Source organism: Comamonas sp. wu1-DMT, from assembly GCF_040187805.1.
Classification (GTDB): Bacteria; Pseudomonadota; Gammaproteobacteria; order Burkholderiales; family Burkholderiaceae_C; genus Comamonas; species Comamonas thiooxydans.
Window position 1 is genome coordinate 56,923 of sequence record NZ_JBANEM010000008.1, and the last position, 56,898, is coordinate 113,820.

Here is a 56,898-nt window from a genome sequence, read left to right on the forward strand (position 1 = left end):
AGCACCACGGCGGGCAGGAAGCCGATGATGACGTTGAGCGCAAACTTCTGCGCCTGGCGGCTGCTGGGCAGCTCCACCAGCGTGTCCCGGATCTTCTGCCAGTACACCAGCATCACGGCAAAGATGGCTCCGGTCTGGATCGCGATCTCAAACACCTTGGCCTTGCCGCCGACAAAACCCATCAGCGAACCCGCCAGGATCAGGTGGCCGGTGGAGGAAATCGGCAAGAACTCGGTCAGCCCTTCCACAATGCCCATGATGGCGGCCTTGACCAGCAATAAAGTATCCACGCGAATCGTCCTTTGGATGCAGGGTTGAAGCAAAGCCGCCCATTATCCGCTCGCCATTTTCCCGTTCGCGCTCACAAGACCTTTTCCGGCCGCCTATCGACAGACAATCGCAAACTTTTACAAGACACGGTCGGCGCTTCTGGGCAAAGTCACGCGCTTGTGCTGCAATAGCTGCGCGCCGGTTGTCGGCGTTTTTTTTCAAAAATCACACCATCATGAAAAAATTTGTGGTCCTGGCTGTTGTCTCCCTGGCCTGCAGCATGAGCATGGCTGCCGGCGACAAACCCAAAACCGCCCAGCAGCAGCTCATGGGCACCTGCAACACCGAAGCCACGGGCAAGAAGGGCGATGAACGCAAGGAGTTCATGAAGTCCTGCCTGTCCGACGGCAAAAAGCGTCAGCAGGAACGCATGAAGAGCTGCAATGCCGATGCCGCCGGCAAAAAGGGCGACGAGCGCAAGGCCTTCATGAGCGAGTGCCTGAAGAAGGACTGAGCGGCTTTGCCGCTTCCGCGCAGCGCGCAATGCACAAAGCCACCGCAAGGTGGCTTTGTGGCTTCAGGCTGAAGCAGCTGCCAGGGCGGTTCGCCGGGCGCGGCGTTTTCTCCACCAGATGATGACCCCGGTGATGGACAGCATGGCCACCATCACGCCGACCAACGATATCAGCACACGTCCGAAGGTGCCCAGGATGCGACCGCTGTGCAGCGGCAGCTGCAGCTGCACGAAGACATCGGCTCCCGTGCCGTGCCAGGGACGATAGCTGCCCAGCACCTCACCGCTTTCCGAGCTCACATAGACATTGGACAGCCCCATGCCCATGGCCCCGGTTTCGTCATCGGGATCGAAGAAGGACACGTTGTAGAACGGGAAATCACCGCCATACCAGATGCCGCCGGCCTCGGTCTTGATGCCCAGCTGCACCGCTTCCTGGCGCGCGATCTCGATGGCCGTGGAAAAGCCGATCTTAGGCTCGATAAAGCTGCCCAAAGGTGCCGGCTTGAGCGTCTCGTAGGGGCCGGGCGTGGTGATCGAGACCTTGCTCATCACGGGGTAGAACACCTCGCGATAGAGATTGATCGAGAACGAGGTAAAGGCCACGATGACGATTACCCCCCAGATCCACAGCGCACCCGCGCGGTGCAGATCGAAATTGAGCTTGTAGGTACCGGCGCCCCAGCGTATGCGCCAGGACGGCATCCAGCGCGCCCACCAGGATTTGCCGCCAGCCTTGGCGGGGGCATCCTGCGCCCCGGCCACAGCCGCCTTCTTCTTCACCGGCAGGGTCAGCACCAGTGCCCAGAAGCTGTCGGCCAGCCACAGCAGCGCGAGACCGCCCATGAACCAATAGCCCCAGCGGTTGCTGCCCGCAAACGTGGGACTGAGCAGACTTTCATGCAGATGGCGCAGCCAGGGCATGAGATTGCGCCAGCTCAGGGCCAGGCTCTTGGAGTCGCGGTGGCCGGTGATGGCACCCGTCACCGGGTCCACGAACACCGTGTTGTAGCCCAGCACATGGGGCTTGCCCGTTGCCTGGTCCACCAGCGGGCGCACCAGAAAGGAAGCCGCCTCGCCCTCGCGCAGGCCCAGGCTCATATAGGAGATCTCGACGCGCGCATCGGCTGTCTGCACGGCCTGGGCCAGTTGCAGCGGCGTCTGCAGCGGGCCGCGTCCCTGCGTGTGCAGCATGTCGGCGTTGAGCCAGTCGTCGATTTCATGATCCCACGAGAGCACGGCTCCCGTGAGCCCGGTCATGACCAGGAAAGCCGCGAGAAACAGGCCGACCCAGCGATGAACCACAGTCCACAGAGCGCGCATATCCGCTCTGCCTCAGAAGTTGACCGTGGCGCTGACCGACAGGGTGCGCGGAGCCGACTGCACCAGATAGTTGGCCCCTGGATAGCCGCCCACCGAAGCCCAGTAGTTCTTGTCGAACACATTGTCCAGACGGGCCCGCAGCGTCAACATGCGGTCATTGCCCAGATCGACCAGGTAGCGCACACCGATGTCGGTGCGCGTCCAGCTGGCGACTTTCAGGGTGTTCGCGGCATTGGCGTACTGGCTTGAGGTATGCGTCACACGCGCATTAAGTGCCAGACCGGATACCCCAGGCACGTCCCAATCCACACCCAGCGTGGCCTGCGTCTTGGGCACGCCGATAGCATAGCGGTCGACCTGGGAGGCGTCGGCCGCCTGCTTGATCTTGGCCTGGGTCAGCGTCAGGCCACCCAGCACGCGCAACCCCTTGGCGGCTTCGCCGAAGACCGTGAATTCCATGCCCTGGTTGCGCTGCTTGCCGTACTGGCCGTACATCTGGTTGACCACATAGCTGCTGGGCACATCGGTGGTGTACAGGGCCGCCGTCGCGCCCAGCGTGCCGCGCTGCCATTTGACGCCCAGCTCTTTTTGCTTGGACTTATATGGCGAGAACACCTGACCGGCATTCAGTACAGGCAGGCTATTGGCCGTGGCGGGTGCCACGGCGCCCTTGGTCAGGGCCTCGATGTAGTTGACGTAAACGGAGACATCGTCGGTGGCCTTGAACACCACGCCCAGAGCGGGCGTAGTGGCGGATTTGCGGTAGCTATCGGTCTGCAGGCCGGTGTTGTAGTCGTAGCTGCTCTGGTCTATGCGCTGACGACGCAGTCCCAGGGTCACCTGCAGGCGGTCTTCGTACATCGACAGTGTGTCGCTCAGTGCCAGACTGTCGAAGCGGGTTTCGCCCACCTTGTAAGGATTGGCCATGGAGCCACCGAAGAAGGTGTTCTGCGGCATGAGGCTGGCATAGGGGTTGTAGAGGTTGTTGCTCACGCCCGAAGCCATGGCCCAGGCACCTGTCTCCGAGGCGGAATAGGTGCTGGCCGAGGCCACCAGTTCATGACCAACGCTACCTGTCTGCAGACGGGTGCGAATGCCGGCCTCTGCCGTGCCCACGCGGTCCTTGCGCAGGTTGTCGAAACGCGTGCCCGTGGTATCGCCCTGAGCATTGAGCACGGTCACATTGCTATTGATGTTGTCTTCCTTGCTGCGGCGTAGACCACCGGCAGCCCAGGCTGTGGTCGTGGGGTTGATGTCCCACTCTCCGCGCAGGGTGGCGAAAACGTCACGTTCGGTGGAGAAGGCCCAATTCTGAGCGTAATTAGTCTTGTTGTCCGGCACGACGGGGATAAAGTCAGACGGCGTGACGCTGGGTCGCCCACCGCGATAGCTGTTGCGCTGATAGCCCACATCGGCCGACAGACGCACGTCGCGGCTGCGCCAGTCCAGGCCCAGACCCAAAGCGGTCAATGTACGGTCCTCGCCCTTGACGCCTGTACCGCCGTCGCGGCGCACGGCATTCAGGCGTACGCCCGTGCTCTGGTCCGGGCCGAAACGGCGCGACAGATCTGCAGAGGCATAAGCCTGACCGCCCGTTTGTATTCCCGTGCTCACCTGGGTCAGTGGCTCGTTGCCTGCGCGCTTGGGCAACAGGCTGATCACGCCCCCCACGCCGCTGCCGCCGGGAGCCGCACCGTTGAGGAAGGCATTCGCACCGCGCAGCACCTCCACACGCTCGAAGAATTCAGATGCCACATACTGGCGCGGCAGCAAGCCATAAAGGCCGTTGTAGGCAATGTCGTCGGAATAGACCGGCATGCCTCGCAGCATGTACAGCTCCTGGAAGTTGCCATAGCCGCGCGCCTGCCGCACCGACGGATCGCTCAGTAGCACATCACCCACACTCTTGGACTGAGTGTCTTCGATTAGCTGACTGGTATAGGCCGTCGACGAAAACGAGGACTCCTTCCAGTCCCGCGTTCCCAGAATGCCGTTGCGTGCTCCGGTAGCTACCTGCCCACCCGCAAAAGACTTGGCCAGACCCTGGGCCGAAGCATCGGCGCTGGCCTCCACGGTCACGGTCTGCAGGGCAGCTTCTGATTCAGTGCTGGAAGTCTGGGCAAAAACACTCTGCTGGCTGCACAGTGCGAGGGTAGCCAGGGAAATCGGTCGCAGCAGGAACATTATTGATGTTATTGAGAATGATTTTCAGAATCGTTAATTTTAATAATCAATCTCCTTTGCCGATGCCTAACACCCTGAAATCTCAACGGGATCCAGGGCAGGCCGCAAATCCTGAAGCTGCTGCGTGATATGTGTGCGCGCACAAACAAGCACAAGCAGAACCAATACACCACTCACACCTGCCGAGGTGCAACTGACTCCCTTGTCTGCTCACTTCGTCGCAAAGCGCTGGCCGGCAGCAGGCCCGGCTTGCACAGTCATGTGCAAGCACCAGGAGCCAGCCATGCAACTCACGCCATTGATTGCCTTTCACATGAGTTCCGCCATCGCGGCCACTCTGACCGGAGCCATTGCACTCTGGGCCAGGCGCCATGCCGGCCCGCTGCCCTGGCTGCACAGAATCGCAGGCCGTGGCTTTGTGCTGCTCATGCTGGCCACCGCCATCTCCGCCTTGTTCATACGCGACTTCAAGCTGCCCAACTGGGCAGGCTTCACGCCCATCCATCTGCTGATCCCCGTGACGCTGGGTGGCCTCGCACTGTCCTTCTGGCATCTGGCGCATCGGCGCATCGCCCAGCACCGCAGCGTCATGCGCAAGCTGTACTTCGGCAGCTGCGTCCTCGCAGGGCTGTTCACGCTGCTTCCGGGCCGCCTGCTCGGCAATCTGCTGTGGCAGCGATTGGCCTGATCCCCGCCCTCATCCCACGCTCGACAAGGAAAAAACATGAACCCGATCTCTGAAGACGCTCTGCGCCAGCAGGCACGCCGCCGCGCCGGCATGAAGCTAGGCTGGTATATCCATGCTGCGGTCTATGCCGCGGTGAATCTGGGCCTGATGGCCCTGGCTTTGAGCCAGGGACGGCACTGGGCCATCTACCCGGCTCTGGGCTGGGGTCTGGGCCTGCTGATTCATGGCGCAGTAGTCTGGCTGCTGGCACCCGGCAGTCCGCTCTTTCAACAACTGCTGGAGCACGAGCTGAAAACGCTGCAGCGCAGCGAAAAGCGCTAGATGCCGGACCGCCCATCACCTACCATGCCCGTCATGTCCATGTTTGCGCCCACGCCCCTGCTTCGTCACGCCGGCATCACCGTGGCTGCCTGTCTGCTGATCGCTGCTGCCTTGACCGCTCTCGGCCAGGGCCTGTGGGATGTCAATCTCGCCTATTCGCTGGCCATAGGCCTGATCAGCTGGCTGAGCATCGATCTGCTCAGGCTGCGCTGGCGCGAGTCCGACGACATTCCCTGGCCACGCGGCATGCGCGGCATGGCCGTGGTACCGCTGGGAATTGCAGCAGGCCTGATTCTGGGCAATCCACTCGGTAGTCTCTATGTTCAGCAGTTCCATCCCGAGCTGTCGGCCACAGCCCGTCCCTCGCTATGGCTGCCGCTTGCCATCACCATGGCGACCAGCATGGCCATGTCCTGGGGCTTTTATGTGGTGGGCAAGTCGCGCCATCTGCAAATGCAGGCAGAGCAGGCCCAGCGCCAGGCCGCCGAAGCCCGGCTCAGCCTGCTGCAGGCGCAGCTGGAGCCGCATATGCTGTTCAACACCCTGGCCAATCTTCGCGTGCTGATCGCCACCGATGCGCCACGCGCCGAGCAGATGCTCGATCATCTGATTGCCTACCTGCGTGCCACGCTGGCCGGTTCACGCCACGGCACCCACAGTCTTGCCTGCGAATTTGCCTTGCTGGCCGACTATCTGGCCCTGATGCAGATCCGCATGGGCGAGCGGCTCAGCTATGGCCTGCATCTGCCCGCTGAACTGGCCGAGCTGCACGTGCCAACCCTGCTGCTGCAGCCGCTGGTGGAGAACAGCATTCGCCATGGACTGGAGCCCCAACTGGCCGGCGGCCACATTGCCGTTCACGCAAGCATGCTGGATGACAGCCGCCTTCTGCTCAGCGTGCATGACAATGGCCTGGGCCTGCCCATGCTGCCTGGCCAGCCGCCTTCCGGCTCCGGATCCGGCTTTGGCCTGCAGCAGATTCGCGAACGCCTGGCCAGCCGCTACGGCAGCGCTGCCCGCTTCGATCTGACAGCAGACAGCGCAGGCGGAACCAGGGCCTGCATCGTATTACCCCTGAAGTCCCAGCCATGAACACCAGTCCGCCGCGCGCCCTGATTGCCGAAGACGAACCGCTGCTGGCCCTGGCATTGCAGCAGTTGCTGGGCCAGCTCTGGCCCCAGTTGCAGATCGAGGCCAGGGTGGCCGACGGCATCAGCGCCGTGCAGCAGGCGCTGACCCTGCTGCCCGATCTGCTGTTCCTGGACATTCGCATGCCCGGCCAGACGGGGCTGGAAGCCGCCGCCGAAATCGCCGATGCCTGGCCCGAAGAGCAGGCGCTGCCGGCGATTGTCTTTGTCACCGCCTACGACCAGTACGCCCTGGCGGCCTTCGAGGCCTGCGCCATGGACTATGTGCTCAAGCCGGTGCAGGCGGCGCGCCTTGGCCAGACCGTGCAGCGCCTGCAGCAGTGGTGGCAGCAGCGCCAGCCGGTACAGGGCACGGACCTTGCCGTGCACAATCACCGTCAGCTCGAACAGTTGCTCGGGCTGCAGCAGCAACTGCTGGGGCAGGTCCCCACCGCGCTGCAGATCATTCAGGCCAGCGTCGGCAACCAGATCCATATGGTGAGGGTGCAGGACATCGTCTACCTCGAAGCCGCCGACAAATATCTGCGCGTGCTGACGGCCGCTCAGGAGTATCTGATCCGTACCCCGCTCAAGGATTTGCTGCCGCAGCTCGACGCGCGCGAGTTCTGGCAAATCCATCGCGGCACCGTGGTGCGGGCGCAAGCCATTGCCTGCGCCCAGCGTGACGAGTCCGGGCGCCTGAGCCTGCTGCTGCGCGAGCGTCCCGAAAAGCTGGCCGTCAGCCGTCTCTACGCAGCACGGTTCAAGGCGATGTAGCCAGCTCCATCACATCCTCCCAGTCCACACCCTGCATGGCATCCCAATGCGCCACGATGACGCTGCGGGGTCGCACCGGATTCTTGAGCTCGGCTGCCATGGCCGCCAGCGCATGCTGCACATAACGCTCGGACGGCTTGTCCAGCGCCGCCAGCGGCTCGTCGATCAGTACCAGCTCGGCGGCGCTGGCCCAGCCAGCGGCCATCCACAGCTTGCGCTGCGTGCCCGATGACAGGGCCAGCAGCGGCTTGTGCAGATGCGACTCCAGCCCGAAGCCCTGCACATGCTGCTCGAACTGCTGCTGCGACCAATGCGGATACAGCGTGCGCTGCAAAGCCACCCAGCTCTCGGCCGGCATCTGGCTATAGACATCGTTGAGCGGCTGGCGTGGGTCCTGCCAGAAGCAGGAGCTTGCAGCCAGGCGGCCGTTGTCGGCGAACGGATAGTGCAGCAAGCCCATGCGCAGCGGCAGTTGCCCGGCCAATGCCTTGAGCCAGCTGGTCTTGCCCGTGCCCTCGTCGCCTTGCAGCAGGCACAGTCCGGCATGCCAGCAATGCGAGGCCTCATGGGCCACGGTTCGGCCCGGGTAGCCAAAACTCACCTGCAGAGCCTGCACCATGCACAGCGACTCGCAGCCTTCATCAAGTTCAGAATTCATAGCTGACAACGCCTTGTATATATGTCCACGGCTGATTGTGGCCAAAGAACCCACGGCCATGCGCACAGCAAGGCACAGGCACAATGGCGTCCCCCTCAACAGCGCGCAATATGCCATGGCTCTGGATTATCTGGAATTCGATTACAGCGAAGATGAAGAAGGCACTGGCACCTGGGACGCCATGGCCAGCGTCAAGGCCGAGCGCATGCCGGCTTTGGCCGGCGAAATCGAAGCCCTGCTGCGCTGGGCCAGCCAGAAGTTTGCGGGCCGCCAGGGTGCCCTGGAAGACGGCAATGACTGGGACTATGACCTGCAGGCGCAGGACGATGACGGCCTGCCCCTGAGCGCCCGCTTCGACAGGGCAGCAGGCAAGCTGGAGCTGCAGGCCTCCGCCACGGGCCGCACCACGGTCAGCCTTTGCCTTTCCGGCTCCACGCAGTTCGGCGATGCACTGCGCCAGGCCTTTGATCTCGAAGCCTGACATCCGGGCCTGCAGTCACGGCGCTTGAAGTCAGGTGCGCGCTGTGCACAATGGATGGCTCCAAGCGATCTGCAAAGGCATGTCCATGACCGAGCGACTCTCTGCCCCGTTTGTCATCGAGCAATTCATCAAGGCTCCGCGCGAGCTGGTCTACGCGGCCTTCACGCAAGGCGAGCACCTGAGCCACTGGATGCGCCCGCCGGGCATGGTGATGACGCAATGCGAAGTGGATGCACGCGAAGGCGGCAGCTTTCATTACGGCATGCGCGCCGAGGCCATGCCCCAGGCGCCCGCCATGTGGGGCAAATGGAGCTTCAGGGAGCTGAAAGCGCCCGAGCGCATCGTCGTCGTGGTGCAGTTCAGCGATGCCGCCGGCGGCGTCACGCGCCACCCGATGGCCCCGCAATGGCCGCTCTATACCCTGTCGACCACCACGCTCAGCGAGGAATCCGGCGGCACGCGCCTGCATCTGGAATGGCGTGCCCTTAACGCCAGTGCCGTGGAAGAAGCGGTGTTCGACAGCTCGCACGCCAGCATGAACATGGGCTGGAGCGGCAGCATGCAGTTGCTGGCCGGCTATCTGGCCAGGATACAGGCGGCCTAGTCAGCCGTTTCCGGCCTAGCGATCCATATCCTGGCGCTGCCTGGGTGGCTCGGCCGCATTTCTGCGACTGGCTCCGGCACGCCCGGCCTTGCTCCACTGATAGTCCACTCCATCGGGCGTCTTGCCATCCTCGACCGCAGACACGCCCACAGGCCCGACCATATCGCGCAACTCCGACGAAATCACCACATGGGCATGGCGCTCGTCCTTGCGCAGTTGCTGGCACAGGGCCAGCGCCTCGCTCATCTGCGCATCGGAGAAGGCCCGGCATTGCGGCTGCCAAACCGGTGTCTGGCCCTCTGACTCGGAATTGCGCAGGTAGAAAACAGCAATGCTCATGGTTTGATCTTCACAACAACAGAGCCACGGTTGTAACCCAGACCACAAGCCTGCACGGCGCGCTCACTCTTTGCGCTGGCCCGCATCCAGCGGCTCCCAGCGCCCTGCCACATTCTTGAGCAAGGTGTTCACGGCCGTCAGCCTGCGGTTTCTGACGCTGTTGAGGCTGTTCTGGGCGCCGAGCACCGTCGTCTGAGCCGAGAGCACGTTCAGATAGGCCACGATGCCGGCCTGGTACTGGTTGTTGGCCACGGTCAGCGACTTCTGCGCTGCGGCCAGGGCCTCGGTCTGCACCTGCTCCTCCTGGGCCAGATTGACGGCGGCGACCAGATTGTCCTCCACCTCCTGCAGCGCCGTCAGCACGGTCTGCTTGTAGGTGGCGGCATTCAGGTCCAGCGTGGCACGGGCCGACTCCACGGCCGCCGAACGCGCGCCGCCGTCAAACAGACTCATGGCCAGCGCCGGTCCCAGCGACCAGAACAGATTCGGCGCATTGAGCAGATCGGAGAGCACGGAGTTGCGATAGCCGGCCGATGCCGACAGGGTCAGCGAGGGGAAATAGGCCGCACGCGCCACGCCGATCTGCGCATTGGCCATGGCCACGCGGCGCTCGGCAGCTGCAATGTCGGGACGCCTCTCCAGCAAGGTGGAGGCCAGCATCTCGGGCACGGCAGGCGGCGTCGGCAGGTGGCCAGTGACCGGCAGGCTGAAGTTGGCCGGAGCCTTGCCCAGCAAGGCCGCCAGTGCATGCTCGTACTGGGCGCGCGTGATGCGGGCTTCCAGCAGACTGGCCTGGGTACTCTTGTACTGGGACTGGGCCTGGGCCACATCGGCCGAAGACACCACGCCCGCCTGGTAGCGATTCTGCGTGAGCTTCAGACTTTGCTCGTAGGCCTCCAGGCTCTCCTGCAGATACTTCATCTGCGCCTCGGCGGCACGCAGCGAGAAATAGGTCTGGGCCACCGATGCCTGGGCCGACAGACGGGCCGCAGCCAGATCGTCGGCACTGGCCTGGGCCGAAGCGCGGCTGGCATCCACCGCGCCAGAAAGCTTGCCCCAGAGATCCAGCTCCCAGCTGGCGCTCAGGCCCAGCGAGAAGTTGTTGTTGATGCTGCCGCTGCGCGCCACGTTCTCGCCGTTGGTATTGCTGTACGTGCCGCCACCGGTCAAGGCACGCGAGCCGCTGCCCGTGGTGCTGAGCGTGGGCAATTGCGCGGCGCGGCTGCTGGCGACTGCCGCCTGGGCCGAGCGCAGACGGGCCACGGCCTGCTCCACGCCGGGATTGCCTGCGGCTGCCGCCTGCTGCAGCTGATCGAGCGTGCTGTCGCCATACACCGTCCACCACTGGTCGGGCACTGTGGCGGCCGGGCTGGCCGCCGAGCTCTGCGCCGGTTGCCAGACGCCGAACTGTGCAGCCTCGGGCGTGGCTTCCTTGAAGCGGGCCGGCACATCGAGCCGGGGAGGCTGATAGGCGGGCTGGGTGGAACAGGCCGCCAGCGCCAGCGCCGCAGCAAGCGGCAGCAGACGCGGCATCCAGCGGGGCAGCGACCGGGGAGAATTCTTCATAAAAGTGAGCTGCTTGCGCTTATCCTGATTGGATTTGAAGCCGATTTGATTCAAAAAATGTGCTGGCATAACATCTCACTTCGCCTCAGCCATGGCAGAGGCCTGAGCGCCGCGCCTTCTGGCCGGACGGCGCGCCCAGAGGCGCAGCACGCTGCGGCGCACACGGTCCAGCAGCACATAGACCACGGGCGTGGTGTAGAGCGTGAGCAACTGGCTCAGCAGCAGGCCGCCCACGATCGCAATGCCCAGGGGCTGGCGCAGCTCGGCACCGTCGCCCCGGCCCAGGGCCAGGGGCAGCGCGCCGAACAGGGCCGCCATGGTGGTCATCAGTATGGGGCGCAGGCGCAGATGGCAGGCCCGATAGATAGCCTGGGCCGCCGTGGCATGACCGCCTTTCTCGCGTTCCAGCGCGAAGTCGATCATCATGATGGCGTTCTTCTTGACCAGTCCGATCAGCAGGATCACACCGATGAAGGCGATCAGCGAAAACTCGGTCTTGAACCACATCAGCGCCAGGAGCGCCCCCACACCGGCCGAGGGCAAGGTGGACAGAATCGTCAGCGGATGGACCAGGTTCTCGTAGAGTATGCCCAGCACCAGATAGATGGTGATGATGGCCGCGAGGATCAGCAGGGGCTGGCCCGCCAGCGCCTGCTGGAAGGCCCCGGCCGAGCCGCTGAAGCTGCCGCGAATGGATACCGGAACGCCCAGCTCCAGCATGGCATTGCGGATCGCGTCATTGGCCTGCGACAGCGAGACATTGGGCGCCAGGTTGTAGCTCACGGTGCTGGCGGGCGTGCCGCTCTGGTGCGGCACGGACAGCGGCGTGGTCGAGGTGGTGATCTTGGCAAAGGCCGTCAGCGGAATCTGCTGGCCCGCGCTGTTGACGAAGAAGAAGCCGCGCAGCGTCTCAGGGCTCTGTAGATACTGGGACGAGGCCGTCATCACCACGCGGTACTGGTTGAGCGGGTTGTAGATCACGCCCACCTGGCGCTGGCCGAAGGCATCGTTGAGCGTGTTGTCGATCTGCGCCACTGTCAGGCCCAGGCGCGTGGCCTGGTCGCGGTCTATGACCAGCTTGGTCTGCATGCCGTTGTCCTGGACATCGCTGTTGACATCGGTCAGTTCCGGCAGGGTGGACAGCACCTGGCGGATGCGCGGCTCCCAAAGGCGCAGCTCGGCCGTATCGTCGGCCTGCAGCGTGTACTGATAGGAGGACATGCTCTGGCGCCCGCCGATGCGCACATCGCTCTGGGTCATCATGAACAGCCGCGCGCCAGGTTCGTCCTTGAGCTTTTCACGCAGGCGGTTGATGACCTCGTCGCTAGACACCTTGCGCTCGGCCATGGGCTTGAGCGACATGAACATATTCGCCGCATTGGCCTGCCCGCCGCCGGTGAAGCCGGTCACATACTCCACGGCCGGGTCTTGTTGCACCACATCGAGAAAACGCTTGATGCGGCGCTCCATAGCCTGAAAGGACGTGGACTGATCGGCACGGATGAAGCCCATGACGCGACCCGTGTCCTCGCTGGGCATGAAGCCCTTGTCTATGGTCTGGTAGAGATGGATGTTGAGGCCTATGACCGCGACCAGACTCAGCAGCACCACAGGCTGGTGGCGCAGTCCCCAAGCCAGGGTGCGGCGGTAAAGCGCCGTCACGCGCAGCTCGAAGCGATCCATGGCCTGCGAGATGCGCAGCCAGAACGCATCCCAGCGGCGTGTGAAGGGGCGCCTGGCGCGTTCGGCACGGCGGCGCTCCTCCTCTGCCGGTGTGCGCAGCAGAGCCGCACACATCATGGGCGTGGTGGTCAGCGAGATGATCATGGAGACCAGAATCGCCGCCGACATGACCACGGCAAACTCACGGAAGAACCGCCCCACGATGCCGGCCATGAACAGAATGGGCACGAACACCGCAATCAGCGACAGGCTCATGGAGACCACGGTGAAACCGATCTCGCGCGCGCCTTCGATGGCAGCCTGCATCGCGGTCTTGCCGCGCTCCATGTGGCGCATCACGTTCTCCAGCACCACGATGGCATCGTCCACCACAAAGCCTGCGGCTACCGTCAGCGCCATCAGCGAGAGGTTGTCCAGCGTGTAGCCGCACAGATACATGACGCCGAAGGTGCCCATCAGCGAGGCAGGCACGGCCACGGCCGGAATCAGCGTGGCACGCAGGCGGCGCAGAAAGACGAACACCACCATGATGACCAGCGCTATCGAGATCAGCAGCGCGTTCTGCACCTCCTTGACCGAGGCGCGCAGCGTGGGCGTGCGGTCCGAGATCACCGTGACATCGATGGCCGGATTGATGGAAGCCCTGAGCTGGGGCAGCATGGCGCGCACCTTGTCCACGGCCTGCAGGATGTTGGCGTCGGGCTGCTTGAACACCTGCAGCAGCACGGCAGGCTTGCCGTTCATCACGCCGTAGTTGCGTATGTCCTGCACGGAGTCGGTGACATCGGCCACATCGGACAGCCGCACGGCATTGCCGTTGTTCCAGCGCAGCACCAGGGGCGCGTATTCGGCGGCAGTGCGTGCCTGGTCGTTGGTGGCCACCTGCCAGTAGTGGTCTTCGCGCTCCACGGCGCCCAGGGGGCGGTTGGCATTGGTGGCGGTGATGGCCGTGCGCACGGAATCCAGAGATACGCCATTGGCGGCCAGCCGCACCGGGTCCAGCTCCACGCGCACGGCCGGCAGCGCGCCGCCGTTGATCGATGCCTGGCCCACGCCTTCCACCTGGGCCAGCTTCTGCGCCAGCACCGTGGAGGCCGCGTCATACATCTGGCCTCGTGTGAGGGACTGGGATGTCAGCGCCAGAATCATGATGGGCGCGTCGGCCGGGTTGACCTTGCGATAGGTCGGGTTGCCCGGCATGCCCGAAGGCAGCAGCGTGCGCGCCGCATTGATGGCGGCCTGCACGTCGTGGGCAGCGCTGTCCACCGTGCGCGTCAGATCGAACTGCAGCGTGATGCGCGTGCTGCCCATGCTGGAGCTGGACGTCATCTCGTTGACGCCCGCAATCGCGCCCAGGGCGCGCTCCAGCGGAGTGGCCACGGTGGCCGCCATGGTGTCCGGCGCCGCGCCGGGCAGGCTGGCGGTCACCGAAATCGTCGGATAGTCCACCTGCGGCAGCGGCGCCACCGGCAGCTGGAAATAGGCCACGCCGCCCACCAGAGCCATGCCTATGGTCAGCAGCAGGGTCGCAATGGGCCGGAAGATGAAGGGCGTGGAGATGCTCATGGACGCGCCCCGTCCCGGCCGCCATCGCCTGCCTCGCCCATGACCTCGGCTTCGGAATGCGGCACATGCTTGACGGCCGGCAGGCCGCGCCTGGTGCGCCAGCCCTCGGCCCAGTTTTCAAAAGTCAGATAGATCACCGGCGTGGTGAACAGGGTCAGCAGCTGGCTCAGCAGCAGACCGCCCACCAGGGTCACGCCCAGCGGCTGGCGCAGCTCGCTGCCCACGCCCGTTCCCAGCATCATGGGCAGCGCACTCAGCAAGGCTGCCAGCGTTGTCATGAGAATCGGTCGGAAACGCAGCAGACAGGCCTGGTAGATCGCGTCGCGTGCATTCATGCCCTCCTCGCGCTGGGCGTCCAGCGCGAAGTCGATCATCATGATGGCATTCTTCTTGACGATGCCGATCAGCAAGATGATGCCGATGATGGCGATGATGTCCAGATCCAGCCCAGACACCAGCAGCGCCAGCAGCGCCCCCACACCCGCCGACGGCAGGGTGGAGAGAATCGTGATCGGGTGAATCGTGCTCTCGTAGAGCACGCCCAGCACGATGTACATGGTGATGATGGCGGCCAGCACCAGCAGCAGGGTGTTGGAGAGCGAGGCCTGGAAAGCCAGCGCCGCGCCCTGGAACTGCGTGTCCACCGACAGCGGGATCTGCCCCTCGTCGCGCAACTGCGCAATGATGGCCTGGGACGCCTCCACCGCATGGCCCAGCGACACGCCGGAGGCGGTGTTGAACGAAATGGTGGCCGCCGGCAACTGCCCCACATGGTTGACGGCCAGCGCCATCGGGCGCTCGCTCACCGTGGCAATCGATGACAGCGGCACCGGTGCACCGTTGCTCGATGCGGCATAGATGTTCTGCAGGGCCTCGGGCCCGATCTTGAACTGCGGCGCCACCTCCAGCACCACGCGGTACTGGTTGGACTGCGTGAAGATGGTGGAGATCAGACGCTGGCCGAAAGCGTTGTAGAGCGCCGAGTCCACCGACGAGACCGTCACGCCCAGGCGGCTGGCCTGGGCCCGGTCGATCTGCACATAGGCCTGACGGCCCTGGTTCTGCAGATCGCTGCTCACATCGAGCAGCTGGGGCAGTTGCTGCAGACGCTCGACCAACATCCTGGTGCTGGCCGTGAGCTGGTTCATGTCCGGCGAGGAAAGCAGCAACTGATACTGGGTGCGAGCCTGGCGATCCTCTATGGTCAGGTCCTGCACGGGCTGGGCATAGAGGCGGATGCCGGGCACGGCGCGGGAGTCCTCGGCCAGGCGGTTGAGCACCACCGGCAGACGGTCGCGCTGGGCATGGGGCTTGAGGTCGATCTGGATGCGGCCGGTATTGAGCGTGGTGTTGGTGCCATCCACACCGATAAACGAGGAGATGGATGCCACGGCCGGGTCCTTGAGCAAATGCTCGGCCAGCGCCTGCTGGCGCTCGGCCATGGCGGCAAAGGAGATGGACTGGTCGGCCTCGGTGGTCGCGGCAATCGTGCCCGTATCCTGCTCGGGGAAAAAGCCCTTGGGCACGACGAAATACAGCAGCACCGTGACCACCAGCGTGGCGATGAACACCAGCCAGGTCAGCTTGCTGTGATCCAGCACCCAGGTCAGCATGCGGCCGTATTCGGCAATCACCTTGTCGAAAAAGCGCGCGACCGCAGCTCCGAAGCCCTTGGACTCGGCCTTTTTCTTCTCGCCCTCGGGTTGGTGGCGCAGCAGGCGCGCGCACAGCATGGGGGTGAGCGTGAGCGAAACCACGGCCGAGATCAGAATCGCCACCGTCATGGTGATCGCGAATTCGTGGAACAGACGGCCCACTACATCCCCCATGAACAGCAGCGGAATCAGCACCGCGACCAGGGAGATGGTCAGCGAGATGATGGTAAAGCCGATCTGCTTGGCACCCTTGAGCGCGGCCTGCATGGGCGGCTCTCCCTTTTCCACATAGCGGGCGATGTTCTCGATCATCACGATGGCATCGTCCACCACAAAGCCCGTGGCAATGGTCAGGGCCATCAGCGTGAGGTTGTTGATGGAAAAGCCCGCCAGATACATGACGCCGAAAGTGCCTACCAGCGACAGCGGCACCGCCACGCTGGGAATCAGCGTGGCCGATGCGCTGCGCAGGAACAGGAAGATCACCATCACCACCAGGGCGATGGCCAGGGCCAGTTCGAACTGCATGTCCTTGACCGAGGCGCGAATGGTCACGGTGCGGTCGGTCAGCACCTGCACGTCGATAGAGGCCGGCAGCGTCTCCTTGAGCTGGGGCAGCAGGTTCTTGATGGCATCGACGGTGTCGATCACGTTCGCGCCGGGCTGGCGGCGGATATTGAGGATCACGGCCGACTTGGAGCCAGTCTCGGGCGTGCCCGACCAGGCTGCCAGACGCGTGTTCTCGGCGTCGTCCACGGTCTGCGCCACATCGGACAGGCGCACGGGGTTGCCGTTCTTGAAGGCGATGATCAGGTTGCGGTACTCGGCCGCCGACTGCATCTGGTCGTTGGCATCGATGGTCGATGCGCGGTTGGGGCCATCAAAGCTGCCCTTGGCGGTCTTGACGTTGGCCGCAGAGATGGCGGTGCGCACATCGTCCAGCGTCATGCCGAAGCTGGCCAGCGCTGCGGGGTTGGCCTGGATGCGCACGGCCGGGCGGCGCGCGCCGGCAATGGCCACCAGGCCCACGCCCTTGACCTGGGAGAGCTTGGGCGCAAGGCGGTTCTCCACCAGATCGTTGATCTTGATGACGGGCAGCGAAGGCGAGCTGATGGCCAGTGTCAGCACCGGCGCATCGGCCGGGTTGACCTTGCTGTAGAGCGGGGGCATGGGCAGGTCGCTGGGCAGCAGATTGGTGCCCGCGTTGATGGCGGCCTGCACCTGCTGCTCGGCCACGTCCATGGACATATCGAGCGCAAAGCGCAGGCTGATCACCGATGCGCCGCCCGAACTGGTCGAGGACATCTGGTCCAGCCCTGGCATCTGGCCGAACTGGCGCTCCAGCGGTGCCGTGACGTTGGAGGTCATCACATCGGGGCTGGCCCCGGGGTAGAGCGTGGTGACCTGTATGGTGGGGTAGTCCACCTCGGGCAGGGCCGAGATGGGCAGCAGGCGGTAGGCAAGAATGCCCGAGATCAGCACCGCCACCATCAGCAAGCTGGTGGCGATGGGCCGAAGAATGAAGAGGCGCGAGAGATTCATGATGGCCGCAGGCTCTGGCTATGCTCAGCGCGCCGCGCCGCTGGTCTCAGCCTTGCCGCCTGCTTCGCGCTCGGCGCGCAGCTTCTGGAAGAAAGCGCGGCGCTCTTCGGGCGACAGGGCCTCCAGCTTGGCGCGCTGCTCGGGAGTCAGCTGGGGACGGTCCCCCCGGCCCTCGGATCTTTCCGTGCGGCCCTCGCCGCCTTCACCACGCTCGGCGCCGGCCTGGGGCCTGGCCTCGTTCGCAACCGCAGGCTTGGCATCCGGCTTGGCTTCTGCCTTGGGGTCCGGCTTGGAGGGACTGCCCTGCGCCTCGCGCGGCTGATCGCCACGGGCGTCCGTGCCACGCGGTCCCTGGCCGGGACCTGCATTGCCGCCATTGGCACCGCGCTCGGCGCGCAGCTTCTGGAAGAACTCCTTGCGTTCCTCGGGCGTCATCTTGGAGACTTTTTCACGCTGCTCGGGACTGAGGTTGCGCATCATGCCGCGCGGCTGGTTGGCGGCATCCTGCACGGCCTGGTCGACCTTCTTGACCTTTTCGGAGTCCACCACCGTCACCTGCGCGCCTTCGCGCAGGCGGTCGATGCCGTCGGTCACAACCTTGTCGCCGGGCTCCAGCTCGCCGCGCACGCTGACATAGTCACCGTCCGTCACGCCCACAGTGATCTTGCGCTGGGTGACCGTGTTGTCGGGCTTGACCAGATAGACGAAATTGTTCTGCACCGCATTCGCGGGCACGACCAGCGCCTGATCGATCTGGCGCAGCTGCAGCTTGACGTTGACGAACTGATTCGCGAACAGCTTGCGCTCCGCGTTGTCGAACGAGGCCTTGGCTTTGACCGTGCCCGTGGTCGTGTCGATGGTGTTGTCCAGCGCATTGAGCTGGCCCTTGGCCAGCATCTGCTTTTGCTCGCGGTCCCAGAGCTCTACGGGCATGAGCTTGCCCTCGCGCAGTTGCTGGGCCAGCGTGCCGACATGGGTTTCGGGAATGGAGAAAACGGCATCGATGGGGCGAATCTGGGAGATTGTCACCAGCCCGTTGGTATCGGAAGGGTTGACCACGTTGCCGAGGTCGGCCTGGCGCAGGCCCAGGCGACCCGAGATGGGGGCCGTGATCCTGGTATAGCTCAGCTGCAGCTTGGCCGCATCGACCTGACCCTGATCGGCCGCCACCGTACCCTGCAGCTGGCGCACCAGCGCGGCCTGGGTATCGACCTGCTGGCGGGCAATCGAGTCCTGGGCCTGCAGTTCCTTGTAGCGCTGCAGATCGAGCTGCGCATTCTTGAGCTGGGCCTGATCGCGTGCCAGAGAGCCCTGCACCTGCGCCAGCGAGGCAGCAAAGCTGCGCGGGTCGATCTCGGCCAGCAACTGGCCGGCCTTGACCTCGTCCCCCTCCTTGAAGTGCAGCTTGAGCAGCTCGCCCGAAACCTTGGCGCGCACCACGGCCGTGGCACGTGCATTCATGGTGCCGATGGCGCTCACGAGCACGCGCATGTCACGCTGCTCCACCACTCCGACGCTCACAGGCTGAGCCTGGCTCATGCCGCCAGGGCCGCCGGGGCCGCCCGGCCCTGCGCGACCATTGCGCCCTGCGCGTGCACCGGGCCCGCCCGCTCCCTGCTTAGGAGCTGCAGACGCAGACGTATCGCCGCTTGCACCCTGTTTTTGCGCATACCACCAATAGCCACCGCCAGCGGCTGCCAGGGCGAGCACCACCGTGGCAAGCAAGACGGGCCGGACCTTGCCCTGCTGTAAAGAATGACGATTGGGGTGCAATTTGGATGAGCTGGACATGGTTGAGCGCAGGAATTTCGAGCCTGAATTGGCGCCAATGGTATCCAGTTGCAATCAAACCCCGGGTCAGGCAGCGCCGGCTTTGCCAGCATTTACCCCCGCTTTACCTTGGGTTTACCTGCTGAAGTTCCGTATTCGGAGACTTAAACAGTGCTGACTTTCATAGCATCAATGACGGCTTTTTCAGGCCTCATGCTTGGCGGCTGACACTGCCCCTTGCTGCGTCCGCCATGCGGCGCAGGGAATCCGGCTCCAAGGAGAAACCCATATGACCACCGAACGCCTGACCAATCACCCCGAAGAAGCCGCCGTGCGCGTGCCGCTGGAGCTGTATATGCGCGGCCATGCCGAAGACAATGCCGAGCATATGCGCGCAGCCTTCATGCCCACGGCCCGCCTCGAATCGGTGCGCGAAGGCCCGCTGACCTCCTGGGACCTGGACTTCTACTGCCAGCGCTTCAAGAACACGCCCGCCGCCGACGAAGCCACGCGTCGCCGCGTCATCGACTCCCTGGACATCGTGGGCACGGCCGCCATGGCCAAGGTCACGCTCTACCACGGTGCCGTGACCTTCACCGACTACTTTGTGCTGCTCAAGACCGAGCAGGGCTGGAAGATTGCCAACAAGGCTTTCCACGCCCAGCCTCAGTAAGGTTTGGCCATCTCCATCCAGCCCCTGGCCTCAGGCTCAGGGGCTTTTTTATTCATGCGCTGGTCAACGGGTCAGCAGCCAGAGCGCGCCCAGCACGATGACAGCCCCAAGGCCCCAGGCCCAGACGGGGATGCCTGACGATTCGCGCGGCGGCGCCGAGGGCGTGGCGTCCAGCGGCGCGTAGCTGGTGGAGGCCGCGTCGTGCTCCCAGGAGCGTGTATCCAGCTCTTCTGCACCGCCTTCGTCTTCGGACTGCTCGCTAGGGTGGCGCTGCTGCATCAAGGCTTCGAAGCGCGCAAAGAAGTCCTCGGCCATGCTCTTGGCTGCGCCGTCGATCAGGCGCTGGCCCAACTGGGCAATCTTGCCGCCCACCTGAGCCTGCACCTCGTACTGCAGCTCGCAATGCCCTGCATCGGTGGGCGTCAGATCGACCTTGGCCTGGCCCTTGCCAAAGCCGGCCACACCGCCCTGACCTTCAAAGGCAATCGTGTAGCTCTTGGGCGGCTGCACGTCCGACAGCGTGACCCGGCCGTTGAACTTGGCCGATACCGGACCGATCTTCACGGACATGGTCACCGCATAGGAGCCATCGCCTGCATCCTCGAACTTCTCGCAGCCGGCCAGACACTGCTGCAAGGTTTGCGGATCGTTGAGCGCCTCCCAGGCCTGCTGCTGGCTCACGGCAAGAAGACGGCTGGCATGCATTTCCATGGTGTTCTCCTTTTCAATCTCGGCGAGGCAGTTGCAGCAGCTTCGCCAGGTGGACAGCCAGTTGCTGCAACGACTGCAGGTTGTGCACGGCCAGCATGGCATGGCTGTGACGATGCAGTACCTGCGCGCCTTTGGCCAGCGGGGCATACCCGTCAAAACGCAACAAGGGGTTGAGCCAGACAATGCGCGCGCTGTGTCGGGCCAGCCATTGCAGCTCCCGCTCCAGCAGCGCACTGTCGCCGGTATCCAGCCCGTCGCTGACCAGCAGCACCAGGGTACGCCTGCCCACCAGATGGCGCGCCTGCTGCCGGCGCAGCTGCGCCAGGCATTCCCCCAGGCAGGTACCGCCGCCGAAATCGTCAATGTCGCGATTGAGTTGGGCCAGCATGGCATCGGGGTCGCTGTGGGCAAAAGCCCGGTTCAGCTCCTGCAGGCCGGTTCCCATGCTGTAGACATGGCGGCGCAGCTGCGGATATCGCCTGGGGCTGGTGGCCTGGTGCAGAAATGCCAGCAGCAGACGCACATAGCGCTCCATGGAGCCCGACACATCGACCAGTGCCAGCCAGGGCATGGGCAGCCGCTTGCGCCTGCGCCATTTGAGACTTGCCAGCTCGCCGCCCGTGGCTGCCGCCGCCTTCAGACTGGCGGGCCAGTGCACGCGCAGCCCTGAGGCGCGCAGCTCGCTTCTGCGACTGCGATAGCTTGGCAGCGGCAAGCGGATATCGCGCGCCAGCTGCTGCACCAGGCGGTACTCGCTGGCACTGAGTTGGTTGAAATCCGCGTGTTGCAGCCTGCGCCGGTCGCTGGCCGACATGGCGGCATCCAGCGTCAGCTCCTCGCTCGCGGTCTTTTGCCGTGCGGCGCGAATCGCCGACAAGGCCTCTTGCACACGCGGCCTGTGACGCGGCCTGGCAGCCTCAGGCGCGCCCGGCAGCAACTGGCTCAGAAGCTGCTGGGCCACCTCGGGGTTGCGAAAGTAGGCCGCAAACAGCTCGCGAAAGACCGCCAGATCCTGTTCTCGCGAAACCAGCACGGCCTCCAGCGCGGCGGCAACGTCCTCGCGGTTCATGCCCACCAGCATCAGGCCTTGCTGGGCCAGCGCCAGGCGCTCGGCATCCACCGCCAGCCCCGCGCGGCGCAGGGCTCGGCCAAACCCCAGCAGATTGATGGGCAGCTTGCCGCTGCGCGCGTCCCCCCACCAGCTCACGCTCGCGGGCCGCTCTGGCGACTGCGCCTGCAGCTCAGGCTGTGGCATCGGGCTCCAGCAATTGCTGCAGACGCTCTGGCGTGAGCGCGGCCACGTCCTCGCGCTGTTTGAACAGAATGCCCGCCGTCTCGTGCACCAGCTCGGGGTCTATGACCAGGGTGTCGAGCGCCACCAGCGCCTTGGCCCACTCCACGCTTTCGGCAATGCCGGGCGTGCGCTCGAAGGCATCGGCAAACGGGCGGCTGCGCAGCCGGTCCACAAAGCGCGCGATCTGCTCGGTCAAGGCCGCTGCGGCCTCAGGCACCTTGGACTGGACAATGGCCAGCTCGCGCTCGCGCTCGGGATAGTCCAGCCAGTGGTAGAGACAGCGGCGCTTGACCGCGTCATGCAGATCACGCGTGCGATTGCTGGTAAGAATGGTGACCGGCGGCAGTTGGGCCCTGATGACCCCGAGCTCGGGAATGCTGACCTGGTACTCCCCCAGATACTCGAGCAAAAAGGCCTCGAAAGGCTCGTCGGCCCGGTCCACCTCATCAATCAGCAGCACCGCGCCGGGCGCGGGCGCCTGCAGGGCCTGCAGCAAAGGCCGGCGTACCAGATAGCGAGGCTGATAGACCTCCTGCTCGACAGCCTCCAGTTCCGCCGCACCACGCAGCTCGGCCGCGCGCAGATGCAGCAGCTGCGCGGCGTAATTCCACTCATACAGCGCTTCACGCTGCTCCAGGCCGTCATAGCACTGCAGCCGGATCAGTTGCCGCGCCAGCACCTGGGACAGCGCCTGCGCCAGCGAGGTCTTGCCAACGCCCGGCTCCCCCTCCAGCAGCAGGGGCCGCTGAAGCCTGAGCGCCAGAAACACGGCCGTAGCCAGACGCCGGTCCGCGAAATAGCCCACCTCCTGCAAGGCGGCCAGCAGCCCATCCACCGACTCCAAAGCGCTGTTCACATCAGTATTCATAGCTGCCTGCGCTTTATCCATATAGACCAGAGCCACTTTTCTTCAAAATACAAGAACGAGACAGCAAGCAAGGACCGCCCCGCAGCGAGGCTGTTGCCCCCTCCCGCGAAGCGAGAGAGGGGAAAGCGGCCAAGCCGCTCAGACTGAGAGCAGTTGATCCACCGCCCGCTGTGTCAGGACGCTGATCAGCTGCGCCCGGTAGCGCGCACTCGCGTGCAGATCGCTGTTGAGCTCGCTGTCGTCGATAGGCACTGCAGCCGCCGCAGCGGCCGTGAGACTCTGGTTGAGCGCCGCTTCCAGGCCTGCGTGGCGGAAGACCGATAGTCCCGCGCCGGTCACGGCCACATGCACGCCCTGCGCCGTCTGCGCCACAAACACGCCCACCAGCGCAAAGCGCGAAGCGGGCTGCTTGAACTTGATATAGGCGGCCCTTCTGGGCACCGGAAAGCGCACGGCCTTGATCAGCTCGCCCTCTTCGAGAGCCGTGGTGTACATGCCCTGGAAGAAGTCCTCGGCCGCAATCTCGCGCCGCTGGGTGAGCACGGTGGCGCCCAGACCCAGCACCGCACTGGGATAGCATGCCGCGGGGTCGTTGTTGGCCAGCGATCCGCCCATCGTGCCTCGCGCCCGCACCTGGCGATCGCCAATACCGCCCGCCAACTCGGCCAGAGCAGGAATGGCGTGCTGCACCTCGCGGCTGGCAGCCACATCGGCATGACGGGTCATGGCACCGATCTCGACCTGATCGCCGCTGACGCGGATTCCCGCCAGACCATCGACCTGGTTGAGATCCACGATCGCACCAGGCTGGGCCAGGCGCAGCTTCATGGATGGAATCAGGCTCTGGCCGCCGGCCAGAAACTGACCGCTGGCAGCGCTCACCTCATCCAGCGTCCGGGGATTGGAGTAACTGAAGGCATACATATGTGTTGTCCTCTCTTCCTCTCAGTCGGGTACCTCAGGGGCGTGCAGCATCGATGGCTTCCCACACGCGGTGCGGGCTGGCAGGCATGTCCAGATCCTTGACACCCAGCGAATGCAGAGCATCGAGCACGGCATTGATGACGGCTGGCGGCGAGCCTATGGCCCCGGCCTCGCCGCAGCCCTTGGTACCCAGCGGGTTATGGGTGCATGGCGTGCAAACCGTACCCAGCTTGAAATCGGGCAGATCGTCGGCGCGGGGCATGGCGTAGTCCATGAAGCTGCCGGTCAGCAACTGACCCGAGTCACGGTCGTAGACGCAGTTTTCCAGCAGCGCCTGGCCTATGCCCTGGGCCAGTCCGCCATGGACCTGCCCCTCCACGATCATGGGGTTGATGATGGTGCCGAAATCGTCCACGGCACTGAAGCGGTCGACACGCACCACGCCCGTGGCAGGATCCACCTCGACCTCGCAGATATAGGTGCCGGCCGGGAAGGTGAAGTTGGTGGGGTCGTAGAAAGCAGTCTCGTCCAGCCCCGGCTCCAGCTTGTCCAGCGGATAGTTGTGCGGCACATAGGCCGTCAGCGCAATCTGGGCGAACGGCAGCTTTCTGTCGGTGCCGCGTACCGTGAACTCGCCTCCTGCGAAGTCGATGTCGGCATCGCTGGCCTCCATCAGGTGGGCGGCAATCTTCTTGGCCTTGGCCTCGATCTTGTCCAGCGCCTTCATGATGGCCGCACCTCCGACGCTGATGGAGCGCGAGCCATAGGTGCCCATGCCAAAGGGCACGCGGCCCGTATCGCCATGGACGATCTCCACATGCTCGACGGGAATGCCCAGTCGGGCCGCCACCACCTGGGCAAAAGTGGTCTCATGCCCCTGACCATGACTGTGCGAGCCCGTAAACACCGTCACGCTGCCCGTGGGATGAACGCGCACCTCGCCGCACTCGAACAGACCGGCACGTGCGCCTAGCGCCCCGGCAATATTGCTGGGAGCAAGGCCACAGGCCTCGATGTAGCTGCTGTAGCCCAGGCCGCGCTTGAGGCCTCTGGCCTCGCTGGCTGCGCGCCGGGTCGCAAAGCCCGCCACATCGGCCAGTTGCTCGGCCTGATCCATGCAGGCCTTGTAGTCGCCGGTGTCGTACTGCAGCGCCACTGGCGTCTGATAGGGAAAGCTGGTGATGAAGTTGCGACGCCGGATCTCGGCCTGGGACAGATTCATCTCCCAGGCACAGCGGCTAACCAGGCGCTCAAGCAGATAAGTGGCCTCGGGGCGGCCTGCACCCCGGTAGGCATCCACGGGCGAAGTGTTGGTGAACCAGGCATCGACCTCAATATGGATTTGCGGCGTGGTGTACTGACCCGCCAGCAAGGTTGCATAAAGAATGGTGGGCACGGCGCTGGCGAAAGTGGACAGATAGGCGCCCAGATTCGCATCGGTGTGCACACGCATGGCGAGGAACTTGCCATCGGCGTCCATGGCCATCTCGGCATGGCTGACATGGTCGCGGCCATGCGCATCGGTCAGGAAGGACTCGCTGCGATCGGCCGTCCACTTGATATTGCGGTTGAGCTTCTTGGCCGCCCAGGTCAGGCAGACATCCTCGGCATACAGAAAGATCTTGGAGCCGAAGCCGCCGCCCACATCGGGAGCAATCACGCGCACCTTGCTCTCGGGCAGGCCCATGACGAAAGCCGTCATCAGCAGCCGCTCCACATGCGGGTTCTGGTTGGCCACGTACAGCGTGTACTCATCCATGGCGCGGTTGTAGCTGCCGATGGCCACGCGCGGCTCCATGGCATTGGGAATCAGGCGGTTGTTGACCAGGTCCAGCCGCGTCACATGGGCCGCGCCCGCAAACACGGCATCCACGGCTGCCTTGTCGCCTATCGCCCACTGGTAGCAGCGGTTGTCGGGGGCGATATCGTGAACCACGGCGCCGGGCTTTTTGCCACCCGCCGCATCGGCCACGTTCACGACCGCAGGCAACACCGCGTAATCGACCTCCACCAGCTCGGCCGCATCGCGTGCCTGCTGCAGGGTCTCGGCAACCACCATGGCCACCTGGTCGCCCACATAGCGCACGGTATCGAGGGCCAGAATCGGGTGCGGCGGCTCCTTCATGGGCTCGCCATTGGTGCTGGTGATCAGCCAGCCGCAGGGCAGGCCGTTGATGCCGGCGGCCGCCACATCGGCCCCCGTGAGCACGCCGACCACGCCTGGCGCTGCCTTGGCGGCATCCACGTTGACGCTGCGCAATCTGGCATGGGCATGGGGCGAGCGCACAAATACCGCATAGGCCTGCGCGCCCAGCGTGATGTCGTCCGTGTACTGGCCTGAGCCGGTCAGAAAGCGATCATCCTCGCGGCGCAGAACGGCTTCGCCGATATGCGGCAGCTTGGAAAAGTCAGATGCACCCATGGTGTGTCTCCTCTTCTAGTTGTGATGCGCTGCTCAGCTGGCGCTCATGCCGTCGCGACCCACTTTGACAGCGGCGACGATGTTCTGGTAGCCCGTGCAGCGGCAGATATTGCCTTCGAGCAGTTCGCGGATTTCGGCATCGGTGGCCTGAGGCTTTTGGCGGCACAGATCCACCGCACTCATCACCATGCCGGGCGTGCAGAAGCCGCACTGCAGGCCATGACACTGCTTGAAGGCCGCCTGCATGGGATGCATGGTTCCATCGGCAGCGGCCATGCCCTCTATGGTCTGCACCTCCGCACCCTGAGCCTGCACGGCTAGCATGGTGCAGGACTTGATGGCCTTGCCATTGACCAGCACCGTGCAGGCTCCGCACTGGCTGGTATCGCAGCCCACATGGGTGCCCGTGAGGCGCAGCTGTTCACGCAGCGCCTGCACCAGCAAGGTATTGGGGGGGGACGTCAATGCTGGCCGCGCGGCCATTGACCAGGAACTGAACATTCATCGTGATGCCTCCTGCCTTTATCCGAAGAATTGGGTAACAAAGCACAACCGCACTCTCTATGGTGGGCAGTTACCGCGATGCAAGGCGCTAGGGTTGACCCCCAAGCCAGGCGAAACACGCACAGATATTCTCAAAATGAAACACTGTCCGGAGTCCGCATGTCGCCCGCCAGCCCCGCCCTTTCTGCGCAAGCCGCAGCCCATCCAGGTGCACGCGATTCACTGCTTGTACTAGCCAGGCAGCAGTTGCTGGCGATGGACTCATCCCATGCGCTGGCACCGTCTGGCCTGGCTCCCTGGCTCTGGCGCTCGTGGCAGCGCTGCGTGGCGCAGGGCCGTCATCCCGCGCAAAAAGTGGAGTTCGAGGCCGTCGGACCTCACGCGCTGCGCCACGCTCAGGACAAGCACCAGTTGCTGCTGCAGGCTGCACGCCCGGTCATGGCGCAGCTGGTCGCGGCCGTGGGTGCCATGCGCTACTTCTGCCTGCTGACCGATGCCCAGGGTCTGGCACTTGAGGTGCAAGGCCCCGTCGACCATAGCGATCTGCGCGCGCTGGCCGTAGGCCGTGTCGGCGTGGATCTGTCCGAGCGCGGCGTGGGCACCTCAGCCATAGGCGCGACACTGGCCGAACTCAGCCCGGTATGGCTGCACAGGCAGGAGCATTTCTTTGACGATCTGCGCGACTACAGTTGCGCAGGCGCTCCGGTATTCGGCCCTCAGGGCGAGTGCCTGGGCATGCTGGACATCACCGGCATTGATGTACCCGAGCGCCCCGAACTGCTGCTGCTGGCACTGCGCTGCGCACGCGCCATCGAAGATCGATTGCTGCGGGCCCTGCCTCATACCCTGCTGCTGCGCGTGAACTGGCCCGGCGGACCTCTGGGCCAGGAAGGCGAAGGCCTGATGGTATTTGATGCCGAAGGCCGATTGCTGGGCAGCAATACCGTGGCCAGGCAACTGGTGCCGCGTCCTCTGCAAGCCCCCGGGGGGGACTCGCTCATCCAGAGCCATGAGCTGCTGGCCCTGCCCTGGAGTCATCTGATCGAACATGCGCGCCAGCGGCCCGAGGCGCCACTGCAACTGCCGCTGTGGTCCGGCCTGCGCCTTCTGGCGCTGGCACAGGCCGGTCCCTTGCTGCGCGCCCCCGTCATGCCGGGGTCCGGCGCAGCCTGTCGGGCAACATCTGCCAATGCCATGACCACGCCGCTGCGCACCAGCGAGTTGCTGCTGATTCAGCAAGCCATGCAGGAGGCTCACGGGAATGTAACCGTGGCAGCCCGCAACCTGGGATTGAGCCGGGCCACGCTCTATCGCCGGCTGGCCAGCAAATAAGAGGTCTTGAACCGGATCCGATGCAGTTTGGCTCTCTACGGATTTGCCCTAGTTTCAGCGCGAAAACGCCCTCCACGACAGCAGGCGCACACTAGCAAGCAAGCCCATGACAAATACAAAATACCTCAATAAAACAATCATCTAAGCTGCACCAGCCATGCATATCCAGCTATCGTACGCATAGCAAGCACAACTGACGCTCGGACGCCACATTTGCGTGCGTATTTGTAAAAAACACCATACCTGCGTCCGTAGAATCTCCAGTTTGGTTCAAAAACTCAGATCGCCCTGAGGCTTACCAGCCCCAACAGCGCGACGCATACACAGCCTACTTTTTGGAGACACCATGCAGGCTTTACTCGCCCTGTCCAGGGCTATCGACAGGCTCAACGCCTTTGTCGGCAAATATTCCATCTGGCTGATATTTGCCGCCACCTTCATCAGCGCCGCCAACGCCATTGTTCGCAAGGCCTTTGACACCAGCTCCAATGCCTTTCTGGAAGTCCAGTGGTATCTGTTCGCATGGTCATTTCTGATTGCTGCGGGCTACACCCTGCTGCATCGCGAGCATGTGCGCATCGACGTGATCAACAGCCGTCTGTCCAAAAAGGCCCAGGTCTGGATCGACATCATCGGCTTTGCCTTCTTTCTCGCCCCGCTATGCCTGACCATTCTGTGGCTGAGCATGCCGGTGGTGATTCAGATGTACCAGTCCGGCGAAATGTCGGGCAACCCCGGCGGGCTGATCCGCTGGCCCGTATGGACGGCGATTCCTGTGGGCATCACCTTGCTGCTGCTGCAGGGCATTTCCGAGCTGATCAAGCGCATTGCCTTCCTGACCGGTGACGGCCCCGACCCCATGGGCAAGCTCAGCGACAAGAGCGCCGAGGAAGAGCTGGCCGAGGCCCTGCGTGCCGAAGCCGATCGCAAGCAGGCTGAGGCGCTGGCCGCCCAGGCCAAGGCCTAACGGTAGCGGGAGACAATCGATGGAATTTATCGCTACCAACTACGCCCCCATCATGTTCGCGGGGCTGATCTGCTTTTTGCTGCTGGGATTTCCCGTGGCCTTCAGCCTGGGTGCAGCAGGCCTGGCCTTCGGCTTTCTGGGCATCGAACTGGGGGTCTTCCCCTCCTCCGTGATGGCCTGGCTGCCTCAGCGCCTGATCGGCATCATGGCCAACGACACCTTGCTGGCCGTGCCTTTCTTCACCTTGATGGGCCTGATTCTCGAACGCTCAGGCATGGCAGAGGACCTGCTCGACACAGTCGGTCAGGTGTTCGGCCCCATCCGCGGCGGTCTGGCGCTGGCCGTGATCTTTGTGGGCGCGCTGCTGGCCGCCACCACCGGTGTGGTTGCCGCTTCGGTGATCTCCATGGGCCTGATCTCTCTGCCCATCATGCTGCGCTATGGCTATGACCGTCGTCTGTCATCGGGCGTGATTGCAGCCTCGGGTACGCTGGCACAGATCATTCCGCCCTCGCTGGTGCTGATTCTGATGGCCGACCAGTTGGGCAAGAGCGTGGGCGATATGTACAAGGGCGCCTTCATTCCCGGCTTCATGCTCATGGGTCTGTATGTGTTGTGGGTGGTGATTCTCGCCATCTTCAAGCCCAAGATGGTGCCTGCCCTGCCTGTGGAGGCACGCATCTACCGCGAAGCCAATGGCAACGGTGGCTATACCTCGCTGGCCGTGGTCATGGGCATCTCGACCATCGTGGCCATCTTCCTGGCCAATCACATGGCCGACCTGCACACCTGGTGGCAGGGCAAGGAAGTGCTGGATGTACCCACTGACGAGAAAATCGTCACCGCCATGTGCGGCGGCACGTTCATCGCCTTTGTGATCGCCTCGCTCAACCGGGTCCTCAAGCTGGGCCTGCTGTCCAAGCTGGCCGAGCGCGTGACCTTTGTGCTGATCCCCCCTCTGCTGCTGATCTTCCTGGTGCTGGGCACCATCTTCCTGGGCATTGCGACTCCGACAGAAGGCGGCGCCATGGGAGCCATGGCTGCCCTCATCATGGGTTTTGCCCGCCGTCGCCTGAACATGGACCTGCTCAAGCAGGCCCTGGCCTCGACCACCAAGCTGGCAAGCTTCGTGATGTTCATCATGATCGGCGCCACCACCTTCAGCCTGGTGTTCCAGGCCGCCGACGGCCCCAAGTGGGTGGAGCATCTGCTGACCAGCCTGCCCGGCGGCCAGGTGGGCTTCCTGATCGTGGTCAACATCATGATCTTCTTCCTGGCCTTCTTCCTGGACTACTTTGAACTCTCGTTCATCGTGGTGCCGCTGCTAGGCCCCGTGGCCGAGAAGATGGGCATCGACCTGATCTGGTTCGGCGTGCTGCTGGCCGTGAACATGCAGACCTCGTTCATGCATCCGCCCTTCGGTTTTGCACTGTTCTTCCTGCGCTCGGTCGCTCCGGACAAGCAGTACGTCGACAAGGTCACGCACAAGGTCATCGAGCCCGTCACCACCATGCAGATCTACAAGGGTGCCGTGCCTTTTGTGCTGATTCAGCTGGTGATGGTGGGTGTGCTGATCGCCTTCCCCGGCATCGTGACCGGCGCGCTCGACAAACCCGTGGTCGTGGACATGAACAAGGTGGGCGACGAGATGCTCAACCAGCTCAACGATGCTGGCGGTGGCTATGGCGCAGACAATCCCTTCGGGGCCCCTGAGGGCGGCGAAGAAGGCTCTGCAGTGCCCGCAGCCCCTGCCGAGGGCAGCCAGCCCGCCCCGGCCGCACCCGATGCGGGCGGCTATGGTTCGGATGACCCTGCCAAGGCCTTGCAGGATTCGCTGAACGCAGCTCCTGCGAGCAAGTAAATCGGCGCCCTCCGCTGATACAGCCCCGGCTCGCCAGAGCCGGGGCTTTTTCATTGAGCAGAGATTGCTGAGTGATAGATTTGCTGCTTTCCCAGGAAACCGCAATGACCATCGCCGAATTGCTGACGGCCATCCGTCAACCATACACAGACCTGCTGTCACAGGCAGCCAATGCTCAGGACTCTTATGTGGAGCCGGCCTATCGCAACAGCGATGGAACGCTGGCCACCGAAGGGGCATGGAATCTGCCCTGCCGTGTCGATGCCATCCCCGTATCGGAAGACAGCGCAGAACCTGTACAAGTGGATTCACAGACGCGACTCGAGTTCGAACCCATTCATTTCCGCATCGGTGATTCCGCAGTTGAGCTGCAGCCCTTTGTCTGGGACTGGCTGTCGCTGGAAGTGCAGGGTCTTGCGGAAGAAAAAGCCTCCAAAGCGCTCATCGACTGGTTCAACGACTGGTTTGATGGGGACGATGAAAACGAGCCGGATGAGGCGGGGCTGCAGCAAGTCGTTCACTTCATGTCGGACCCGCAAGTCCTGGCAGGAGGAGTGAAAGCAACCATAGACCTTGGATCTGCACCTGTCGAAGCCCTGGAGGATTTGCTGTTTGCGCTGTCCGATGCAGGAGCCGCCCAACTCAGGCTCGCATAATTTCGGGCTCATGAAAAAACCGCAGCAAGCTGCGGTTTTTTTGCAGCCAGCGCATGGCGCCGGCAGTCTTGAGTCTGACCGAAATCAGATCTTGGCAGTCGCCATGTACTGATTGAAGGGATACTCGGAGAAGCGGTTCCACAGAATCTGGTCGCGCTGGAAGGCACGCATGTCCTGGTGGATCTTCTTGAATTCGGGCGACTTGGCTTCGTGCTCGGCAAACACTTCCATGGAGGCCTTGAAACCGGCGTCCATCAAAGGCTTGGGGAACATCTTGAGCTGGGTCTTGTTGGCCACCAGGCGCTTGATGGCCTGAGGATTCAGCACCTGGTACTTGCTGGTCATGTCGGCGGCAGCCACGCGGGTTGCCGCGTCCAGGATCGCCTTGTTCTCGGGCGACAGCGCGTTGTACTTCTTGATGTTGATGAAGAACTCCAGCTCGGCAGAGCCTTCCCACCAGCCGGGGTAATAGTAGTAAGGCGCAACCTTGTTGAAGCCCAGCTTCTCATCGTCGTAGGGACCGACGAATTCCACGGCGTCCAGCGTACCCTTTTCCAGAGCCTGGTAAACATCGCCAGCGGGCATGTTCTGCGCCACCACGCCCAGCTTGGCCATGGCCTCGCCGAACACGCCGCCGCCCAGACGCATCTTCAGACCCTTGAGGTCTTCCACGGTCTTGATTTCCTTGCGGTACCAGCCGCCCATCTGGGTCGTGGTGTTGCCGGCCGATGCGGTCTTGAAGTTGTACTTGGCAAAGAAGGCGTCAAGGAGCTTGCGGCCGTTGCCATGATCCTTCCAGCCGTTCATCTGCAGTGCGGTCAGGCCGAAGGGCACGGCGCAGCTGAAGGCGAAGATGGGATCCTTGCCGGTGAAGTAGTAGGCAGCGGTCTGTGCCATGTCAATGGTATCGCCCTGCAGCGCATCCACCACACCGAAAGCGGGCATCAGCTCGCCAGCGGGGTGCACCGAAATCTCGAACTTGCCGCCCGACATGGCCTTGACCAGTTGCGACAGCTTTTCAGCACTGCCGAAGATGGTGTCCAGCGACTTGGGGAAGCTGGAGGCCAGGCGCCAGCGCACAGCGGCCTGGGCGTGAACAGCAGGTGCTGCACCCGCGGCCAGCACGCCGGCGATACCGGCATTTTTCAGAATGGAACGACGATCCACTTTAGTCTCCTTGAGGAACGAATTGAGCTGATACAGACCACTGATCTATGCCAGCTTGTTTTATGCAACAGGCACAAAATGTACACGAGCCAACCGTTTCACAAGCGCTAAAAAGTGACCGTTCGCTTAAGAAGTTCTACCTAGTGATGCGCATCAAGTCTGGCACCCAATTGAAAACAATCACTCACTACAGCCGTACCGCACTCATATAGCTGGCATAGCGGAACTCGGAGAAACGATCCCAGAGCAACTGGTCGTGCTGAAATCCGCGCATGCTTCTGTGAATTTTCTTGAACTGTGCCGACTTGCCTTCATGCTCGGCCATGGTGGCCATCACGGCCTTGAACCCCGCATCCATGAGCTCGCGAGGAAAGGCTCGCAGTTGCACGCGTTCGCTGAGCAGCTTCTTGAGCGCTGCGGGGTTGTACGCCAGGTACTTGGCAGTCAGATCCTTGGCGGCCAGCGCCGCTGCTGCCTCCACCATGGCGCGCAGCTCGGGCGTCAGGGCCGCAAAGGCCTTGGCATTGATGAAATAGGCCAGCTCGGCGCCTCCCTCCCACCAGCCCGGATAGTAGTAGTAAGGTGCGATCTTGCCGAAGCCCAGCTTCTGGTCGTCATAGGGGCCGACAAACTCCACAGCATCGAGACGACCTTTTTCCAGCGCCTGCTGTGCGTCGCCAATAGGCATGTTGACGGCCTGCACTCCCAGCTTTTGCAGCGCATCGCCCAGCAAGCCGCCGCCGGCGCGCATGCGCAGCCCGTGCAGATCCTGCACGGTCTTGATGTCCTTGCGGTACCAGCCCCCCATCTGCGTGCCGGTATTGCCGGCACTCAGACTCTTGATGTTGTACTGGGCGTAGAAATCATCCATGAGCTTGCGCCCACCGCCATACTCCATCCAGGCATCCATCTGCCGCGCCGTCAGACCGAAGGGCACGGCACAACCCAGTGCAAAGCAGTAGTCCTTGTCGGTGAAGTAGTAGGGAGCGGTCAAAGCCATTTCGACCGAGCCGTTCTGCACCCCCTCCATCACGCCAAAGGCAGGCATCAACTCACCTGCAGAGTGCACGCTGACCTCTATCTGCCCACCGGACATGAAGCGCAGAGATTGGGCAAATTTTTCTGCTCCACCAGAAATGGCGTCAAGGACTTTGGGGAAACTCGTCACCAAGCGCCAGCGCAGCACTTCCTGGCTGCGCACCGCAGGAGCCACGCCCGCTGCCAGCACACCGGCCATGCCCACATGTTTGACGAGTGAGCGACGATCCATGAATATTTCTCCGCTAGTAGTTGTCCATTGCAAAGCTGGCTGCAACAGCCTGATCGCAGGCCGGCAGCCACAGGCATTCTAGGAACGCAGACGCCGGCCGTGTGGCGATTCGCGGTTGCCGTCAGTTTTCTTGACGACAAGCAAAGAAAAAGGCCCTTCGATGAAGGGCCTGGTTTCAGTCCATCATGACTTACGCAAACAAGGATGCAGCAACGGCCTGCCTCCCTGGAGCGGGCATCTGCCTGAACCCGTTTTGCGTAAACGATGTCCCTATCGCATCAGCCCGCAGCCAGACGCTTTCGGATGGAGGCCTCGATGCCTGCCGCATCCAGCCCCTGCAGCGCAAGCAGCTTGGCGGGGTCGCCATGCTCGATGAACTCGTCGGGCAGACCCAGCTGCAGCACGCTCTTGCTCAGGCCGTTGGCAGCCAGGCATTCCATCACGGCACTGCCAGCGCCGCCCATGACGCAGCCTTCTTCCAGCGTGACGATGAGCTCATGATCTGCAGCGATCTGAAGCAACAGCTCTTCATCGAGAGGCTTGGCCCAGCGCATATTGGCAACACTGGCATCCAAGGCCTCGGCGGCCTGCAAGGCAGGGTACAGCAAGCTGCCAAAGGCCAGAATCGCCACCTTTTTGGAGGCTGACTCCCGGCGCATCTCACCCTTGCCAAAGGGCAGGCCTTCCAGGCTTTCAAGCGGAGTCACGCCAACACCGGCGCCGCGCGGGTAGCGCACGCAGACAGGGTGATCCTGCTCATAGGCCGTGGTCAGCAACTGGCGCGTTTCGCGTTCGTCCGCCGGGCAGGCCATGCTCATATTGGGAATGCAGCGCACAAAGGCGATGTCGTAAGCGCCGGCGTGCGTAGCACCGTCGGCGCCCACCAGCCCGGCGCGGTCCAGCGCAAACACCACGGGCAGGTTCTGCAGCGCAACGTCGTGGATCAGTTGGTCGTAGGCACGCTGCAAGAAAGTGGAATAGATGGCCACCACGGGCTTGACGCCTTCGCAGGCCATACCGCCGGCGAAAGTGACTGCATGCTGCTCGGCGATGCCCACGTCGTAGTAGCGGCCGGGAAAGCGCTTGTGGAACTCCACCATGCCCGAGCCTTCACGCATGGCGGGTGTGATGCCGACCAGACGCTGGTCCTTGGCAGCCATATCGCAGAGCCAGTGACCAAACACCTGGGTGAAGGTCTGCTTGGCAGGCGTGGCTGGCTTGACCAGACCGACCGCCGGGTCGAATTTCCCGGGGCCGTGATAGGCCACGGGGTCGGCCTCGGCCAGCTTGTAGCCCTGGCCTTTCTTGGTGACCACATGCAGGAACTGAGGCCCCTTGAGACCCTTGATGTTCTCCAACGTGGGAATCAGCGAATCGAGATCATGGCCATCGATGGGACCGATGTAGTTGAAGCCGAATTGCTCGAACATGGTGGCAGGCACGACCATGCCCTTGGCCTGTTGTTCCAGACGCTTGGCCAGCTCCAGCAAGGGCGGCACCTGCTTCAGGACGCTCTTGCCCACATCGCGGGCCTTGGCATAGAACTGGCCGCTCATCAGCTGGGCCAGATAGCGATTGAGCGCGCCCACGGGCGGGCTGATGCTCATATCGTTGTCATTGAGGATGACCAGCAGGTTGGCGTCATGCACGCCGCCGTTGTTCAGCGCTTCGAAAGCCATACCTGCCGTCATCGCGCCGTCACCGATCACGGCAATGGCCCGCCGGTCTTCGCCTTTTTGCTTGGCGGCCAAAGCCATGCCCAGCGCCGCAGAGATGCTGGTGGACGAGTGCGCCGTGCCAAAGGTGTCGTATTCGCTCTCGGCCCGCTGGGGAAAGCCGGACAGGCCGCCGAACTGGCGCAGCGTGCCCATGCGATCGCGGCGACCGGTCAATATCTTGTGCGGATAAGTCTGATGGCCCACATCCCAGACGATGCGGTCATAGGGCGTGTTGAACACCGAGTGCAGCGCCACGGTCAACTCCACCGTCCCCAGATTGGAGCTGAGGTGCCCGCCGGTCCTGGAAACGCTGTCGATCACATAGGTGCGCAGCTCTGCGGCCAGGCTCTTGAGCTGGGAGCGCGAGAGACCGCGCATATCTGCGGGATCGTTGATGTTGTGCAGCAGGGAAGAGGTATTCGTGGACATGTTCTATATTTTTAATAGCTGCTAGTGTTTACCAATACTGGATTACAGGGCTTCTCTATTAAATCTCAGTGGGTGCGCTGCACAACCATATCGGCCAGTGCACCCAAGGCCTGCGTGTCGGCCAGACCGCTGCGCGTCAAGGCTGCATGGGCCTGCTGGCGCAGCTGCTCGGCATGGGCTCTCGCAGCCTCCAGCCCCAGCAGCGACACGAAAGTGGGCTTGTCATTGGCCGCATCCTTGCCGGCCGTCTTGCCCAGCGTTGCGGAGTCGGCCACCACATCCAGAATGTCGTCCACCACCTGGAAGGCCACGCCCAGTGCCTGGCCATAGTCGGTCAGCGCGGCCAGCGCCCGGGCATCGGTCTGTGCATTGCAGGCAGCCCCCATGAGCACGCTGCCCAGCAGCAGCGCACCGGTCTTGAGGCGGTGCATTTCGCGCAGTTGCGCCTCGCTCAGTTGCTTGCCCACGCTGGCCAGGTCGATGGCCTGGCCGCCGGCCATGCCCTGGCTGCCCGCCGCTGCGCCCAGCAGGCGGCACAGCTTGGCCTGCATGGAACAGGGAATGCCGTCGTCTTCAGGCAGCAATAGCTCGAACGCCAGAGCCTGCAGGGCATCGCCGGCCAGCAGGGCCGAGGCTTCGCCAAACTGCACATGCACGGTGGGCTTGCCACGGCGCATGGTGTCATTGTCCATGCATGGCATGTCGTCGTGCACCAGGGAATAAGCGTGAATCAGTTCTACGGCACAACCTGCGCGCAGTGTGGCCGCAGCCAGACCGCCCACCGCCTCGGCGGCCGCCCAGACCAGCAGCGGTCGCAAGCGCTTGCCACCATCGAGCACGGCGTAGCGCATGGCCTCGCCCAGGCCCGCAGGTGCATTGATGCCCACCCAGCGCGACAGCGCATCTTCGGTGCGCGCCAGTCTCTCCTGCATCCAGACGGAAAAATCCAGGGCAGGCTTGCCCTCGTTCAAAGGCGTCGATGGTTCGGCAATCATTGATTCATTCATGGGCTGCATCTTCAGAGCACAAAGCGCGGACACCGGGATCAGTCCTGGGTCCAGGCAGACAGCTTGCCTTCGTCCAGTACCTTGACCTGCTCCTGCACGGCTTCGAGCTGGCTGCGGCAAAAGCCCAGCAGCTCGGCCGCACGCTGGTAGCCGCTGAGCATCTGCTCCAGCGGAAGCTGACCCGATTCGATCTGCGCAATCAGTTGTTCCAGCTCCTGCAAAGCAGCTTCATAGCTAACAGGCTGTTCGGATTTTTTGGCGGCAGCGGCCTTGGGCATGGATGGTGTGGGCTATGTTGGACGAAAACGACGATTTTAGGCGTCCCTGCACCATTGGCGTGCAATGCCCGCAAAGCCGGCAGGCGGGAGATGTCTTGGCTGTGACTTCCGGCCAGGTCGATGCCGTCCGCGCCGGCCCTTTTGACGACCTGCCACGGTTTGCGGACGGCTGGCAGCTTGCTGACAGGATCAATCGCTACAGCGTCGAAATAACGTCAATACACGTACCAGAAAAACGGAAATAACCCCACAGCCTATAATCCCATTCCCGTCAAGCCGGCCACGTGCCTGGTCATCCGGTCGGGCAAACGAGTCGGCTGGCCATGCGCCACCGCCCATTGCCTGAGGCCCGTGTCCAGACAAGGCCGGTTTCGTTTTTTACCGTGTGCGCACGTGCACCCTCCCTGTGGGGAGTCTTTAGGTCAGGTCATCCATGACTGATTTAAGTCTTCAACTGCAGCAGGCCGCAAGCCAACTACCAGTTTCAAGTTATTTCGACGAGGCGCTGTTCCAGCGCGAGTTGGAAACGATTTTCAAGCGCGGCCCGCGCTACGTGGGCCACCAGCTGGCCGTTCCCGAGATAGGCGACTACTACGCCCTGCCTCAGGAAAAAGAGGGGCGGGCGCTGGTACGCAATGCCAAAGGCGAGATCGAGCTGATCTCCAACGTCTGCCGCCACCGCCAGGCCGTGATGCTCAAGGGACGCGGCAATCTGCTGTCCGAAGGCAAGGGCCATGCCGGAGGCAACATCGTCTGCCCGCTGCACCGCTGGACCTACAGTACCAGCGGCGAGCTGCTGGGCGCCCCGCATTTCAGCCACGACCCCTGCCTGAACCTCAACAACTACAAGCTGCGTGAGTGGAACGGACTGCTGTTCGAGGACAACGGCCGCGACATCGAGGCCGATCTGGCCGGCATGAAGCTGCGCGAGCAGCTCCAGTTCGACGGCTTCGTGCTCGACCATGTCGAGATGCACGAGTGCAACTACAACTGGAAGACCTTTATCGAGGTCTATCTGGAGGACTATCACGTCGGCCCCTTCCACCCCGGTCTGGGCAACTTCGTCACCTGCGACGATCTGAAGTGGGAATTCGCCAGCGAGTACTCGGTGCAGACTGTGGGCGTGGCCCCGGGCTTCGGCAATCCGGGCTCGGACATCTACAAGAAGTGGCACGAGGTGCTGCTGGCCTACCGCAACGGCGAGCTGCCCGATCGCGGCGCCATCTGGCTGACCTACTACCCCCACATCATGGTGGAGTGGTATCCGCATGTGCTGACCGTCTCGACCTTGCACCCGCTGGCCGTGGACCGGACGCTGAATGTGGTGGAGTTCTTCTACCCCGAGGAAATCGCCGCCTTCGAGCCCGAGTTCGTCCAGGCCCAGAAGGCCGCCTACATGGAAACCTGCATCGAGGACGACGAGATCGCCGAGCGCATGGACGGCGGCCGCAGGGCGCTTTATGAACGCGGCGACAACGAGGTCGGCCCCTATCAGAGCCCCATGGAAGACGGCATGCAGCATTTCCACGAGTGGTATCGCCGCATCATGGGCGACAGCGTCCCCCAACGCTGAATGAGGTAAGCCTCAAGACTGATAGCTGCTATCGCTTACCCCATAAGCACAGCAGCTATTTTTTATGCTGAATTGAGTGAGATATGCAAGCCCTGTGGATGGTGTTGGCCGCCTTGATTTTTGCGGTCATGAGTGTGTGTGTGAAGTTTGCCTCCCAGGACTTCAATGCGGCGGAGATCGTGTTCTACCGCGGCCTGGTCAGCATGGCGCTGCTGGTCTGGCTGGCCAGACGCAGCGGCGTGACGCTGACCACCCAGTACTCGCGCGAACATGCATGGCGCAGCTTCGTCGGCGTGATCTCCATGGGAGCCTGGTTCTATGCCATCGGCCATCTGCCGCTGGCCACGGCCACCACGCTCAACTCCATGAGCAGCATCTGGATGGCTGTGTTTCTGATCGCCCAGGGCCTGTGGATGCGCCACACGCTGCGCAAATCCTATGCGGCCGAACCCGAAACCCGCCGCGCCATTCCGCCCTTCCCCTGGGGCCTGGTGTCCACGGTGGTGGCGGGCTTTGTCGGCGTGCTGCTGGTGCTGCGCCCAAGCAGCGCACCGGCCAGCGAATGGGTGGCGGCGCTTGGCGGCCTGTTTGGCGGCATGTTTGCGGCCATGGCCTATATGCAGGTGACCACCCTGTCGCGCCTGGGCGAGCCTGAAACTCGCGTGGTATTCTATTTCTCGGTGGGTTCGGCCATTGCCGGCGGCATCACCATGCTGTTCACCGGCATCTCGCCCTTCCCCGGCTGGAGCGCTCTGTGGCTACTGCCCGTGGGCGTGCTGGCCGCCGTGGCCCAGGTCTGCATGACCAAGGCCTATGCCTCGGCAGGCAGCAAGAGCAACACCCTGGTCGTCGCCAATCTGCAGTACTCGGGCATTGTGTTTGCCGCCCTGCTCAGCCTGGTGCTGTTTGGCGAAAGCATCCCTCTGATCGGCTGGGTCGGCATTGTGCTCATCGTCGCCAGCGGAGCCGCAGCAACCGCCTTGCGCTCCAGGGGCTAGCCATGGCAGGGGGCGCCCTGCGCCTTCGCCATGCACGTCAGCAGCCCCAGCCTGCCGCGCAGTCCACGCAGGATCTGCGCGGCTTGCCATATCCAAACAATGAAGCGGCGGGGCACCGGCGCTACGGCCCGATCGCATAATGGTCTGCATGCCGCAAGACTGCACGCCATGCCGTCTGCAGCCATTCAATCTTTGGAGCAGCAAGCCATGAATCACTCGACGCCCGAGCACTACAACACCCTGATTTCCGTCGAACAGCTGGCCGGGCTCAAGGCCAGCGGCAAGCCCTTGATGGTGTTTGACTGCAGCTTTGACCTCATGAATCCGCCCGCCGGCCACGAGCAATATCTGCAGGTCCATATCGATGGCGCCCTGTTCGCCAATCTGGACAAAGACCTCAGCGCACCGCACGGAGCCCCCGGCGAAGACGGCCAGGTCGCCACCAGCGTGCAGTCGGCCTCCGGCGGCCGCCACCCCCTGCCCACGCGCGAGCGCTTTTCCGCCTGGCTGTCGTCCATAGGCTTTGCCAACGATATGCAAGCCGTGGTCTATGACCGCAACGCTGCCAATTACTGCGGTCGCCTGTGGTGGATGCTGCGCTGGGCCGGCCACGATGCCGTGGCGGTGCTCGATGGTGGACTGCAGGCCTGGCAGGCGGCCGGCCAGGCGGTGGGCAGCGGGGAAGAGCCCCGCCATTTCCAGTCCAACTTTGAACTGGGCCAGCCGCTGGAGACGCTCAAGACCGTAGATCAGGTCGAGGCCGATCTGGGTCAGGCCACCCAGACCCTCATCGATGCCCGGGCCCCGGCCCGCTACCGCGGCGAGGTCGAGCCCCTGGACCCCGTGGCAGGCCATATCCCGGGCGCGCTGAATCGGCCGTTCAGCAGCAATATCGCCGCCGATGGACGCTTCAAGCCCGCAGCGCTGCTCAAGGCCGAGTTCGAGCAGTTGCTGGCCGGACGCGATCCCGCCAGCGTGGTGCACCAGTGCGGCAGCGGCGTCAGCGCCACCCCCAATGTGCTGGCCATGCGCATTGCCGGCCTTGCGCCAACGGCCTTGTTTGCCGGAAGCTGGAGCGAGTGGTGCAGCCAGCCTTCCCGGCCAGCCGAGCGGGGCTGAGCTTCAGCATGTCGGTGTCGCGTCAGGCACCGGCTTTGAACAGGTACGCGCCCCCGCGCTTGCCGGGTTCACTCCCTGGGCCACGGCCGGAGCGCCCCGTGATCACCGTGGACAGGCGCAAGCGCGGTGCGGCGCGCTTGATCAGTGCCAAGCCAGGCCAGACCAAGCCCGCTCCTTCTCGGTGCTCCGGGCCTTGGCGAAATGGCCGATGCCCATGTCCGCAATCGCATGTCGATGCAGCTTGGCAACCCGGATTCGAGCCGCTATCACAGGAAATCCCAGCGGCCTTTTTCATAGGCGATCAGATACCGAATAAAAAGCCGCCTATTTGCTCGTTTGTCATCTTTCGGACAGATTCACAATACATGCACCAGCGGAATCCGGCCTGACGCAATGTCAGCCCCCACCCGGCACTCCGAGTCATCCCGAAGGACGGCAAAGCAGTAAGGGAAATCCTACATGCCTGCCTGTGAAACCAGACCGGCGATACCGACGCTCCCCGACTTCAGTTCGATCAGGGCTTGAAACACAATTCATTTCAACAGATCGAAACACTTTTAACGTCTTGTTTGTGTGCGCCGTGACGGTCTGTCGAGATTGAAAGGACTGGACCCATGAACAACGAACAACTGCTTGCCGAGATCCGCGAAGCCAACCTCACCTATCTGATGCTGGCCCAGACCCTGATCCGCCAGGACAAGGCCGAGGCCGTGTTCCGTCTGGGTCTGAACGAAGAGTCCTGCGACCTGCTGGGCTCGCTGTCTTCGGCCCAGGTGCTCAAGCTGGCATCGCGCAACACCTTGCTGGCCAGCTTCCGCGCCGACGACGAAATGGTCTGGAGCCTGCTGACCAACCACAGCAGCAACAAGATCGGCAATGCCGCCACCAATACGCTGCACGCCAACATCCTGATGGCCAGCCGTGTCTCCGAAGTGCTCTGAGCCCCCGCTAGCGACTACCTGGTTTTAAGGAGAGATTGATGCCCGCCGCCAAGACTGCCACCAAAAGCGTTCTGAACGAATCCAAGCAAATCGAGCGCGCCGCCATGCTCATCGAGATGGGCGCCCGCATGCAGGTGCTGGAGTCCGAGACCACGCTGTCTTATGAACGCCTGATCCGGCTGTACAAGGAAATCTCGGGCAAGTCTCCGTCCAAGGGCCAGTTGCCGTTTTCCACGGACTGGTTTCTGACCTGGCAGGAAAACATCCACAGCTCGCTGTTCCTCAACATCTACGAATACCTGTCCAAGGGCGTGGAGCTGGACTCGGCCGAGCAGCTGACCAAGGCCTACCGCCTCTATACCGAACAGATTCAGGCCGCCGAACTCGAGGTGCTGCTGTCCTTTACCCGCGCCTGGCGTCTGGTGAAGTTCGTCGATGCGCAGATGCTGACGCGCACCCAGTGCTCGGTCTGCAAGGGCCAGTTCGTGACCGAGCCTTACGAGAATGCGCGCCACTACCAGTGCGGCCTGTGCAATCCTCCCGCGCGCGCCGGCAAGAGCAAGGCCGCCGGGTCCTTAATGCTTCACTGAGGGGTTGACTCCCCTGAGCCGCTTTGCGGCTTCCCCTTGAGGGGGACGACATCCTCGCTGCGCGGCGGCGCTTGCTTGATGTCTCGCTTTTGGAGCATGAGTGCTTGAAGGCTTTTCAACTTTCATAGCTGCTAGCGCCATGCAACAAAGGGTTTGAAGTATTTATCTGCTTCAAGCCCTTTATGCGTTGGCGCATGCAGCTACTAAAGTTGCTGCTTATCTTCCGTGATCTGCTGCGGCGGCTTCAGCGTGTACGGCCTTGATGGCCGAGAAACTGCGACAGCGCTTGCTGGATGGCTCGCTGTGCAAGCGCGCTTGCTTGAGGGCTCTTCAACTTCCATAGCTGACAGCGCCAAAAAACAAAGGGTTTTAAGCATTTATCTGCTTCAAACCCTTTATTCATTAGCGACATAAGCTCCTAATCCAGGAGCATCCATCAGCGACCTCAACCCGTGTTGCGCACTCCGGCGGCGATGCCGTTGATGGACAGATGGATGCCGTTCTTGACCCTGTCGTCGGTCTGTCCCGCACGCCAGCGACGCACCAGCTCCACCTGCAGGTGGTTCAGCGGGTCGATATAGGGGAAGCGGTGGCGGATGGAACGCGCCAGCGCGGAGTTGTGCTCCAGGCGCTGCTTGTCGCCCGTGATCTGGTTGAGCGCTTCCACCGTGCTCTGCCACTCGGCCTCGATCGCGCCGAAGATGCGGCGGCGCAAGCGCGTGTCGGTCACCAGTTCGCTGTAGCGCGAGGCCAGGTTCAGGTCGCTCTTAGCCAGCACCATGTCCATGTTCGAGAGCAAGGTGCGGAAGAACGGCCACTGGCGATACATCTTCTGCAGCAGCGCCAGCTGCGCCTTGGCATCCTTGCCCGGACGGTGGATGAAGGCCTGGATCGCCGAGCCGAAGCCATACCAGCCCGGCAGCGTCAGGCGGCACTGGCCCCAGCTGAAGCCCCAGGGAATGGCGCGCAAGTCCTCGATGGCCTGGGTCGCCTTGCGCGATGCGGGGCGCGAGCCGATATTGAGTTCGGCGATCTCGCGAATCGGCGTGCTGCTGAAGAAGTAATTGGTAAAGCCCGGAGTCTCGTAGACCAGGGCGCGATAGGCCGCCATGCTGGCTTCGGACAGAAACGCCGCAGCCTCCAGGAAGGCCTTGGTCGCCGGCTTGGTCGGCTGCAGCAGCGTGGCCTCCAGCGTAGCGGCCACCAGGGTCTCCAGATTGCGGCGTCCGATCTCGGGGTTGGCGTATTTGGAGGCGATGACCTCGCCCTGCTCGGTCAAGCGGATCTGACCGCGCACCGTGCCTGGCGGCTGCGCCAGAATGGCCTGGTAGCTGGGGCCGCCGCCACGTCCCACGGTGCCGCCGCGGCCGTGGAACATGCGCAGCCGGATGCCGTAGTGATCGGCCAGATCGTCAAACAGATCGACCAGCGCAATCTCGGCCCGGTACAGCTCCCAGTTGCTGGTGAAGATGCCGCCGTCCTTGTTGCTGTCGCTGTAGCCCAGCATGATGTCCTGCTCGCCACCGCTTTTTCGGACCAGCTCGGCAATGCCGGGCAGCTGGTAGTAGCGGCGCATGATGGGCGCGGCATTGCGCAGGTCCTCGATGGTCTCGAACAGCGGCACCACGATGAGATCACATTGCGCACCGTCTTGCAGCGTGCCGCGCAGCAAACCCACTTCCTTTTGCAGCAGCAGCACCTCGAGCAGATCGCTGACGGTCTCGGTGTGGCTGATGATGCAGTGGCGAATCGCCTCGCTGCCCAGGCGCTCGCGCAGGCGTCTGGCGGTCTCGAAGATGGCCAGCTCGCTGCGGGTGTGGTCGCCGTAGTCGGCGCCCATCACGCGCAAGGGTCGTGCGTCTTCGAGCAGGCGCACCAGCAGCGCGCATTTAGCGTCTTCTTCGAGCAGGCTGTAATCGAACTCGACCTTGGCGACCGAAAGCAGCTCGCGCACCACTTCCTCATGCTTGTCCGAGCTTTGGCGCAGGTCCACCGTGGACAGATAGAAGCCGAAGACCCTCACCGCGCGCATCAGCGGGCGCAGGCGCTGCGGCGCCAGGGCATCGCCGTGATAGCGCGACAGCGAGTCGTCGATGATCTGCAGATCGGCCAGAAAGGCGTCGGCCGATGCATAGGCATTCTGGGGCGCCACGGCATGGCGTGCCGCCTCGCCGCCCGTCAGCTGCCTGAGCGTCGCGGCCAGCCGCGCATAAATGCCCGTCAGCGCCCGGCGATAAGGCTCGTCGCTGCGGTGCACATTGTGGTCGGGCGAAGCATCGGCCAGTGCCTGCATCTCGGGCGTGATGTCCACCAGATTGGCCGACAGCGACAGCTCGCCGCCCAGATAGTGCACCTCGCGCAGATAGTGGCGCAGTGCCACATCGGCCTGGCGCGACAGGGCCAGCTCCAGACTCTCGGCCGTCACAAAGGGGTTGCCGTCGCGATCACCGCCAATCCATTGGCCCATGCGCAAAAAGCTCTGCTCGGGCAGCTTCTCGCCCAGCTCCTGCTCCAGCTGCTCATAGATCTTGGGGATCTCCTGCAGGAACGTGGCCTCGTAATAGGACAGAGCGTTCTCGATCTCGTCGGCCACCGTCAGCTTGGAATGACGCAGCAGCCGCGTCTGCCACAGCTGGGCCACGCAGGCTCGCAGCTGCGCCTCCACCCGCGTCAGCTCGCGTGGGGTCAGCGCGTCCTTGGCGCTGTTGTAGAGCTGGGCGCGCATCAGGATATCGTCGCGCTCGGCCAGCAACTGGGCGATGCGGCGCTCGGCCGTCAGAATGCTCTGGCGCTGCACCTCGGTGGGGTGGGCAGTCAGCACGGGCGAGATGAAACTCTTGGCCAGCGTATCGACCACGGTGGCAGTCGAGATGCCCGCCCAGCGCAGGCGCGCCAGTGCCACCTCGATGCTGCCTTCCTGCGTATTGCCGGCGCGCTCGTGCACGGCGCGGCGGCGGATGTGGTGGCGGTCTTCGGCCAGATTGGCCAGGTGCGAGAAGTAGGTGAAGGCGCGAATCACGCTCACCGTCTGATCGCTGGACAGTCCCTTGAGCAGCTTCTTGAGCGCCTTGTCGGCCGCCTCGTCGGCATCGCGCCTGAAGGCCACCGATAGCTGGCGCACCTGCTCGACCAGCTCGTAGGCCGGCCCGCCTTCCTGCTCGCGAATCACATCGCCCAGAATGCGCCCCAGCAGCCGTATGTCCTCGATCAGCGGCAAATCCTTGTCGGTCTTGCGCACCGGCTTGTCGCCATGTTTGTCTGTATGTGCGGCGCTCTTGGGGCGGGCGGAAGGCATGAACTATTCTCCTTGGGCACGGTGTAGGGCAACTTGCCATGCTAGCATTCCCCGTTACCCGCTTGAGACCGCGCCGTCATGAAATTTTCTGCATCCTCACCCACATCCATCGTCATTGCCACACGTGAGAGCCAGCTGGCCATGTGGCAGGCCGAGCATGTGCAGGCGATCTTGCGCGGCCGCGGCCACAGCGTCGATCTGCTGGGGATGACGACCAAGGGCGACCAGATTCTGGACCGAGCCCTGTCCAAGGTGGGCGGCAAGGGTCTGTTCGTCAAGGAGCTCGAAGTGGCTCTCGAGGAAGGGCGCGCCGATCTGGCCGTGCATTCCCTGAAGGATGTGCCCATGGAGCTGCCCGAGGGCTTTGTGCTAGCCTGCGTGATGACGCGCGAAGACCCGCGCGACGCCTTTGTCTCCAACCGATATGCATCGCTGGACGAGCTGCCCCAGGGGGCCGTGGTCGGCACCTCCAGCCTGCGTCGCCAAGCCCTGCTGCAGGCGCTGCGCCCCGATCTCAGGATCGAGGCCCTGCGCGGCAATGTCAACACCCGCTTGCGCAAGCTCGACGAAGGTCAGTACGACGCCATCGTGCTGGCAGCCGCCGGCCTGATGCGCCTGGAGATGAGCGAGCGCATCCGCGCCAGGTTCGCCCCGACACAGATGCTGCCCGCCGCCGGCCAGGGCGCATTGGGCATCGAGGTGCGCGCGGATCGCCAGGACATCATCGACGCTCTGGCTCCGCTGGCCCATATGCCCACCTGGCTGACCGTGACTGCCGAGCGAGCCGTCAGCCGCTGCATGGGCGGCAGCTGCTCCATGCCGCTGGCCGCCTACGGCCGCTTTGAAGGCGACATCCTGCACATGGATGCAGCCTGGGGCGATATGGAGGGCAGCAAGGGCCTGGTGCGCGTGCAGGCCAGCGCCCAAGTCACGGACTTTGCCAGCGCCAACGCCCTGGGCGAACAACTGGCCGCGCAGCTGCAAGCCGCGGGTGCCGTGCCTGCTGCGCCCAAGCAGGACTGAGCCGCGCCTGCCCATGCGCCGCGTTCTGGTCACCCGCCCCTTGCATGATGCGAAACCCTGGGTCGATGCGTTTCGCGCCCGCGGCCTGCAGGCCGAGGCCTTGCCGCTGATAGGCATAGGGCCCTGCACAGACCCGGCTGCACACCAGGCTCTGCTGAGGGCGCGCCAGTTGGCGCTGAAGCCCGGTCACTACCGGGCCGTGATGTTTGTCAGCGGCAATGCGGTGCAGTATTTTTTTTGCCCAGGATCAAACCCCAGCGTTCGATGCTGAAGCGTTGCTAGCGCCGGATACCAGGGCGTGGACCCCCGGCCCGGGCACAGAGCGCGCCCTGCTCGAAGCAGGACTGGCCTCTCTCCAGATCGACGGTCCTTCGCCTGACGCGACTCAGTTCGAGTCCGAAGCGCTTTGGCAGAACGTCCACGGCCAGGTTCGCCCTGGCGACCGCGTGCTGATCGTGCGCGGCACCAGCCCTGCGACCGCCCCCGTCGCCGACAATGCCGGCATGCCAATCCCGTCCACACAAGGCGCAGGCCGTGACTGGCTGGCAACCCGGCTGCGCGAAGCCGGAGCCGAGGTGGAACTGCTGGCCGTGTATGAGCGCCAGCTTCCCGTATGGACGGCGCAACAGCTGGATCTGGCCCGGCAAGCCGCCAGCGACGGCAGCCTGTGGCTGTTCAGCAGCTCGGAAGCTGTTGCCAACCTGCAACAGCTGCTGCCTCAGCAGCAATGGCACTCAGTGTTAGCGCTCACCACCCATGAACGCATTGCCAGCAAAGCACTTTCAGCAGGTTTCGGTCGGGTTTTGCACAGTCGCCCAAGTCTGGACGATGTGGTTGCGTCTATAGAATCGGCTCTATGAGCTCCGATGCCATCCCCACCTCCGACAAGCAACCCATAGCCCCACCGCCCAGCCAGGACCATCCCGCCTCCGTTCAGACCGGGCGTGGAGCCCCCACGGCTCTGGTGCTGACGCTGGGAGCGGTGGCTGCCGCAGCCCTGGTCGCCTGCGGCATGCTGTGGCAGCGCGTGGGCAATATGCAGGAGCAGCTGGCGCGTCAATCGGCGCAGTCCGGCGCGCAGTCGGTGGAGGCTCGCACCCTGGCCAAGGATGCTCAGGATCTGGCTCGCGACAGCGCAGCACGTGTCTCCGTGATGGAAGCGCGTGTGGCAGAACTCAGTCTGCAGCGCAACCAGCTTGAAGAACTGATGCAAAGCATGTCGCGCTCGCGCGATGAAAACCTCGTGGCCGATATCGAATCCTCGATACGCATGGCCCAGCAACAGGCTGAACTCTCGGGCAGCCTGCAGCCATTGGTGGCGAGCCTCAAATCAGCCAGAAAGCGCGTGGAAAGCACGTCCCAGCCGCGTCTGGCGCCCGTCGTGCGCGCCATTGATCTGGATCTGGACAAGCTCTCGCGCATGAGCGTGACGGACACCACGGGGGTGCTCAGCCGTATCGAGGACCTGATCCGTCAAGTGGATGACCTGGCTCTCATCAACGATGTGGGTCGCCCGCGTGCGCGCGATGCTCAGCCCCGCAAGACGGCGGCCGCTCATGACACTCCCGAGGACGCCAGCCTCTCCCTCACTCAATGGGCCTGGTGGCAGGGCCAGGGTCAGCGGGTCTGGGACTCCTTCAAGGATGGCGCGGCCGATCTGGTGCGCGTGCGCCGCATCGATCACCCCGAGGTGGCCCTGCTGGCCCCCGAGCAAGGCTATTTCCTGCGCGAGAACCTCAAGCTGCAACTGCTCAATGCCCGTCTGGCCCTGCTGTCACGCCAGTGGGAATCGGCGCGCGCGACCTGAGCGCTGCAGGCACCTTGCTCAACAAATACTTTGACGCACGCTCGCGGCGCACCCAGATCGCCCAGGCGCAGTTGCAGCAGATTCAGGCCAATCTGCATACGGGCGGACGCGTGGAACTTGAAGACACGCTGAACGCTCTGACCACAGCGGCCGCCGGCCGCTAATCGAGGAGGACACAGAGATGCGCGCCGCCTTGTGGTTGATGGGTCTGTTTGCCGTGGCCGTGGCCATGGCACTGTTTGCCGGCAATAACCAGAGCTCGGTCACCTGGTTCTGGTCGCCCTACCGGGTGGACATGTCGCTGAACCTGGCCCTGGTTCTGCTCTTTCTGGCATTTGTGCTGCTTTATGCCGCGCTGCGTGCCCTGGCAGTGCTGCTGCAGATGCCGCATCAGGCACGCCGCTGGCGCATGCAGCAAAAAGAGCGCGGCATGAACCAGAGCCTGCTCGAAGCGCTCTCGCATCTGCAGGCCGGCCGTTTTTTGCGCGCCCGCAAATCGGCTTTGGCCGCCTTGTCCACCGAGCAATCGCTGCGCGAAGCAAAGGCCGGCCTGCCTTATGGCGAACGCCTGAGCGCAACGGCCCATCTGATCGCCGCCGATGCCTCCCACGCCCTGCAGGATGCCGCCTTGCGCGACAAGCACTGGCAACAGGCTCTGGACGTGCTGCCCATCCCCGGCAACACCCAGGACATGGAAATTCGCGAAGGCGCCCAGATGCGCGCGGCCCGCTGGGCACTGGACGACCGCGATGCCGCCGAATCGATTCGCCGCCTGGGCGAGTTGCCGCTGGGCGCAGGCCGCCGCACGATTGCCCTGCGCATCAAGCTCAAGGCCGCACGCCTGTCCGGCGACACGCAGGCTGCGCTCGACACCGCCCGTCTGCTGGCCAAGCACCGCGCCTTCTCTCCCGCGGCCTCGGCCAGCGTGGTGCGCGGCCTGCTGCTTGCCAGCATTCGCGACGCACGTGACACTTCGTCGCTGCAGCAGTTCTGGCTGTCGCTGGACGAAGACGAGCGTGCCATGCCCGAAGTGGCCATCCCTGCCACGGAACGCCTGATCGAGCTGGGTGGCGAAGCCCAGCAGGCACGCGCCTGGCTGCTGCCCGTGTGGGAGCATTTGCTGACCCAGCCCGGACCACGCACGGAAACCCATCTGCCCAAGCTGGTGGAAGTGTTGCAGTCAAGCCTGGGCAAGCTGGATGGAGCCTGGCTGGCTCGCATGGAAGCCGCAGCCAATGCCAACCCGCGCGAATCGCGCCTGCAATACCTGGCCGGCATGGCCTGCGTGCAGCGTGAGCTATGGGGCAAGGCCCAGCAGTTGCTGACCCGCGCCGCACCGCTGCTGCAAGACCCCCAGTTGCGCACGCGCGCCTGGCAGCGTCTGGCGCTGATGGCCGAGCACCGTGGCGATATGGAGGCCTCGGCCATCGCCTGGAAGCTCGCAGCCCAGGCCATGGTGGTGCTGCCGGACAATCCGGCGCAGGACGAATAGGCGCGCTCCGACACGACTCACAAGCAACAGGCAAGCCGCTGCTGCGGCACTGAGTTGCGCGGACGCTGTGCGGCCAACTACCCTGCTCTCGCCGAGCGCAAAGCAAAAGGCCACGGCCGCCGCGGCAAGCCGCGAGCGACCGTGGCCTCAAGCCAGGTCTGGACTTACTTGCTGTGCTCTATGGTCTTCACATGCTCTGCCACCTGCGCGGCGGTCACGTCGCCAGGGCGGCCGCCCCAGGTCTGACGCATGTAGTTGACCAGGTCGGCCATCTCCTCGTTGCTGAGCTTGTCGGCATAGCCGGGCATGGTCTGCATGCGTTCGCCATGGGCCAGGTCACGCTCGTGCACGCCTTCGCGGATCACGCGAATCAGGTTGATGGGCGTGGGGAACATGGCCGTGGTGTTGGTGCTCATGGGCACCGACGAATGCGGCTGACCTTGGCCCTGCGTACCGTGGCAGCCCGCGCACAAGCCCAGGTACAGGTTCTCGCCCTTGACGCTGGTCTGCCCCTCGGCAGACTTGACCTTCGGCCCGGGCATCTCGCGGTTCTGGGTCAGATAGGCGGCCATGGCGCGCACATCGGCCTCCGCCATGCGCGAGGTGGAGTGCTCGAGCACCGATGACATGCGGAAAGTCATCACCCCTTGCGGCGACAGGCCGGTGCGGAAGAACTTGACCAGATCGTCCTTTGTCCAGCCGCGCTCACTCAGGGCATCGGGGGTCAGCGCCGGAGCGTAGGAACCTTCGATGGTGTTGCCCTCGAGATAGCGCGAGCCATCCATGGCGAAGGTGGCCTTGGTGCGCGGGCTGTGGCATTCGGCACAGTGACCCAGCACATCCACCAGATACTTGCCGCGCACCAGTTCGTCCACCGACATGTCGAACTCCTTGGCGGCGGGGCGATTGAGCGCATTCCACATGGCCACGGCAGGACGGATGTTGAACGGGAAGTTCATCTCGCTGGGCTTGTTGGCGACTTCCACGGCCGGCTGCTTCATCAGCCACACCCACAGCGCATCGACATCGGCACGCGTGATCTGGTGGTAGCTGGCATAGGGCATGGCCGGATAGAGGTTCTTGCGCCCCGGCGCCATGCCGGCAGCCACTGCGCGGTATAGATCGTCGGCCGTCCAGCCGCCGATGCCGTGCTCCTTGGAAGGCGAGATATTGCTGCCGTAAAGCGTGCCCATGGGGGTGACCATGGGCACACCGCCCGCCAGCTCCGCGCCCGTGGCAGGCGAGCTGTGGCAGGCCGCACAGTCACCGCCGCGAAACACCTGCTCGCCGCGTTTGTACAGCGCATCGAACTCCTGCGGACCCAGCTTGGCAAAGTCCACCGTGGCTGGGGGTACGTCGCCGCTTGCGCTGCCGTACAGATACATGCCTCCAGCTACGAGCACGCCCAGCACGGCGGCTGCGCCCAGGCCTTTGATCCAGGTCTTAGCCATTGTTGACGACCTCCTTGCTGCGCTTGCCTGTGGTCAGGCCCGGCGTCTTCAGGATCACGTCGCGCACGGCGTTGTAGTAGCGCACATAGCCGGTGCAGCGGCAGATATGGGGCTCCAGTTGTTCCTCGATGGCTTTTTCCACCTCATCGGCTGGCACGGGCTGCTTCTGGAGCTTTTCCACCAGCACGGTGGCCGAGTTCACAAAACCGGGCGTGCAGTAGCCGCACTGGAAGGAGTAGTGCTCGAGAAAAGCCTTTTGCACCGGCGAGGGATGGACCACGCCCTTGTCGTCCACGGAGGCAATGCCTTCCACGGTACGAATGGTCTTGCCGTTGAGCCAGGTCACGCCGGTCACACAGGCGGGCACGGTGATCGAGCCTTTTTCCGGATCGTCGACGATGATGGTGCAGGCGCGGCACACGCCCTGGCCGCAGCCCAGGCGCGTGCCGTTCATGCCCGCGTACTCCTGCAGGAACTCGATCATCATCAAGTCCTTGGGAACGTCGACGGGGCCTACCTGTTTGCGATTGATAGTGGCGGAAAATTGAATACGGTCCTGCATCACAGTGCCTCTTTGATTTTGTCGGGGGTCACGGGGGTCGCATGGAAGCGCTTGCCCGTGGCATGGGCGATGGCGTTGACGCAGGCGGCAACCACCGGGATCATCACCACCTCGGCCATGCCCTTGGGCGGATCGGTGCGCGACAGCGGCGGCAGCACCACGCCCTCGGCCTTCCACACGGCCACTTCGCTGGCACGCGGCACGTGGTAGCGGTTCAGGTTCCACTGGCCGTTGCCGGGGCCGCTCTCATGGCGCGGCAGGTCTTCGTACAGCGCATGGCCAATGCCCATGGCCACACCGCCCTGGATCTGGCCGGAGACCAGCTCGGGCACGATTTGCGTGCCGCATTCCAGCCAGGTCTTGTGCGAGAGGAGGTTCACCTTGCCCGTGCCCGGGGACACGGACAGCTCCACCATGGTGGCGCAGGGCGCGTAGTACACCGTGCCCGCATTGGTGCGCTGCACCGGCGGGTAATAGACCTTGTCGCGTGCGATGAAGGCATAGCCACCGGATTTCATCGCGGCCTTCTTGGCCTCGCTAGCTCCCTTGCCGTACTGCACGGACAGGGCGTCGATCATGGCCTGGAACTTCCTGCCCTCGACCGTGAAGTCGGCCTTGGCCCAGGCCCAGCGATTGAAGGCGTGCACGCAGACGCCGGTCACGATGCCCAGCTCGTGTGCGCGCTCGGCCAAGCGCTCCAGGCTCAACGGCTCCAGGCCCTCGGCCACGAGCATGCGATCGCGCCACTCCAGCATGTCTTCGGTGACGGTGCTGGGCAGCATCTGCCCCCCACCCTCCTTGGCGGACCAGATTGACTGGGCAGCAGGCCACAGGCAGAGCTTGAGCAGCAACTGCGCCGCCTGTTGCGTGGCGTGGCGGAAGTAGTAGGCCGAGTTCGAGGCCGATACCGGCGAGACCAGGCGCGGTGTCCAGGTCGGGTCCCGCGCCAGCTCGTCTTCCTTGGCCTGGGGCGTGGTGTAGGGCTCGTCCTTGGTGTGCAGCGGCAGGTTGTCCCAGTGGTTCACCGCGAAGTCCACGTCGTCCGCCGGGCGCCCCAGGAAGGGCTCGACCGCCACCAGCTGTGCCGTGGTGCTGCCGGTGCCGATCTCGGTGGCGATGTGGCGCATTTTGATGCGACCCTCGGGCGTAATCTCGAGCTGCGCGATCGAGGCTTCTGCCCCCGTGCCGAAGTCCTTTTGCACGGCACCGAAGCCTATGCCGTAGCGCAGGCCGGGGTTGGCTGCCTCGAAGTCGGCCTTGCGCTTGGCGCGCTCGGTCCACATCGGGTCCTTCGCGGCCATGTCGAGGATCTCGCCGATACGCAAATGACCTGAGGGCGAGGCGCCCTGGGTGTTCTTCATGCTGCTCTTGAGCACATTGCGTCGGCGCAGCTCGATGGCATCGAGGCCGATCTCCTGGGCGATCTCGTCGACCAGCATCTCGGTGTAGGCCATGGACTGCACCGTGCCGTAGCCGCGCATGGAGCCGGCCGTGACGCCGATGGAGGGGTACACCTCGGTCGACAGGTCGCTCTCGGGGAAGTAGTAAATGGATTGCGCCGCCGTCACTGCCACCGTGCCCACCGAGGGGCTGAAGTTGGTCACGCCGCCGCCGTCGCCCACCATGTGGCAGGTCAGCGCATGGAACTTGCCGTCCTTGTCCACCGAGATCGCTGTCTCCACGTCGAAGGGATGGCGCTTGAGAGCGAACTGGAAGTGCTTCCAGCGGTCCAGCGCCAGCCGCACCGGGCGGCCCTGGGCATACAGCGACGCCAGTGCCACGTAGAACGGGAAGGGATGGTGCTCCTTCTGGCCGTAGCCCACGGTGTAGGAGCTGATGTAGTCGAGCTGGTTCAGCGGCAGCTTGCTGTCCTTGAGCATGTGCATCACATGCTCGGCCGTTCCGTAGGGCGCCTGGCTCGCGGCAACCATGTGCAGCGCACCGCTATCGCGCTCATACCAGGCCAGGCCGTTTTCCATTTCCATGGCCACATGCTCGATGGACTGGCTGTAGTACTTGCGTGCAAACGCGCGCAAGCCGTCCCTGGGCTGTTTCATCTCGGCCTGGATGCGTGCCGACTCGCCCATCAGCGCGCCGAAGGCGGGATGGCTGCTGTCGGGCCAGTGCACGCCTTTTTCATCGAGCTGCGGCCAGATGACGGTGTTCTTCATGGGCGAGAACCTGTCCTCGCCATAGCCGTCCTCGCCTTGCACGCGTACGTAGCGCGCGGCCACATAGGGCGCGCGTGGCGGCTGGGCAGCCTTGGCTCCGAAGCGGAAGATCGCGTCATTGAAGCGCAGGCGCTGGTTGGCCACGCGGAACTTCTCGTAGTCGTGCCAGATGGCCACGGCCACGGGGTGGCCCAGCATGGGAGAGACCTGGCCCTTTTTGACGAAGAACTCGCCATAGAAGCCCGGCTCGGGCATTCCAACGCCGTCGGCGGCGATGGACTCGGCGTCGATCAGCACATCAGGCTGGTAGTCGCTGCCCAGCACCGACAGATCCAGGCCTTCGTAGATGCGGTCGGCGCGCGGGATATGGATGGTCAGCGCATGCGACTGCTGCGCAGGCCAGCCCTGCATGTCCCTGGCGCGCAGGTCGATGGCAAAGACCTTCTGCCCGGTGACCTTGGCCATGCCGTCGCGGCGGTAGTTGAGCGTGTTGCCATTGATCCAGTGGGTCTCCTGACCGCTGGCGGGCGTTATCAATTCCGCAAGTGCGTCTTTGACCGGGCGCACACTCGCAATCACGCCCATGGCGGCGGCAGCCTTCAGAAAACTGCGCCGATTCAAGTCCAGTTTGGACACGGTTCCAACTCCTTGCTGCAATGCGCACAGCAACAGCAAGGACTGGCGTGGGCACATCGCTAGATGACTATGTATTCCCGAACGTTGTATGCGTCCGAGAGTCAAAAAGCAGGTGATAACGGCTGCAGTTGTTGTCGGCATTTCTACCCACATATCGCCAGCCTTGGCCGTCCGCCACGCTTTGGTCTTTGAAAAGACTAAGAGGCGCGGAGTATAGAAACAGCAGCCTGCATGATTTGTTGCCACCTAAATTCACAAGTTAAATACTCGGAAAATTGATACCCATCAATACCAACTTCCTTTATTAGTGCTTGCCATGCAAAACGGCATGCGCCCACTTCGCTGTGCATCGAATGTTCGACGACCTTGCTGAAGCCAGCGCTTTTTGGTTCGGACATTCAGCTTTTTTGAATCGAGCCCTCAATCCTGCTGAACCTTTTTGCATTCGCCGCTTCATACACTGCATATCAATTTCAGCGGGTCCCCAGCGCCCGCGACCCGCACTTTCTGATTGCAGTTTCCATGAACTCAAGCTCCCGCTACACCGGTACCGCCATCGCCCTGCACTGGGTTCTGGCCTTGGCACTGATCGGCATCTTCGCCTTTGGCCTCTATATGACAGGCCTGCCTTTCTCGCCCACACGCCTCAAGTACTTCAACTGGCACAAATGGGCCGGCATGACGATTCTGATCCTGTCTGTGCTGCGCCTGGTCTGGCGCATCACCCACCGACCACCAGAGCTGCCCGAAGCCGTCACCCGCACCATGCCGGGCTGGCAGCGCATTGCCCACCATGGCGTGCATCACCTGATGTATGCGCTGTTCTTTGCCATCCCGCTGGTGGGCTGGATGTACAGCTCGGCAGCAGGATTTCCCATCGTGCTGTTCGGACAATTGCCCCTGCCTGACCTGGTGAGCAAGAGCCCCGAGCTGGCCGAATCGCTCAAGCCCTGGCATGGCTATCTGGCCTATGCGCTGGCAGCCCTGGTGGTGATGCATATCGCTGCCGTCATCAAGCATCAGGTCATTGACCGCGACGGACTGCTGTCACGCATGGTTCCGGGCCAATAGTCCCCCCTGAGCGGCGTTGCCGGGGCGGCCCCGCCGCTTCCCCCCTGGGGGACAACCGCTTTGCTGCGCGGCGGCGCTTGCTTGCTGTCTCGCTCCTTCAAGCCGTACCGGCTTTTGAGTTTTTTGTATGTTCATCACAAGGAGTTTTTGATGAAAGTCCTTTTTTCCTCTGCACTGATTGCAGCCGCTTTCCTGGGCAACACCGCACAGGCCGCTCAAGCCCTGGTGCCCGCACAGAGCGCCGTCAACTTTGAAGCCAAGCAGATGGGCGTGCCGCTCAAGGGCCACTTCAAGAAGTTCGACGCCCAGATTGCCTTCGACGCCGCCAAACCCGAGAGCAGCAAGATCCATTTCACGGTCGATACCGGCAGCGCCACCATGGGCGCCAAGGAAACCGATGCCGAACTGCCCAAGGCAGATTGGTTCAACGTTGCCAAATTCCCTCAGGCCACTTTTGACTCCAGCGCCGTCAAGGCTCTGGGCGGTGGCAAGTTCCAGGTGGACGGCACGCTGACCATCAAGGGCAATGCACAGAAGGTGAGCCTGCCCGTGACGCTGACCCAGTCCGGCGCCACCACCACGGCCGCCGGCACGCTGGCGCTCAAGCGTCTGAACTTCAAGATCGGCGATGGCGACTGGAAGGACACCTCCATGGTGGCCGACGAGGTCAATGTGCAATTCAAGCTGGCTCTGACTGGCGTCGGCAAGCTTTAAGCGTTTTTCGGCTCCAGTGCTTGATAGGCAAGCGCTGAAAGCTCATGTTTTGATAGTTCCAATCCCTGAAGGAGTATTCACCATGCGTTCCACTCTGTTCGCTCTGGCCGCTGCGTCCCTGTTTGCCACCGCTGTCCAGGCGGCACCAGCCACTTACGCCATCGACCCCACACACACGTTTGCGACTTTCGAGATCGACCACTTTGGCGCCTCCACCAACCGTGCCCGCTTCGACAAGAAAAGCGGCAACGTTCAGTTCGACAAGGCAGCCAAGACCGGCAAGGTCGAAGTGACTCTGGACATGAC

47 protein-coding genes and 3 pseudogenes (2 of these 50 cut by a window edge) are annotated in these 56,898 nt (G+C 63.5%); 25 read left to right on the forward strand and 25 right to left on the reverse strand.

Going from position 1 to position 56,898, the window contains the following annotated elements; genetic code table 11:
- Positions 1-290 carry the beginning of an undecaprenyl-diphosphate phosphatase gene (locus tag V8Z78_RS13050; RefSeq protein WP_003069230.1) on the reverse strand. Its footprint begins 535 nt before the window's first position, so 290 of the gene's 825 nt are visible here — the first part of the coding sequence; it begins with the start codon at positions 288-290; its stop codon lies off the left edge, out of view.
- A 215-nt stretch (positions 291-505) separates the two neighbouring features.
- Between V8Z78_RS13050 and V8Z78_RS13055 the strand changes: the two genes are divergently transcribed.
- The gene (locus V8Z78_RS13055) at positions 506-784 is read left to right on the forward strand and encodes a PsiF family protein (protein ID WP_003052901.1); all 279 of its coding nucleotides are present in this window, start codon (positions 506-508) and stop codon (positions 782-784) included.
- A 63-nt stretch (positions 785-847) separates the two neighbouring features.
- Here V8Z78_RS13055 and V8Z78_RS13060 read toward each other — a convergent pair whose 3' ends face one another.
- Positions 848-2,107: a PepSY-associated TM helix domain-containing protein gene (locus tag V8Z78_RS13060; protein ID WP_279088003.1), complete on the reverse strand. Its 1,260-nt coding sequence runs from the start codon at positions 2,105-2,107 to the stop codon at positions 848-850.
- A gap of 12 nt (positions 2,108-2,119) precedes the next feature.
- Entirely contained in the window at positions 2,120-4,291 is a 2,172-nt protein-coding gene (locus tag V8Z78_RS13065; protein WP_280008833.1) for a TonB-dependent receptor, read from the reverse strand.
- Positions 4,292-4,574: 283 nt separating this feature from the next.
- On the opposite strand from V8Z78_RS13065, the gene V8Z78_RS13070 reads away from it, so the two are divergent.
- The 4 genes from V8Z78_RS13070 to V8Z78_RS13085 are packed head-to-tail and all read left to right on the forward strand — an operon-like array spanning position 4,575 to position 7,204.
- Complete coding sequence (locus V8Z78_RS13070; RefSeq protein ID WP_003069222.1) at positions 4,575-4,979, forward strand: DUF2306 domain-containing protein; 405 nt, start codon at positions 4,575-4,577, stop codon at positions 4,977-4,979.
- A 36-nt stretch (positions 4,980-5,015) separates the two neighbouring features.
- Positions 5,016-5,300, forward strand: a complete 285-nt coding sequence (locus tag V8Z78_RS13075) for a 2TM domain-containing protein (RefSeq protein WP_054075180.1) — start codon at positions 5,016-5,018, stop codon at positions 5,298-5,300.
- Between the two features lie 24 nt (positions 5,301-5,324).
- Positions 5,325-6,392, forward strand: a complete 1,068-nt coding sequence (locus V8Z78_RS13080; RefSeq protein WP_280008832.1) for a sensor histidine kinase — start codon at positions 5,325-5,327, stop codon at positions 6,390-6,392.
- Positions 6,389-7,204: a LytR/AlgR family response regulator transcription factor gene (locus tag V8Z78_RS13085; RefSeq protein WP_349731520.1), complete on the forward strand. Its 816-nt coding sequence runs from the start codon at positions 6,389-6,391 to the stop codon at positions 7,202-7,204. Before V8Z78_RS13080 ends, V8Z78_RS13085 begins: the two co-directional genes overlap by 4 nt.
- On the opposite strand, the gene V8Z78_RS13090 is transcribed toward V8Z78_RS13085, so the two are convergent.
- The gene (locus tag V8Z78_RS13090; protein ID WP_349731521.1) at positions 7,191-7,862 is read right to left on the reverse strand and encodes an ABC transporter ATP-binding protein; all 672 of its coding nucleotides are present in this window, start codon (positions 7,860-7,862) and stop codon (positions 7,191-7,193) included. The two genes, V8Z78_RS13085 and V8Z78_RS13090, sit on opposite strands and share 14 nt — an antisense overlap.
- Before the next feature lie 115 nt (positions 7,863-7,977).
- Between V8Z78_RS13090 and V8Z78_RS13095 the strand changes: the two genes are divergently transcribed.
- Positions 7,978-8,343 (forward strand): hypothetical protein, encoded by a 366-nt coding sequence (locus tag V8Z78_RS13095; RefSeq protein WP_349731522.1) that lies wholly within the window; start codon positions 7,978-7,980, stop codon positions 8,341-8,343.
- Between the two features lie 85 nt (positions 8,344-8,428).
- Complete coding sequence (locus V8Z78_RS13100; protein WP_003069209.1) at positions 8,429-8,947, forward strand: SRPBCC family protein; 519 nt, start codon at positions 8,429-8,431, stop codon at positions 8,945-8,947.
- Positions 8,948-8,962: 15 nt separating this feature from the next.
- On the opposite strand, the gene V8Z78_RS13105 is transcribed toward V8Z78_RS13100, so the two are convergent.
- The 5 genes from V8Z78_RS13105 to V8Z78_RS13125 form a co-directional block, all read right to left on the reverse strand.
- Complete coding sequence (locus tag V8Z78_RS13105; protein WP_046460906.1) at positions 8,963-9,286, reverse strand: hypothetical protein; 324 nt, start codon at positions 9,284-9,286, stop codon at positions 8,963-8,965.
- 63 nt (positions 9,287-9,349) lie between these two features.
- Positions 9,350-10,921, reverse strand: coding sequence for an efflux transporter outer membrane subunit (locus V8Z78_RS13110; RefSeq protein ID WP_502878846.1), 1,572 nt, complete (start codon positions 10,919-10,921; stop codon positions 9,350-9,352).
- Positions 10,922-10,927: 6 nt separating this feature from the next.
- A complete protein-coding gene (locus V8Z78_RS13115; RefSeq protein WP_349731524.1) occupies positions 10,928-14,101 on the reverse strand; it encodes an efflux RND transporter permease subunit in 3,174 nt (1,057 codons plus the stop codon).
- Entirely contained in the window at positions 14,098-17,298 is a 3,201-nt protein-coding gene (locus V8Z78_RS13120; RefSeq protein ID WP_046460908.1) for an MdtB/MuxB family multidrug efflux RND transporter permease subunit, read from the reverse strand. Before V8Z78_RS13120 ends, V8Z78_RS13115 begins: the two co-directional genes overlap by 4 nt.
- Before the next feature lie 24 nt (positions 17,299-17,322).
- Complete coding sequence (locus V8Z78_RS13125) at positions 17,323-19,089, reverse strand: MdtA/MuxA family multidrug efflux RND transporter periplasmic adaptor subunit (protein ID WP_280041855.1); 1,767 nt, start codon at positions 19,087-19,089, stop codon at positions 17,323-17,325.
- A gap of 268 nt (positions 19,090-19,357) precedes the next feature.
- Here V8Z78_RS13125 and V8Z78_RS13130 point away from each other — a divergent pair, with 268 nt between their 5' ends.
- Positions 19,358-19,741 carry a nuclear transport factor 2 family protein gene (locus tag V8Z78_RS13130; RefSeq protein ID WP_003069196.1) on the forward strand — a complete coding sequence of 128 codons (384 nt, stop codon included), beginning with the start codon at positions 19,358-19,360 and terminating at the stop codon, positions 19,739-19,741.
- 63 nt (positions 19,742-19,804) lie between these two features.
- On the opposite strand, the gene V8Z78_RS13135 is transcribed toward V8Z78_RS13130, so the two are convergent.
- From V8Z78_RS13135 to V8Z78_RS13160, 6 genes and pseudogenes are all read right to left on the reverse strand, one after another.
- Positions 19,805-20,452 (reverse strand): SRPBCC family protein, encoded by a 648-nt coding sequence (locus tag V8Z78_RS13135; RefSeq protein ID WP_046460910.1) that lies wholly within the window; start codon positions 20,450-20,452, stop codon positions 19,805-19,807.
- A gap of 13 nt (positions 20,453-20,465) precedes the next feature.
- The gene (locus V8Z78_RS13140; protein WP_349731525.1) at positions 20,466-21,707 is read right to left on the reverse strand and encodes a vWA domain-containing protein; all 1,242 of its coding nucleotides are present in this window, start codon (positions 21,705-21,707) and stop codon (positions 20,466-20,468) included.
- Positions 21,694-22,614 (reverse strand): AAA family ATPase, encoded by a 921-nt coding sequence (locus tag V8Z78_RS13145; RefSeq protein ID WP_045839981.1) that lies wholly within the window; start codon positions 22,612-22,614, stop codon positions 21,694-21,696. Before V8Z78_RS13145 ends, V8Z78_RS13140 begins: the two co-directional genes overlap by 14 nt.
- A gap of 138 nt (positions 22,615-22,752) precedes the next feature.
- Positions 22,753-23,538, reverse strand: coding sequence for an FAD binding domain-containing protein (locus V8Z78_RS13150; RefSeq protein WP_003069190.1), 786 nt, complete (start codon positions 23,536-23,538; stop codon positions 22,753-22,755).
- 34 nt (positions 23,539-23,572) lie between these two features.
- Positions 23,573-25,960, reverse strand: a complete 2,388-nt coding sequence (locus V8Z78_RS13155) for a xanthine dehydrogenase family protein molybdopterin-binding subunit (RefSeq protein ID WP_003069188.1) — start codon at positions 25,958-25,960, stop codon at positions 23,573-23,575.
- 33 nt (positions 25,961-25,993) lie between these two features.
- A pseudogene (locus V8Z78_RS13160) lies at positions 25,994-26,465 on the reverse strand ((2Fe-2S)-binding protein).
- 158 nt (positions 26,466-26,623) lie between these two features.
- Here V8Z78_RS13160 and V8Z78_RS13165 point away from each other — a divergent pair.
- The 4 genes from V8Z78_RS13165 to V8Z78_RS13180 all read left to right on the forward strand — a co-directional run bounded on the left by V8Z78_RS13165 (position 26,624) and on the right by V8Z78_RS13180 (position 31,280).
- Positions 26,624-27,796: a helix-turn-helix domain-containing protein gene (locus V8Z78_RS13165; RefSeq protein WP_349731526.1), complete on the forward strand. Its 1,173-nt coding sequence runs from the start codon at positions 26,624-26,626 to the stop codon at positions 27,794-27,796.
- 346 nt (positions 27,797-28,142) lie between these two features.
- Positions 28,143-28,763 carry a TRAP transporter small permease subunit gene (locus V8Z78_RS13170; RefSeq protein ID WP_349731527.1) on the forward strand — a complete coding sequence of 207 codons (621 nt, stop codon included), beginning with the start codon at positions 28,143-28,145 and terminating at the stop codon, positions 28,761-28,763.
- A 19-nt stretch (positions 28,764-28,782) separates the two neighbouring features.
- Positions 28,783-30,624, forward strand: a complete 1,842-nt coding sequence (locus V8Z78_RS13175; RefSeq protein ID WP_179626637.1) for a TRAP transporter large permease — start codon at positions 28,783-28,785, stop codon at positions 30,622-30,624.
- Between the two features lie 104 nt (positions 30,625-30,728).
- Positions 30,729-31,280, forward strand: coding sequence for a hypothetical protein (locus V8Z78_RS13180; RefSeq protein WP_280041861.1), 552 nt, complete (start codon positions 30,729-30,731; stop codon positions 31,278-31,280).
- A gap of 84 nt (positions 31,281-31,364) precedes the next feature.
- Here V8Z78_RS13180 and V8Z78_RS13185 read toward each other — a convergent pair whose 3' ends face one another.
- From V8Z78_RS13185 to xseB, 5 genes are all read right to left on the reverse strand, one after another.
- Entirely contained in the window at positions 31,365-32,447 is a 1,083-nt protein-coding gene (locus V8Z78_RS13185) for a TRAP transporter substrate-binding protein (RefSeq protein ID WP_003069176.1), read from the reverse strand.
- A 187-nt stretch (positions 32,448-32,634) separates the two neighbouring features.
- Positions 32,635-33,717, reverse strand: coding sequence for a type 2 periplasmic-binding domain-containing protein (locus tag V8Z78_RS13190; protein WP_349731528.1), 1,083 nt, complete (start codon positions 33,715-33,717; stop codon positions 32,635-32,637).
- A gap of 278 nt (positions 33,718-33,995) precedes the next feature.
- Entirely contained in the window at positions 33,996-35,864 is a 1,869-nt protein-coding gene (gene dxs, locus V8Z78_RS13195) for a 1-deoxy-D-xylulose-5-phosphate synthase (protein ID WP_046460915.1), read from the reverse strand.
- A gap of 65 nt (positions 35,865-35,929) precedes the next feature.
- Positions 35,930-36,871: a polyprenyl synthetase family protein gene (locus V8Z78_RS13200; protein ID WP_003069162.1), complete on the reverse strand. Its 942-nt coding sequence runs from the start codon at positions 36,869-36,871 to the stop codon at positions 35,930-35,932.
- A gap of 38 nt (positions 36,872-36,909) precedes the next feature.
- Complete coding sequence (gene xseB, locus V8Z78_RS13205) at positions 36,910-37,149, reverse strand: exodeoxyribonuclease VII small subunit (RefSeq protein WP_003069159.1); 240 nt, start codon at positions 37,147-37,149, stop codon at positions 36,910-36,912.
- Positions 37,150-37,163: 14 nt separating this feature from the next.
- Between xseB and V8Z78_RS13210 the strand changes: the two genes are divergently transcribed.
- The 6 genes from V8Z78_RS13210 (at position 37,164) to flhC (ending at position 42,370) form a co-directional block, all read left to right on the forward strand.
- On the forward strand, positions 37,164-37,394 hold the full coding sequence (locus V8Z78_RS13210) for a hypothetical protein (protein WP_100086428.1): 231 nt from the start codon (positions 37,164-37,166) through the stop codon (positions 37,392-37,394).
- 188 nt (positions 37,395-37,582) lie between these two features.
- The gene (locus V8Z78_RS13215) at positions 37,583-38,722 is read left to right on the forward strand and encodes an aromatic ring-hydroxylating oxygenase subunit alpha (protein WP_003069154.1); all 1,140 of its coding nucleotides are present in this window, start codon (positions 37,583-37,585) and stop codon (positions 38,720-38,722) included.
- 83 nt (positions 38,723-38,805) lie between these two features.
- Entirely contained in the window at positions 38,806-39,720 is a 915-nt protein-coding gene (locus V8Z78_RS13220; protein ID WP_003069151.1) for a DMT family transporter, read from the forward strand.
- Between the two features lie 207 nt (positions 39,721-39,927).
- On the forward strand, positions 39,928-40,839 hold the full coding sequence (locus V8Z78_RS13225) for a sulfurtransferase (RefSeq protein WP_349731529.1): 912 nt from the start codon (positions 39,928-39,930) through the stop codon (positions 40,837-40,839).
- Positions 40,840-41,453: 614 nt separating this feature from the next.
- A complete protein-coding gene (gene flhD, locus V8Z78_RS13230; protein WP_003069145.1) occupies positions 41,454-41,780 on the forward strand; it encodes a flagellar transcriptional regulator FlhD in 327 nt (108 codons plus the stop codon).
- A gap of 38 nt (positions 41,781-41,818) precedes the next feature.
- Complete coding sequence (gene flhC / locus V8Z78_RS13235) at positions 41,819-42,370, forward strand: flagellar transcriptional regulator FlhC (protein ID WP_003052834.1); 552 nt, start codon at positions 41,819-41,821, stop codon at positions 42,368-42,370.
- Positions 42,371-42,815: 445 nt separating this feature from the next.
- On the opposite strand, the gene ppc is transcribed toward flhC, so the two are convergent.
- A complete protein-coding gene (ppc, locus tag V8Z78_RS13240; RefSeq protein WP_003069143.1) occupies positions 42,816-45,665 on the reverse strand; it encodes a phosphoenolpyruvate carboxylase in 2,850 nt (949 codons plus the stop codon).
- A 78-nt stretch (positions 45,666-45,743) separates the two neighbouring features.
- On the opposite strand from ppc, the gene hemC reads away from it, so the two are divergent.
- From hemC to V8Z78_RS13260, 4 genes and pseudogenes are all read left to right on the forward strand, one after another.
- Positions 45,744-46,688, forward strand: a complete 945-nt coding sequence (hemC, locus tag V8Z78_RS13245; protein ID WP_280031222.1) for a hydroxymethylbilane synthase — start codon at positions 45,744-45,746, stop codon at positions 46,686-46,688.
- Between the two features lie 13 nt (positions 46,689-46,701).
- A pseudogene (locus V8Z78_RS13250) lies at positions 46,702-47,548 on the forward strand (uroporphyrinogen-III synthase).
- A pseudogene (locus V8Z78_RS13255) lies at positions 47,545-48,659 on the forward strand (uroporphyrinogen-III C-methyltransferase). The pseudogenes V8Z78_RS13250 and V8Z78_RS13255 overlap by 4 nt, the downstream one beginning before the upstream one ends.
- Before the next feature lie 17 nt (positions 48,660-48,676).
- The gene (locus V8Z78_RS13260; protein ID WP_039049098.1) at positions 48,677-49,987 is read left to right on the forward strand and encodes a heme biosynthesis protein HemY; all 1,311 of its coding nucleotides are present in this window, start codon (positions 48,677-48,679) and stop codon (positions 49,985-49,987) included.
- 164 nt (positions 49,988-50,151) lie between these two features.
- Here the strand turns inward: V8Z78_RS13260 and V8Z78_RS13265 are convergent, their stop codons facing one another.
- The 4 genes from V8Z78_RS13265 to V8Z78_RS13280 form a co-directional block, all read right to left on the reverse strand.
- On the reverse strand, positions 50,152-51,438 hold the full coding sequence (locus V8Z78_RS13265; protein ID WP_280031219.1) for a c-type cytochrome: 1,287 nt from the start codon (positions 51,436-51,438) through the stop codon (positions 50,152-50,154).
- Positions 51,431-52,000, reverse strand: coding sequence for a (2Fe-2S)-binding protein (locus V8Z78_RS13270; RefSeq protein ID WP_003069132.1), 570 nt, complete (start codon positions 51,998-52,000; stop codon positions 51,431-51,433). The genes V8Z78_RS13265 and V8Z78_RS13270 overlap by 8 nt, the downstream gene beginning before the upstream one ends.
- Entirely contained in the window at positions 52,000-54,807 is a 2,808-nt protein-coding gene (locus V8Z78_RS13275; RefSeq protein WP_349731530.1) for a xanthine dehydrogenase family protein molybdopterin-binding subunit, read from the reverse strand. The genes V8Z78_RS13270 and V8Z78_RS13275 overlap by 1 nt, the downstream gene beginning before the upstream one ends.
- A 197-nt stretch (positions 54,808-55,004) precedes the next feature.
- Entirely contained in the window at positions 55,005-55,205 is a 201-nt protein-coding gene (locus tag V8Z78_RS13280) for a hypothetical protein (RefSeq protein WP_123975029.1), read from the reverse strand.
- Between the two features lie 124 nt (positions 55,206-55,329).
- Here V8Z78_RS13280 and V8Z78_RS13285 point away from each other — a divergent pair, with 124 nt between their 5' ends.
- The 3 genes from V8Z78_RS13285 to V8Z78_RS13295 all read left to right on the forward strand — a co-directional run.
- Complete coding sequence (locus tag V8Z78_RS13285; protein ID WP_280031216.1) at positions 55,330-55,878, forward strand: cytochrome b; 549 nt, start codon at positions 55,330-55,332, stop codon at positions 55,876-55,878.
- Positions 55,879-56,028: 150 nt separating this feature from the next.
- Entirely contained in the window at positions 56,029-56,592 is a 564-nt protein-coding gene (locus V8Z78_RS13290; protein WP_003069127.1) for a YceI family protein, read from the forward strand.
- Positions 56,593-56,674: 82 nt separating this feature from the next.
- Positions 56,675-56,898 carry the 5' portion of a YceI family protein gene (locus tag V8Z78_RS13295; RefSeq protein WP_003069125.1) on the forward strand. 352 nt of this gene lie beyond the right edge of the window, so 224 of the gene's 576 nt are visible here — the first part of the coding sequence; the start codon lies at positions 56,675-56,677; its stop codon lies beyond the right edge, outside the window.

What these genes read in the sequence shown, in the direction of transcription:
- V8Z78_RS13055 (WP_003052901.1), top strand. Translation starts at nt 506, where the DNA reads ATGAAAAAATTTGTGGTCCTGGCTGTTGTCTCCCTGGCCTGCAGCATG.
- V8Z78_RS13060 (WP_279088003.1), bottom strand. Translation starts at nt 2,107, where the DNA reads ATGCGCGCTCTGTGGACTGTGGTTCATCGCTGGGTCGGCCTGTTTCTC.
- V8Z78_RS13065 (WP_280008833.1), bottom strand. Translation starts at nt 4,291, where the DNA reads ATGTTCCTGCTGCGACCGATTTCCCTGGCTACCCTCGCACTGTGCAGC.
- V8Z78_RS13070 (WP_003069222.1), top strand. Translation starts at nt 4,575, where the DNA reads ATGCAACTCACGCCATTGATTGCCTTTCACATGAGTTCCGCCATCGCG.
- V8Z78_RS13075 (WP_054075180.1), top strand. Translation starts at nt 5,016, where the DNA reads ATGAACCCGATCTCTGAAGACGCTCTGCGCCAGCAGGCACGCCGCCGC.
- V8Z78_RS13080 (WP_280008832.1), top strand. Translation starts at nt 5,325, where the DNA reads ATGCCCGTCATGTCCATGTTTGCGCCCACGCCCCTGCTTCGTCACGCC.
- V8Z78_RS13085 (WP_349731520.1), top strand. Translation starts at nt 6,389, where the DNA reads ATGAACACCAGTCCGCCGCGCGCCCTGATTGCCGAAGACGAACCGCTG.
- V8Z78_RS13090 (WP_349731521.1), bottom strand. Translation starts at nt 7,862, where the DNA reads ATGAATTCTGAACTTGATGAAGGCTGCGAGTCGCTGTGCATGGTGCAG.
- V8Z78_RS13095 (WP_349731522.1), top strand. Translation starts at nt 7,978, where the DNA reads ATGGCTCTGGATTATCTGGAATTCGATTACAGCGAAGATGAAGAAGGC.
- V8Z78_RS13100 (WP_003069209.1), top strand. Translation starts at nt 8,429, where the DNA reads ATGACCGAGCGACTCTCTGCCCCGTTTGTCATCGAGCAATTCATCAAG.
- V8Z78_RS13105 (WP_046460906.1), bottom strand. Translation starts at nt 9,286, where the DNA reads ATGAGCATTGCTGTTTTCTACCTGCGCAATTCCGAGTCAGAGGGCCAG.
- V8Z78_RS13110 (WP_502878846.1), bottom strand. Translation starts at nt 10,921, where the DNA reads ATGCCAGCACATTTTTTGAATCAAATCGGCTTCAAATCCAATCAGGAT.
- V8Z78_RS13115 (WP_349731524.1), bottom strand. Translation starts at nt 14,101, where the DNA reads ATGAGCATCTCCACGCCCTTCATCTTCCGGCCCATTGCGACCCTGCTG.
- V8Z78_RS13120 (WP_046460908.1), bottom strand. Translation starts at nt 17,298, where the DNA reads ATGAATCTCTCGCGCCTCTTCATTCTTCGGCCCATCGCCACCAGCTTG.
- V8Z78_RS13125 (WP_280041855.1), bottom strand. Translation starts at nt 19,089, where the DNA reads ATGTCCAGCTCATCCAAATTGCACCCCAATCGTCATTCTTTACAGCAG.
- V8Z78_RS13130 (WP_003069196.1), top strand. Translation starts at nt 19,358, where the DNA reads ATGACCACCGAACGCCTGACCAATCACCCCGAAGAAGCCGCCGTGCGC.
- V8Z78_RS13135 (WP_046460910.1), bottom strand. Translation starts at nt 20,452, where the DNA reads ATGGAAATGCATGCCAGCCGTCTTCTTGCCGTGAGCCAGCAGCAGGCC.
- V8Z78_RS13140 (WP_349731525.1), bottom strand. Translation starts at nt 21,707, where the DNA reads ATGCCACAGCCTGAGCTGCAGGCGCAGTCGCCAGAGCGGCCCGCGAGC.
- V8Z78_RS13145 (WP_045839981.1), bottom strand. Translation starts at nt 22,614, where the DNA reads ATGAATACTGATGTGAACAGCGCTTTGGAGTCGGTGGATGGGCTGCTG.
- V8Z78_RS13150 (WP_003069190.1), bottom strand. Translation starts at nt 23,538, where the DNA reads ATGTATGCCTTCAGTTACTCCAATCCCCGGACGCTGGATGAGGTGAGC.
- V8Z78_RS13155 (WP_003069188.1), bottom strand. Translation starts at nt 25,960, where the DNA reads ATGGGTGCATCTGACTTTTCCAAGCTGCCGCATATCGGCGAAGCCGTT.
- V8Z78_RS13165 (WP_349731526.1), top strand. Translation starts at nt 26,624, where the DNA reads ATGTCGCCCGCCAGCCCCGCCCTTTCTGCGCAAGCCGCAGCCCATCCA.
- V8Z78_RS13170 (WP_349731527.1), top strand. Translation starts at nt 28,143, where the DNA reads ATGCAGGCTTTACTCGCCCTGTCCAGGGCTATCGACAGGCTCAACGCC.
- V8Z78_RS13175 (WP_179626637.1), top strand. Translation starts at nt 28,783, where the DNA reads ATGGAATTTATCGCTACCAACTACGCCCCCATCATGTTCGCGGGGCTG.
- V8Z78_RS13180 (WP_280041861.1), top strand. Translation starts at nt 30,729, where the DNA reads ATGACCATCGCCGAATTGCTGACGGCCATCCGTCAACCATACACAGAC.
- V8Z78_RS13190 (WP_349731528.1), bottom strand. Translation starts at nt 33,717, where the DNA reads ATGGATCGTCGCTCACTCGTCAAACATGTGGGCATGGCCGGTGTGCTG.
- dxs (WP_046460915.1), bottom strand. Translation starts at nt 35,864, where the DNA reads ATGTCCACGAATACCTCTTCCCTGCTGCACAACATCAACGATCCCGCA.
- V8Z78_RS13200 (WP_003069162.1), bottom strand. Translation starts at nt 36,871, where the DNA reads ATGAATGAATCAATGATTGCCGAACCATCGACGCCTTTGAACGAGGGC.
- xseB (WP_003069159.1), bottom strand. Translation starts at nt 37,149, where the DNA reads ATGCCCAAGGCCGCTGCCGCCAAAAAATCCGAACAGCCTGTTAGCTAT.
- V8Z78_RS13210 (WP_100086428.1), top strand. Translation starts at nt 37,164, where the DNA reads ATGTTGGACGAAAACGACGATTTTAGGCGTCCCTGCACCATTGGCGTG.
- V8Z78_RS13215 (WP_003069154.1), top strand. Translation starts at nt 37,583, where the DNA reads ATGACTGATTTAAGTCTTCAACTGCAGCAGGCCGCAAGCCAACTACCA.
- V8Z78_RS13220 (WP_003069151.1), top strand. Translation starts at nt 38,806, where the DNA reads ATGCAAGCCCTGTGGATGGTGTTGGCCGCCTTGATTTTTGCGGTCATG.
- V8Z78_RS13225 (WP_349731529.1), top strand. Translation starts at nt 39,928, where the DNA reads ATGAATCACTCGACGCCCGAGCACTACAACACCCTGATTTCCGTCGAA.
- flhD (WP_003069145.1), top strand. Translation starts at nt 41,454, where the DNA reads ATGAACAACGAACAACTGCTTGCCGAGATCCGCGAAGCCAACCTCACC.
- flhC (WP_003052834.1), top strand. Translation starts at nt 41,819, where the DNA reads ATGCCCGCCGCCAAGACTGCCACCAAAAGCGTTCTGAACGAATCCAAG.
- ppc (WP_003069143.1), bottom strand. Translation starts at nt 45,665, where the DNA reads ATGCCTTCCGCCCGCCCCAAGAGCGCCGCACATACAGACAAACATGGC.
- hemC (WP_280031222.1), top strand. Translation starts at nt 45,744, where the DNA reads ATGAAATTTTCTGCATCCTCACCCACATCCATCGTCATTGCCACACGT.
- V8Z78_RS13260 (WP_039049098.1), top strand. Translation starts at nt 48,677, where the DNA reads ATGCGCGCCGCCTTGTGGTTGATGGGTCTGTTTGCCGTGGCCGTGGCC.
- V8Z78_RS13265 (WP_280031219.1), bottom strand. Translation starts at nt 51,438, where the DNA reads ATGGCTAAGACCTGGATCAAAGGCCTGGGCGCAGCCGCCGTGCTGGGC.
- V8Z78_RS13270 (WP_003069132.1), bottom strand. Translation starts at nt 52,000, where the DNA reads ATGCAGGACCGTATTCAATTTTCCGCCACTATCAATCGCAAACAGGTA.
- V8Z78_RS13280 (WP_123975029.1), bottom strand. Translation starts at nt 55,205, where the DNA reads ATGTCCGAACCAAAAAGCGCTGGCTTCAGCAAGGTCGTCGAACATTCG.
- V8Z78_RS13285 (WP_280031216.1), top strand. Translation starts at nt 55,330, where the DNA reads ATGAACTCAAGCTCCCGCTACACCGGTACCGCCATCGCCCTGCACTGG.
- V8Z78_RS13290 (WP_003069127.1), top strand. Translation starts at nt 56,029, where the DNA reads ATGAAAGTCCTTTTTTCCTCTGCACTGATTGCAGCCGCTTTCCTGGGC.